The 55,796-nt window shown below is 71.4% G+C and carries 52 protein-coding genes, 1 pseudogene and 1 riboswitch (2 of these 54 running past the window's edge); of the genes and pseudogenes, 16 read left to right on the top strand and 37 right to left on the bottom strand.

All coding sequences use genetic code 11. The features are described from left to right. Positions 1–883, top strand: partial view of an anthranilate synthase family protein gene (locus ACWD1Z_RS20900; protein WP_451120615.1) — the 3' portion only. The gene continues 998 nt to the left of window position 1, outside the view; the window shows 883 of its 1,881 coding nt (coding positions 999–1,881); its start codon lies beyond the left edge, outside the window; the stop codon is at positions 881–883. On the opposite strand, the gene ACWD1Z_RS20895 is transcribed toward ACWD1Z_RS20900, so the two are convergent. From ACWD1Z_RS20895 to ACWD1Z_RS20875, 5 genes are all read right to left on the bottom strand, one after another. Continuing rightward, a complete protein-coding gene (locus ACWD1Z_RS20895) occupies positions 835–1,830 on the bottom strand; it encodes a 2-hydroxyacid dehydrogenase (RefSeq protein WP_451120613.1) in 996 nt (331 codons plus the stop codon). The two genes, ACWD1Z_RS20900 and ACWD1Z_RS20895, sit on opposite strands and share 49 nt — an antisense overlap. 63 nt (positions 1,831–1,893) lie before the next feature. Continuing rightward, a complete protein-coding gene (locus ACWD1Z_RS20890) occupies positions 1,894–2,922 on the bottom strand; it encodes a 6-phosphofructokinase (protein ID WP_451120611.1) in 1,029 nt (342 codons plus the stop codon). Between the two features lie 108 nt (positions 2,923–3,030). After that, entirely contained in the window at positions 3,031–3,711 is a 681-nt protein-coding gene (locus ACWD1Z_RS20885) for a response regulator (RefSeq protein WP_389418519.1), read from the bottom strand. Next, entirely contained in the window at positions 3,708–4,919 is a 1,212-nt protein-coding gene (gene macS, locus ACWD1Z_RS20880) for a MacS family sensor histidine kinase (RefSeq protein WP_451120608.1), read from the bottom strand. The genes ACWD1Z_RS20885 and macS overlap by 4 nt, the downstream gene beginning before the upstream one ends. A 31-nt stretch (positions 4,920–4,950) precedes the next feature. Continuing rightward, the gene (locus tag ACWD1Z_RS20875) at positions 4,951–5,712 is read right to left on the bottom strand and encodes a lysophospholipid acyltransferase family protein (RefSeq protein ID WP_451120606.1); all 762 of its coding nucleotides are present in this window, start codon (positions 5,710–5,712) and stop codon (positions 4,951–4,953) included. Between the two features lie 150 nt (positions 5,713–5,862). On the opposite strand from ACWD1Z_RS20875, the gene ACWD1Z_RS20870 reads away from it, so the two are divergent. Together ACWD1Z_RS20870 and ACWD1Z_RS20865 are read left to right on the top strand one after the other, a co-directional pair. Further along, positions 5,863–6,642 carry an alpha/beta hydrolase gene (locus ACWD1Z_RS20870; protein WP_389418516.1) on the top strand — a complete coding sequence of 260 codons (780 nt, stop codon included), beginning with the start codon at positions 5,863–5,865 and terminating at the stop codon, positions 6,640–6,642. Then, positions 6,635–7,207: a hypothetical protein gene (locus tag ACWD1Z_RS20865; protein ID WP_451120604.1), complete on the top strand. Its 573-nt coding sequence runs from the start codon at positions 6,635–6,637 to the stop codon at positions 7,205–7,207. Before ACWD1Z_RS20870 ends, ACWD1Z_RS20865 begins: the two co-directional genes overlap by 8 nt. 153 nt (positions 7,208–7,360) lie before the next feature. Here ACWD1Z_RS20865 and ACWD1Z_RS20860 read toward each other — a convergent pair whose 3' ends face one another. The 6 genes from ACWD1Z_RS20860 to ACWD1Z_RS20835 form a co-directional block, all read right to left on the bottom strand. Beyond that, positions 7,361–8,080 carry an endonuclease/exonuclease/phosphatase family protein gene (locus ACWD1Z_RS20860; RefSeq protein ID WP_451120602.1) on the bottom strand — a complete coding sequence of 240 codons (720 nt, stop codon included), beginning with the start codon at positions 8,078–8,080 and terminating at the stop codon, positions 7,361–7,363. Positions 8,081–8,144: 64 nt separating this feature from the next. After that, the gene (locus ACWD1Z_RS20855; protein ID WP_383372611.1) at positions 8,145–9,098 is read right to left on the bottom strand and encodes an ROK family glucokinase; all 954 of its coding nucleotides are present in this window, start codon (positions 9,096–9,098) and stop codon (positions 8,145–8,147) included. Positions 9,099–9,227: 129 nt separating this feature from the next. Continuing rightward, entirely contained in the window at positions 9,228–9,716 is a 489-nt protein-coding gene (locus ACWD1Z_RS20850) for a DUF5304 domain-containing protein (RefSeq protein WP_451120600.1), read from the bottom strand. Positions 9,717–9,773: 57 nt separating this feature from the next. Then, positions 9,774–10,934 (bottom strand): ArsA family ATPase, encoded by a 1,161-nt coding sequence (locus tag ACWD1Z_RS20845; protein ID WP_451120599.1) that lies wholly within the window; start codon positions 10,932–10,934, stop codon positions 9,774–9,776. A 35-nt stretch (positions 10,935–10,969) separates the two neighbouring features. Then, a complete protein-coding gene (locus ACWD1Z_RS20840) occupies positions 10,970–11,413 on the bottom strand; it encodes an SRPBCC family protein (protein WP_451120597.1) in 444 nt (147 codons plus the stop codon). Positions 11,414–11,496: 83 nt separating this feature from the next. Beyond that, complete coding sequence (locus ACWD1Z_RS20835) at positions 11,497–12,294, bottom strand: metallophosphoesterase family protein (RefSeq protein ID WP_451120595.1); 798 nt, start codon at positions 12,292–12,294, stop codon at positions 11,497–11,499. Positions 12,295–12,605: 311 nt separating this feature from the next. Here ACWD1Z_RS20835 and ACWD1Z_RS20830 point away from each other — a divergent pair, with 311 nt between their 5' ends. Continuing rightward, complete coding sequence (locus ACWD1Z_RS20830) at positions 12,606–14,402, top strand: AMP-dependent synthetase/ligase (RefSeq protein ID WP_451120594.1); 1,797 nt, start codon at positions 12,606–12,608, stop codon at positions 14,400–14,402. Between the two features lie 63 nt (positions 14,403–14,465). On the opposite strand, the gene ACWD1Z_RS20825 is transcribed toward ACWD1Z_RS20830, so the two are convergent. Beyond that, a complete protein-coding gene (locus tag ACWD1Z_RS20825) occupies positions 14,466–15,608 on the bottom strand; it encodes a glycosyltransferase family 4 protein (RefSeq protein WP_451120593.1) in 1,143 nt (380 codons plus the stop codon). Positions 15,609–15,727: 119 nt separating this feature from the next. On the opposite strand from ACWD1Z_RS20825, the gene ACWD1Z_RS20820 reads away from it, so the two are divergent. Beyond that, positions 15,728–16,963 (top strand): glycosyltransferase 87 family protein, encoded by a 1,236-nt coding sequence (locus tag ACWD1Z_RS20820; protein WP_451120591.1) that lies wholly within the window; start codon positions 15,728–15,730, stop codon positions 16,961–16,963. Between the two features lie 28 nt (positions 16,964–16,991). Here ACWD1Z_RS20820 and ACWD1Z_RS20815 read toward each other — a convergent pair whose 3' ends face one another. The 5 genes from ACWD1Z_RS20815 to ACWD1Z_RS20795 all read right to left on the bottom strand — a co-directional run bounded on the left by ACWD1Z_RS20815 (position 16,992) and on the right by ACWD1Z_RS20795 (position 22,364). Continuing rightward, complete coding sequence (locus tag ACWD1Z_RS20815; RefSeq protein ID WP_451120589.1) at positions 16,992–18,182, bottom strand: hypothetical protein; 1,191 nt, start codon at positions 18,180–18,182, stop codon at positions 16,992–16,994. A 52-nt stretch (positions 18,183–18,234) separates the two neighbouring features. Continuing rightward, positions 18,235–19,248: an NlpC/P60 family protein gene (locus ACWD1Z_RS20810; protein ID WP_451120588.1), complete on the bottom strand. Its 1,014-nt coding sequence runs from the start codon at positions 19,246–19,248 to the stop codon at positions 18,235–18,237. A gap of 218 nt (positions 19,249–19,466) precedes the next feature. Beyond that, entirely contained in the window at positions 19,467–20,501 is a 1,035-nt protein-coding gene (locus tag ACWD1Z_RS20805; RefSeq protein WP_451120586.1) for an NlpC/P60 family protein, read from the bottom strand. Between the two features lie 210 nt (positions 20,502–20,711). Further along, on the bottom strand, positions 20,712–22,055 hold the full coding sequence (locus ACWD1Z_RS20800; protein WP_451120585.1) for an NYN domain-containing protein: 1,344 nt from the start codon (positions 22,053–22,055) through the stop codon (positions 20,712–20,714). 69 nt (positions 22,056–22,124) lie between these two features. Then, positions 22,125–22,364, bottom strand: coding sequence for a hypothetical protein (locus ACWD1Z_RS20795; protein ID WP_055541554.1), 240 nt, complete (start codon positions 22,362–22,364; stop codon positions 22,125–22,127). Between the two features lie 155 nt (positions 22,365–22,519). Here ACWD1Z_RS20795 and ACWD1Z_RS20790 point away from each other — a divergent pair, with 155 nt between their 5' ends. After that, entirely contained in the window at positions 22,520–23,257 is a 738-nt protein-coding gene (locus ACWD1Z_RS20790; protein ID WP_451120584.1) for a rhomboid family intramembrane serine protease, read from the top strand. Next, positions 23,254–23,535 carry an Lrp/AsnC ligand binding domain-containing protein gene (locus ACWD1Z_RS20785; protein WP_186284416.1) on the top strand — a complete coding sequence of 94 codons (282 nt, stop codon included), beginning with the start codon at positions 23,254–23,256 and terminating at the stop codon, positions 23,533–23,535. The genes ACWD1Z_RS20790 and ACWD1Z_RS20785 overlap by 4 nt, the downstream gene beginning before the upstream one ends. A 1-nt stretch (position 23,536) precedes the next feature. Here the strand turns inward: ACWD1Z_RS20785 and ACWD1Z_RS20780 are convergent, their stop codons facing one another. The 6 genes from ACWD1Z_RS20780 to ctaE form a co-directional block, all read right to left on the bottom strand. Then, positions 23,537–24,898: an aminotransferase class V-fold PLP-dependent enzyme gene (locus ACWD1Z_RS20780; RefSeq protein ID WP_451120581.1), complete on the bottom strand. Its 1,362-nt coding sequence runs from the start codon at positions 24,896–24,898 to the stop codon at positions 23,537–23,539. A 130-nt stretch (positions 24,899–25,028) separates the two neighbouring features. Continuing rightward, positions 25,029–25,145: riboswitch (SAM riboswitch) on the bottom strand. A gap of 75 nt (positions 25,146–25,220) precedes the next feature. After that, complete coding sequence (trpD, locus tag ACWD1Z_RS20775) at positions 25,221–26,285, bottom strand: anthranilate phosphoribosyltransferase (protein ID WP_451120579.1); 1,065 nt, start codon at positions 26,283–26,285, stop codon at positions 25,221–25,223. A gap of 137 nt (positions 26,286–26,422) precedes the next feature. Then, a complete protein-coding gene (gene qcrB / locus ACWD1Z_RS20770) occupies positions 26,423–28,060 on the bottom strand; it encodes a cytochrome bc1 complex cytochrome b subunit (protein WP_451120577.1) in 1,638 nt (545 codons plus the stop codon). Next, a complete protein-coding gene (gene qcrA, locus ACWD1Z_RS20765; protein ID WP_389418496.1) occupies positions 28,057–29,112 on the bottom strand; it encodes a cytochrome bc1 complex Rieske iron-sulfur subunit in 1,056 nt (351 codons plus the stop codon). Before qcrA ends, qcrB begins: the two co-directional genes overlap by 4 nt. After that, complete coding sequence (qcrC, locus tag ACWD1Z_RS20760) at positions 29,109–29,921, bottom strand: cytochrome bc1 complex diheme cytochrome c subunit (protein ID WP_389418495.1); 813 nt, start codon at positions 29,919–29,921, stop codon at positions 29,109–29,111. Before qcrC ends, qcrA begins: the two co-directional genes overlap by 4 nt. A 91-nt stretch (positions 29,922–30,012) precedes the next feature. Further along, the gene (gene ctaE, locus ACWD1Z_RS20755) at positions 30,013–30,633 is read right to left on the bottom strand and encodes an aa3-type cytochrome oxidase subunit III (protein WP_389418494.1); all 621 of its coding nucleotides are present in this window, start codon (positions 30,631–30,633) and stop codon (positions 30,013–30,015) included. Between the two features lie 178 nt (positions 30,634–30,811). On the opposite strand from ctaE, the gene ACWD1Z_RS20750 reads away from it, so the two are divergent. Continuing rightward, a complete protein-coding gene (locus tag ACWD1Z_RS20750) occupies positions 30,812–31,213 on the top strand; it encodes a response regulator (protein ID WP_389418493.1) in 402 nt (133 codons plus the stop codon). Positions 31,214–31,216: 3 nt separating this feature from the next. Here ACWD1Z_RS20750 and ACWD1Z_RS20745 read toward each other — a convergent pair whose 3' ends face one another. From ACWD1Z_RS20745 to ctaC, 4 genes are all read right to left on the bottom strand, one after another. Continuing rightward, entirely contained in the window at positions 31,217–32,479 is a 1,263-nt protein-coding gene (locus ACWD1Z_RS20745) for an Ig-like domain-containing protein (RefSeq protein ID WP_451120574.1), read from the bottom strand. A gap of 129 nt (positions 32,480–32,608) precedes the next feature. Then, a complete protein-coding gene (locus tag ACWD1Z_RS20740) occupies positions 32,609–33,007 on the bottom strand; it encodes a cytochrome c oxidase subunit 4 (protein WP_451120572.1) in 399 nt (132 codons plus the stop codon). Continuing rightward, on the bottom strand, positions 33,004–34,737 hold the full coding sequence (gene ctaD / locus ACWD1Z_RS20735) for an aa3-type cytochrome oxidase subunit I (RefSeq protein ID WP_389418490.1): 1,734 nt from the start codon (positions 34,735–34,737) through the stop codon (positions 33,004–33,006). The genes ACWD1Z_RS20740 and ctaD overlap by 4 nt, the downstream gene beginning before the upstream one ends. Then, positions 34,734–35,693 (bottom strand): aa3-type cytochrome oxidase subunit II, encoded by a 960-nt coding sequence (gene ctaC / locus ACWD1Z_RS20730; RefSeq protein WP_451120570.1) that lies wholly within the window; start codon positions 35,691–35,693, stop codon positions 34,734–34,736. The genes ctaD and ctaC overlap by 4 nt, the downstream gene beginning before the upstream one ends. A gap of 267 nt (positions 35,694–35,960) precedes the next feature. On the opposite strand from ctaC, the gene ACWD1Z_RS20725 reads away from it, so the two are divergent. Further along, the gene (locus tag ACWD1Z_RS20725) at positions 35,961–37,367 is read left to right on the top strand and encodes an aminotransferase class V-fold PLP-dependent enzyme (RefSeq protein WP_451120568.1); all 1,407 of its coding nucleotides are present in this window, start codon (positions 35,961–35,963) and stop codon (positions 37,365–37,367) included. A 2-nt stretch (positions 37,368–37,369) separates the two neighbouring features. Here the strand turns inward: ACWD1Z_RS20725 and ACWD1Z_RS20720 are convergent, their stop codons facing one another. Beyond that, on the bottom strand, positions 37,370–38,344 hold the full coding sequence (locus ACWD1Z_RS20720; protein ID WP_451120567.1) for a carbohydrate kinase family protein: 975 nt from the start codon (positions 38,342–38,344) through the stop codon (positions 37,370–37,372). A gap of 133 nt (positions 38,345–38,477) precedes the next feature. Between ACWD1Z_RS20720 and ACWD1Z_RS20715 the strand changes: the two genes are divergently transcribed. Next, positions 38,478–38,687 carry a hypothetical protein gene (locus ACWD1Z_RS20715; protein WP_451120565.1) on the top strand — a complete coding sequence of 70 codons (210 nt, stop codon included), beginning with the start codon at positions 38,478–38,480 and terminating at the stop codon, positions 38,685–38,687. Positions 38,688–38,794: 107 nt separating this feature from the next. Continuing rightward, positions 38,795–40,357: a hypothetical protein gene (locus ACWD1Z_RS20710; protein WP_451120564.1), complete on the top strand. Its 1,563-nt coding sequence runs from the start codon at positions 38,795–38,797 to the stop codon at positions 40,355–40,357. 72 nt (positions 40,358–40,429) lie between these two features. Here ACWD1Z_RS20710 and erpA read toward each other — a convergent pair whose 3' ends face one another. Continuing rightward, entirely contained in the window at positions 40,430–40,786 is a 357-nt protein-coding gene (gene erpA / locus ACWD1Z_RS20705; protein ID WP_389418484.1) for an iron-sulfur cluster insertion protein ErpA, read from the bottom strand. A 325-nt stretch (positions 40,787–41,111) separates the two neighbouring features. Between erpA and nadA the strand changes: the two genes are divergently transcribed. Next, positions 41,112–42,296, top strand: coding sequence for a quinolinate synthase NadA (gene nadA, locus ACWD1Z_RS20700; RefSeq protein WP_451120562.1), 1,185 nt, complete (start codon positions 41,112–41,114; stop codon positions 42,294–42,296). Between the two features lie 27 nt (positions 42,297–42,323). Here the strand turns inward: nadA and ACWD1Z_RS20695 are convergent, their stop codons facing one another. From ACWD1Z_RS20695 to ACWD1Z_RS20670, 6 genes are all read right to left on the bottom strand, one after another. Further along, a complete protein-coding gene (locus tag ACWD1Z_RS20695) occupies positions 42,324–44,525 on the bottom strand; it encodes a protein kinase domain-containing protein (protein ID WP_451120560.1) in 2,202 nt (733 codons plus the stop codon). Positions 44,526–44,612: 87 nt separating this feature from the next. Then, positions 44,613–47,714: an efflux RND transporter permease subunit gene (locus tag ACWD1Z_RS20690; RefSeq protein WP_451120558.1), complete on the bottom strand. Its 3,102-nt coding sequence runs from the start codon at positions 47,712–47,714 to the stop codon at positions 44,613–44,615. Positions 47,715–47,846: 132 nt separating this feature from the next. Further along, positions 47,847–48,530, bottom strand: a complete 684-nt coding sequence (locus ACWD1Z_RS20685) for a response regulator (protein ID WP_451120556.1) — start codon at positions 48,528–48,530, stop codon at positions 47,847–47,849. Next, a complete protein-coding gene (locus ACWD1Z_RS20680; RefSeq protein ID WP_451120554.1) occupies positions 48,527–49,756 on the bottom strand; it encodes a sensor histidine kinase in 1,230 nt (409 codons plus the stop codon). Before ACWD1Z_RS20680 ends, ACWD1Z_RS20685 begins: the two co-directional genes overlap by 4 nt. Before the next feature lie 59 nt (positions 49,757–49,815). After that, on the bottom strand, positions 49,816–50,094 hold the full coding sequence (gene pspAA, locus ACWD1Z_RS20675; protein WP_451120553.1) for a PspA-associated protein PspAA: 279 nt from the start codon (positions 50,092–50,094) through the stop codon (positions 49,816–49,818). Positions 50,095–50,115: 21 nt separating this feature from the next. After that, the gene (locus ACWD1Z_RS20670) at positions 50,116–50,889 is read right to left on the bottom strand and encodes a PspA/IM30 family protein (protein ID WP_451120687.1); all 774 of its coding nucleotides are present in this window, start codon (positions 50,887–50,889) and stop codon (positions 50,116–50,118) included. 270 nt (positions 50,890–51,159) lie between these two features. Between ACWD1Z_RS20670 and ACWD1Z_RS20665 the strand changes: the two genes are divergently transcribed. The 3 genes and pseudogenes from ACWD1Z_RS20665 (at position 51,160) to ACWD1Z_RS20655 (ending at position 53,734) form a co-directional block, all read left to right on the top strand. After that, a complete protein-coding gene (locus ACWD1Z_RS20665) occupies positions 51,160–51,789 on the top strand; it encodes a DUF3043 domain-containing protein (RefSeq protein ID WP_389418477.1) in 630 nt (209 codons plus the stop codon). Positions 51,790–51,872: 83 nt separating this feature from the next. Continuing rightward, a complete protein-coding gene (locus ACWD1Z_RS20660; protein WP_451120552.1) occupies positions 51,873–52,610 on the top strand; it encodes a class I SAM-dependent methyltransferase in 738 nt (245 codons plus the stop codon). Between the two features lie 58 nt (positions 52,611–52,668). Then, positions 52,669–53,734: pseudogene (locus ACWD1Z_RS20655) on the top strand (S1C family serine protease). Positions 53,735–53,789: 55 nt separating this feature from the next. Here ACWD1Z_RS20655 and ACWD1Z_RS20650 read toward each other — a convergent pair. Continuing rightward, positions 53,790–54,002 carry a hypothetical protein gene (locus ACWD1Z_RS20650; protein WP_451120551.1) on the bottom strand — a complete coding sequence of 71 codons (213 nt, stop codon included), beginning with the start codon at positions 54,000–54,002 and terminating at the stop codon, positions 53,790–53,792. Positions 54,003–54,181: 179 nt separating this feature from the next. Here ACWD1Z_RS20650 and ACWD1Z_RS20645 point away from each other — a divergent pair, with 179 nt between their 5' ends. After that, positions 54,182–55,384 (top strand): bifunctional adenosylcobinamide kinase/adenosylcobinamide-phosphate guanylyltransferase, encoded by a 1,203-nt coding sequence (locus ACWD1Z_RS20645; RefSeq protein WP_451120549.1) that lies wholly within the window; start codon positions 54,182–54,184, stop codon positions 55,382–55,384. 14 nt (positions 55,385–55,398) lie between these two features. Here the strand turns inward: ACWD1Z_RS20645 and ACWD1Z_RS20640 are convergent, their stop codons facing one another. Then, positions 55,399–55,796 carry the 3' portion of a class I SAM-dependent methyltransferase gene (locus ACWD1Z_RS20640; RefSeq protein ID WP_451120547.1) on the bottom strand. 334 nt of this gene lie beyond the right edge of the window, so only the last 398 of its 732 coding nucleotides appear in the window; the start codon falls outside the window, past its right edge; it ends in the stop codon at positions 55,399–55,401.

The following is a 55,796-nucleotide window of genomic DNA, read 5'->3' as shown; positions in this document are numbered from 1 at the left end:
CGCGGACATCGACGCCGACGGGCGGCTGCGGGTGCCGGTCGGCGCGACCCTCGTGCGGGGCTCGGACGCGGAGAGCGAGGTCGCGGAGACCCACGCGAAGGCGGCGGGAGTGCTGGCCGCCCTCGGGGTACGCCCATCCCGGCCCCGCAATGACGGCACGCGCCCCGGGCCGGCCGACGACCCCCGCGTGCGTGCCGCGCTCGACGGACGCCGTGCGTTCCTCGCGCCGTTCTGGCTGCGGATGCAGGAGCGGGCCGCGGAGCTCACCGGGCACGCCCTGGTCGTCGACGGCGAGGACACCTTCACCGCGATGCTCGCGCACGTGCTGCGCTCCGGCGGGCTGGAGGTCACCGTCCGGCGCTACGACGAGCCGGGCCTCACGGAAGCCGTCCGCGCGCACGAGGGACCTCTCGTGCTCGGCCCGGGTCCCGGCGACCCGGCCGACACCGCCGACCCCAAGATGCGCTTCCTGCGGGCCCTGACCGCGGAGGTGCTCCGCGGTCACCGGCACGGGGTCCTCGGCGTCTGCCTCGGACACGAGCTGATCGCGGCGGAGCTGGGGCTGGAGATCGTACGCAAGGAGGTCCCGTACCAGGGGGCGCAGACGTCGGTCGATCTGTTCGGGCGGCCCGAGACCGTCGGCTTCTACAACAGCTTCGTGGCCCGCTGCGACGACGAGGCGGCCGGCGAACTGGCCGCGCACGGCGTCGAGATCAGCCGGAGCCCGGCGTACGAGGTCCACGCGCTGCGCGGGCCCGGTTTCGCCGGGGTGCAGTTCCACCCCGAGTCGGTGCTGACGCTGAACGGCGCCTCGATCGTGCGGGAGCTGGTCGGTCAGCTGCGCGGCACCAGCACGTTCTCCGAGCGGCGGCCCGCCGTGTAGTCCAGGACGTTCTGCACCGTGGCGTCGACGATCTGGCCGACGGCGTCCACGGTGTAGTACGCCTGGTGCGAGGTGACCAGGACGTTCGGGAAGGTGACCAGGCGGGCCAGGATGTCGTCCTCGATCGCCTGCAGGGACTTGTCGAGGAAGAACAGGCCCGCCTCCGCCTCGTACACATCGAGGCCGACGCCGGTGAAGCGGCCCTCGCGCAGTTCCGCGACGAGGGCCGCGGTGTCGATCAGGCCGCCGCGGCTGGAGTTCACCAGGATCGCGTCGTCCCGCATCGCCTTCAGGGCGGGCGCGTCGATCAGGTGCCGGGTCTCGGGCATCAGCGGCACATGCAGGCTGACCAGGTCGGACTCGGCGAGCAGCTGGTCCTTGGGGACGTACCGCATGCCGAGTTCCGCGCAGGCCGGGTTCTCGGCGATGTCCCAGCCCAGCAGTCGCATGCCGAAGCCGTGCGCGATGCGGGCGAACGCCTCGCCGATCTTGCCGGTGCCGAGGACGCCGGCGGTGCGGCCGTGCAGGTCGCGGCCCATCAGGCCGTCGAGCCGGAAGTCGAAGTCCCGGGTGCGGGTGGAGGCGCGCACGACACGGCGGTTGACGGCCATGGCGAGCGTCCAGGCGAACTCGGCGACCGAGTACGGCGAGTAGTACGACACCCGGGCGACCGTCATGCCGAGCCGCTCGGCGACGTCCAGGTCGATGTTGTTGAACCCGGTGGAGCGCTGGGCGACCATCCGTGTGCCGCCCGCCGCGAGGAGTTCCAGGACACGGGCGCCGAGGTCGGCGTTGACGCTGGTGGAGACGGTCTCGTAGCCGGCCGCGATCGGAGCGGTGTCCTCGTTGAGGAAGACGTCCAGGCAGCGGACCTCGTGGTGGCCGGCGAAGGCGTGCTCGATCAGGGGCCTCTCGTCCGCCTGGACACCGAAGGCGAGGATCTCCACGTCAGGCTCCCGGATCAGAGGGTCATGGGCCGAATATACGGCCCATGACCCCCGGCTGCCCGGTCAGCCGAAGAAGACCCCGACCTCCTCGTACAGCTCCGGATCGACCGTCTTCAGCTTCGCCGTGGCGTCCGCGATCGGGACGCGGACGATGTCCGTGCCGCGCAGGGCGACCATCTTGCCGAAGTCGCCGTCGCGGACGGCCTCGATGGCGTGCAGCCCGAAGCGGGTGGCGAGCCAGCGGTCGAAGGCGCTGGGGGTGCCGCCGCGCTGGACGTGCCCGAGCACGGTCGTACGGGCCTCCTTGCCGGTGCGCCGCTCGATCTCCTTGGCCAGCCACTCGCCGACGCCGGAGAGCCGGACGTGCCCGAAGGAGTCCAGCGACCCGTCCTTGAGGACCATGTCGCCGTCCTTCGGCATGGCGCCCTCGGCGACGACCACGATGGGGGCGTACGACGCCTTGAAGCGGGAGGTCACCCAGGCGCACACCTTCTCGATGTCGAAGCGCTGCTCGGGGATGAGGATGACGTTGGCGCCGCCCGCCAGGCCGGAGTGGATGGCGATCCACCCGGCGTGACGGCCCATCACCTCCACGACGAGGACGCGCATATGGGACTCGGCGGTGGTGTGCAGCCGGTCGATGGCCTCGGTGGCGATCCCGACGGCGGTGTCGAAGCCGAAGGTGTAGTCGGTGGCGGACAGGTCGTTGTCGATGGTCTTCGGGACGCCGACGCAGGGCACGCCATACTCGTCCGACAGCTGCGCGGCCACCCCGAGGGTGTCCTCGCCGCCGATCGTGATGAGCGCGTCGACCTCCTGCTTGGCCAGGTTCTCCTTGATCCGCCGGATGCCGTCCTCGTGCTTGAGCGGGTTGGTGCGAGAGGAGCCGAGGATGGTGCCGCCGCGGGGCAGGATGCCGCGCACGGCGGGGATGTCGAGACGGACGGTGTCGCCGTCGAGCGGACCGCGCCAGCCGTCCCGGAAGCCGGTGAAGTCGTAGCCGTACTCCTGTACGCCCTTGCGGACGATGGCCCGGATGACGGCGTTGAGACCGGGGCAGTCGCCGCCTCCGGTCAGTACTCCGACCCGCATGGAAATGTCCCTTCGCCGCGGTTGCCTGGAAAGGCCACGCTAATAGTGATCCAGGTCACTCAGGGATGGGTCGGAGCCGCAATTCCGGTGAAACGTCAGGATGTTCGTTTACTCGTCGTCAAGTCCACGCTCTATCGCGTACCGAACGAGTTCCACGCGATTGTGCAGTTGGAGCTTGCCGAGGGTGTTCTGGACGTGGTTCTGCACGGTGCGGTGGGAGATGACGAGCCGTTCGGCGATCTGCTTGTAGCTCAGGCCCTTGGCGACCAGCCGCAGCACCTCGGTCTCGCGATCGGTGAGCTGCGGGGCACCCGGCCGGCCGGCGTCGCGGTCGGCGGGCGCGGGTTCGGAGGCCAGGCGCCGGTACTCGCCGAGGACCAGTCCGGCCAGGCCCGGGGTGAACACCGGGTCGCCGACGGCGGTACGGCGGACCGCGTCGACAAGTTCCTCCGTGGAGGCCGACTTCAGCAGATAGCCGGTGGCGCCGGACTTCACGGCCTCCAGGACGTCGGCGTGCTCGCCGCTCGCGGACAGGACCAGCACGCGCAGGGCCGGGTTGTGGGCGACGAGTTCCTTGCAGACCTGGACGCCGGGCTTGGCGGGCAGGTTGAGGTCGAGGACGAGCACGTCGGGGCCCGCGGCCTTGGCGCGGCGCACGGCCTGCTCGCCGTCGCCCGCGGTGGCGACCACCTCGAACCCGGACTCGCCCAGGTCCCGGGCGACGGCGTCGCGCCACATGGGGTGGTCGTCGACCACCATGACCCTGATCGGTCCGCCCTGCTCGCTCATCGCATCCCCCGGGACATCTGCTTCGGTACCTTCAGTTCGACTTCCGTGCCCTGACCGGGCACCGAGATCAGCTCCGCGCTGCCCCCGATGTCCCGCAGCCGCCCCCGGATCGACAGGGCGACCCCGAGCCGCCCCTCGCCCTCGGCCTGCGCGAGCCGCCCCTCGGGGATGCCGGGCCCGTCGTCCCGGACGGTCACGATCACCGCGTCCGGTTCGTCCTCCACCAGGATCCACGCGCGCGCGTGCTCGCCGGCGTGCTCACGGACATTGTCCAGAGCGGCCCCGACGGCCGCGGCCAGCTCCCGCGCGGCGGCCGGCGCCAGCACCACGGGCGCCCCGGGCTCGGCGAGACTGGTCCGGGACCCGGCGTAGGGCGCGAGCAGCGCCCGCAGATCGAGCGGCCCGTCCTCGTGGGGCTCCTCCTCCACGGCCCTGACCAGCGCCCCCTCGGCCGCGTCCTCCGACACCCGGGACACCGGGGTCAGACCGCCGGAGACCAGGGTGCGCAGCGCCACCTCCTGCTCGCCCGCCATGCGCCCCAGTTCGGCCGCCTCGCCGCCGATGACGGCGCCGCGCCGCTGCACCATGGCGAGCACCTGCAGGACGCTGTCGTGGATGTCCCGGGCGAGCCGCTCGCGTTCCCGGGTCGCGGCCTCGATCTCCAGGGCGCGGGCGAGGGTGCGCTCGGAGGCGCGGGCGACCTCGACGACGTAGCCGATGGCGATGGAGGCGACCCAGACGAGGATCACCGCGTGGACGGTGTCGCGGGTCGGGGAGCCGCGGTGGACGAGGTTGGCGACGGCGACCAGGGTGGAGGCGAAGGCCGCCCAGCGCCAGCCGCCCTTGATGGCGAAGGCCAGCACGGAACCGGCCGTCCATATCGACGGCAGGGTCGGGCTGCCCGACTCGATGTGGGCGGCCGAGTCGGCGACCCGCGTGAGGAGGATGCCGACGAGCGCGAGGGTCAGGTCGGCGGCGAGGAAGGGCTTGGTGCAGGCGGCGGCGTTCGCCACCTTGGGCAGGGTCGCGAACGTCCACACGGTCAGTACGGCGAAGTAGGCGATGGCGGCCCAGGGGCGCGCGAACTCGTCGTAGGCGCTGATGAACAGGCCGATCGCGTACAGCAGGGTGAGGATCCGGTACCCCATGAGCGCACGCCACAGCGGCTGCTCGACCGACATCCTCAGGACCTTCTCGCGCCTGGCCAACTCCCCCACCCCCCGAACGGCACCGCCGTGTCTAGGACTCGGACTTCTCCTTGTCCGCCTGCTCCTTCGCGGCCTTGGCGAGAGCGGCCCGGGCCGCCTTCTCCGCTTCCTTCTCGGCCTTGGCCGCTTCCGCGAGCCGGCGCTTGGCGGCGGCGGCGTACATGTCGACGTACTCCTGGCCGGAGAGCTTCATGATCTCGTACATGACCTCGTCGGTCACCGCGCGCAGGACGAAGCGGTCGTGCTCCATGCCCTGGTAGCGGGTGAAGTCCAGGGGCCTGCCGATCCGGATGCCCGGCCGCATCAGCTTGGGCATCACCTTCCCCGGCGGCTGGATCTTCTCCGTGTCGATCATGGCGACCGGGATGACCGGCGCCCCGGTGGCGAGCGCCACGCGCGCGAGGCCGCCGGGCTTGCCCCGGTACAGCCGGCCGTCGGGCGAGCGCGTGCCCTCGGGGTAGATGCCGAACAACTCGCCGCGCTCCAGCACCTCGATACCGCTCTTGATGGCCGCCTCGCCCGCGCCGCGCGCGCCGGAGCGGTCCACGGGGAGCTGGCCGACGCCCTTGAAGAACGCGGCCGTCAGCCGGCCCTTGAGGCCCGGGGTGGTGAAGTACTCGGCCTTCGCGATGAAGGTGACCTTGCGGTCGAGGACCGCGGGCAGGAAGAACGAGTCGGAGAACGAGAGGTGGTTGCTCGCCAGGATGGCGGGGCCCTCGGCGGGGACGTTCTCCAGGCCTTCCACCCAGGGCCTGAAGGCGAGCTTCAGCGGCCCCCCGATGGATACCTTCATCGCGCCGTACAACAACCGAGTGCCTCCTGATGTCTGTCGATGAGACCTTAACCCGGAGCGCCGTCAAAGAGGCCGTCGACCCTGGTCGGTGTCAGTGCGGTCGCGTACGGTGAAGTACCTGCAACCGACCTCATGAACAGGAGACCGAAGGTGCCGGTCCTTCCTGGAGCCGAGCCGTACCGCCATGAGGGCGGGGAGACGTCCGTTCTCCTCTGCCACGGCTTCACCGGTTCCCCGCAGTCGCTGCGCCCCTGGGCGGAGTATCTCGCCGAGCGCGGTCTGACCGTCTCGCTGCCGCTGCTGCCCGGGCACGGCACCCGCTGGGAGGACCTCCGGCTCACCGGCTGGCAGGACTGGTACGCGGAGGTGGACCGCGAGCTGCGCGCGCTGCGGGAGCGCTCCGCGCGGGTCTTCGTGGCCGGTCTGTCGATGGGCGGTGCCCTGGCGCTCAGGCTGGCCGCCAAGCACGGCGACGCGATCGACGGCGTGGTCGTGGTCAACCCCGCCAATAAGGTGCACGGCCTGGCCGCACACGCCCTGCCGGTGGTCCGGCACTTCGTGCCCACGACGAAGGGCATCGCCAGCGACATCGCCAAGGAGGGCAGCGAGGAGATCGGCTACACCCGGGTGCCGCTGCACGCCGCGCACTCGCTGCGGCAGTTCTTCCGGCTGGTCGACGGTGAGCTGCCGCAGGTCACCCAGCCGTTGCTGCTGCTGCGCAGCCCGCAGGACCATGTGGTGCCGCCGGCCGACTCGGCGCGCGTGCTGAGCCGGGTGTCGTCGACGGACGTGACGGAGGTCGTGCTGGAACAGAGCTACCACGTGGCGACGTTGGACCATGACGCGGACCGGATCTTCGAGGAGAGCCACGCGTTCATGACCCGGATCGCAACCGGTCTCGGCAAGGAAGGGACGGCCGTAGGTGGCTGAGCACGACTCCGACCGCGAGGATCGCGAGCCGGACGACCAGGGTGCCCGTTTCGACGAGGACGCCGCCTGGGCGGCCATCGTCGCCGGGTACGGCGACGAGCCGACGGACCCGCCGGGGTCCAAGCCGTTCAAGTCCGTCGAGGACCTGGCGCTGCTGGAGGCCGAGACCAACGACGACGAGACCGAGAAGACCGACGGGGACACGCTGACCGAGCCGGTGCGGCCGCTGGGCGGCTCCGTCGCCTTCGCGCCCGGCGTCGGCCCCCGCGACTACACGGCGCCCGAGCCGACGGACGAGGACTTCGACGAGGACGACGAGGGCCACTTCGTGCCGCCGGAGCCGCCGGAGCTGCCCGCGGCGGACACCACGGCGAAGTTCGCGTGGCTGGCGGTGCTCGGCGGGCCGATACTGCTGCTGCTCGCGGTGCTGCTGGGCTGGGAGATGACCTGGTGGCTCACCACGCTGGGCATCGGCGGCTTCCTGGGCGGGTTCGCCACGCTGGTGATGCGGATGCGGACGGGCGACGAGGACGACGACGATCCCGGGCGGGGCGCGGTCGTCTAGGACGCGGGGATGCCGGGGATGTGGGGGATGCGGAGGGCGGCCAGGACCAGGAGACGGTCCGCGGCCGCCCTCGGCCGTGCCACTGAACGCCGGGCCGGGCTGCGGGCACGGGCAGGTCACGGGCCGCCCCCATGAGAGCAGCCCGACGCCGGATCAAGCCACGGGCACGCGCAGTGCCGCCAGTACGGGCAGGTGATCCGTCGCCGCCATGAGGTCGGCCTCGGAGACTCCGGGTTGCCCCAGCGGGACCCCACAGCTGAGCACCTCGATGCCCTTCGTCGCGAAGATCGCGTCGATGCGCTGATGCGGGTGGGCGGGGGTGGAGGTGTACTCACCGCCCCAGGGGGCCACGGCCCAGCAGTCCTGGAGATCGTCGGCGAGGCGCCGGAAGGTGCGGCCGTGGGGGCGTTCGTTGAGGTCGCCGCCGGCGATCGCGTGCTCCACGCCCAGCGCGGCCAGCCGGTCCAGGAGCAGGCCGCCCTGGTCGTAGCGCTCGTCCTTCTGCAGGCTCAGGTGGCAGCTGAGGACGCCCACCCGGGCGGAGCCGAAGCGGACCACCGCGGTGGCGAAGCCGCGCCGGTGCAACCCCGGCGTGAGCGGGAGGAGGACGTCCTCGGTGCGCTCGACCCCGGCGCGCAGGCCGCAGAGGATCGCCGGGCCCGCCGCGGTGCCGCCGCCGGTGAGCACGACCAGGCCGGACGCCCGGGCCAGCCGGGCCAGCTTCTTGCGCCAGCGGAAGAAGCGGGGAGCCTCCTGCACCAGGACGAGATCCGGTGCACAGGCCCGGATCACCCTGGCCAGCGCGGCGGTGTCGTCCCGCATCGAGCGGATGTTGTAGCTCAGGACTCGGACGAGGGCTGAACCGTCAGACATGTGGATCAATCTACGCCCCCGACTCGGGGCGCGGAGCGTGTACGCCCCGCGCCCCGTCAGGGAGTCACATGACCGGGTCGGGCTCCCGCGCCAGGTCCGCCGCCCCCACCAGACCCGCCTTGTTGCCCAGCTGGGCCGCGATCACGTCGGCCACCGGACGCCAGTTGCCGCCCACCAGCCAGCGCTTGTAGGACTTGCGGATCGGGTCCAGGACCAGCTCGCCCTCGTCGGAGAGACCGCCGCCGACGATGAACGCCGACGGGTCGAACAGGGAGGCCAGGTCGGCGAGGCCCGCGCCGGCCCAGCGGGCCAGCTCGCGGTAGGAGTCGACGGCGACCGGGTCGCCCTGCCGGGCGGCGACGGAGATGTGCTTGCCCTCGATGCCGTCGGGGTGGCCGTTGCCCAGGGCGAGCAGCGTCTCGGCGCGCTCGGGGGTGGCGTTGGCGCGCTGCTTGGCGTACCGGACGAGGGCGCGCCCGGAGGCGTACTGCTCCCAGCAGCCCTGCGAGCCGCAGCCGCACAGCAGCCCGTCCGGGACCATGCGGATGTGGCCGAACTCGGCGGCGACGCCGAAGTGGCCGCGGCGCAGCTTGTTGCCGATGATGATGCCGCCGCCGAGGCCGGTGCCGAGCGTGATGCAGATGACGTTGCGGTGGCCCTTGCCGGCGCCGAACTTGTACTCGCCCCAGGCCGCGGCGTTGGCGTCGTTCTCCACGACGACCGGAAGGCCCACGCGGGCCTCGACCTTCTCCTTCAGCGGCTCCTGGCGCCAGTCGATGTTCGGCGCGAAGTAGACCGTCGAGCGCTGCCGGTTGACGTAGCCGGCGGCGCCGATGCCCACGCCGACGATCTCGTGCCCGGCGCGCGCGCCTTCGACTGCGGAGGCGATGGCGTCCACGATGCCCTCGGGCGTGCCCGGGGTCGGCACCGTATGGGTCGAGAGGATGTTGCCTTCCTCGTCGACCACCCCGGCCGCGATCTTCGTGCCGCCGATGTCGACGCCGATGGTGAGTCCCATGAATCCCTCAGTTTCGGTCGAGCCCCGCTACGGCCAACCGTACCCGAGGCCCTGCCCCGCGATTCCTGTCGTCCGCTCTGAGGACAGGCGCACGAGCCCGGTTCGAGGGCGTCTACAGCCGCGGCCCCCTCAGTCGAGGTCGATGCGCTCGCCGGGGCCGGACTCGTCGCCGCGGTCCCGGCGCTTGTCCGGGTCGCGCTCGTCGCCGGTGGTCCAGCGGCGTTCCTGGGCCTGGACGGCGGAGCGGTAGGCGGCGAGGAGTTCGTTTCCGGCCGCCGCGAGGTGGTCGAAGACGTCCGGGTTGCGTTCGATGACGGGCTCGACGGCGGCCTTCGCCTGCTCCACGACCTGCTTGACCACCTGCTGGGCGGCGGGTCCGGCGACCGCGCCCAGCAGCGGGGACTGCAGCGAGGTCAGCTTGTCGCCGACCGCGTCGACGAGCTTGCGCAGTTCCTCGGCGGCCGAGCCGGGGGGCGGGCCGTACTGGGTGCGACGGCGGGACTGCTCCGCGGCGAGGTCCTCGGCGCACGCCGTCGCCCACGCGTCGGGGTCGGACACCCGTGTCTCGTCGAGCGCCTCCTGCTCCGCGGCGTCGGACGGCGGAAGCTCTTCGCTCATGGCGGACTCCTGACTACGGTTCGTCCCTACGACGTTACCCGAACGGCCGTACCGCCTTCACCGGGTCCCGGGCCACAACCGCGGGTCCGGCGCGAACCGGATCCGCAGCACGCCGTCGCGCAGCGCGGCCCCGTCGACGGAGCACCGGCGCAGGGCGGACGGCAGGGGGACGATACGGCGGAAGGGGCCCGCGGTGACGACGAGTTCGTCCCCGCGCCGGACGAGGTCGAGGTCGTCGCGCAGGGCGCCGGGCAGCGGGAGGCTCCACACCAGCACCCCGTCGTCGGCGAGGTGGTCGGTGACGGGCCACTCGACGGTGGAGGACACCGGGTTGACGGCGTCGGGGACGGCCAGGGCGGCGAGGTCGTCGGCGCCGCGCGGATCGTGCCCGAGGTGGGGCACGGCGTGGACGTCGTACGCCTCCTGCCACTCCTCCAGGACCTTGCGCTGCTGGACGACGAGTCCGGCGGGCCACTCCTCCGGGGCGACCCGGTTGGCGATCAGGACGTCGGGGCGCAGTCCGCGCAGGGCGAGGGCGAGGACGGCGGCCCGCACGGCGTCGGCGCCGGCCGGGCCGGGCTCGGCGACCAGGCGTACGGCGGTGCGCGGGTCGGCGACGACGGCTTCGACGGCGGCGAGTTCGAGGTCCCAGCGGGCGGCCGTCTCGTAGAGCCACTCGGCGGGCATGGGGACGCCGGCGAGCCGGCCGAGCACGGGCCGCAGGGCGCGGGCCGCCTGCCGCTCGGAGGGCAGCAGCCGGCGCAGGTAGCGGCGCAGTTCCTCGGGGAGGGCGAGCAGGGCGAGGGCGTGCGGGGTGGCCGGGAGGTCCACGACGAGCAGGTCGTGCTTCTCGGACAGGGCCGCGTCGCGCAGGGCGCGCAGCAGGGTCAGTTCCTCGGCACCGGGAAGAGGGGTGACCTCCTCCGGGTCGAGCCGGGAGGCGCCGAGGAGGTCGAGGGCGGTGGTGGCCCGCTCCTGGAAGGCGGTGAGGTCGTCCCGGAACCCGGCGGCGGCGTCGGGCCGCCAGGCGGTGAGCCGCTCGCCGGCCGCCAGCGGCTCGGGGCCGGTGGGTGTACCGAGCACGGCGCCGAGGGTGTCGGCGCGGTCGGCGCTCAGCACGAGGACCCGATCACCGGCGCGGGCGGCGGCGAGTGCGGTGGCGGCCGCAACGGTCGTACGACCGCTGCCGCCCGGACCCGTGATCAAGATGGTGCGCATGAGGGTGAACGGTAACCGAGGCCCACCCGCGCCCCTTACTGCGAACCCGACTCCACGCGCTTCTTCAGCCCGGCCAGCGCCCGGTCGATGATGACCTTCTCCGCCTTGCGCTTGATCATCCCGAGCATCGGGATCTTGACGTCCACGGTCAGCACATAGGTGACCTCGGTCGCGCCGGACCCCGTCGGCTTCAGGAGGTAGGAGCCGTCCAGCGAGCGCAGCATCTGGGACTTCACCAGCGTCCAGGAGACCTCGTGCGCACCGGTCCAGGTGTACGCCAGCACCTGGTCGTCCTTGATCGCCCCCGCGTCCATCACCAGGCGCACCTGCTCGGCGCGGCCCTGGCCGTCCGTGGCGAGGACCTCCGCCTCCTTCACCTCGCCGGTCCAGTCCGGGTAGCGGGCGAAGTCGGCGATCACCCCCATGACGTCGGCCGGTGCCGCCTCGATCGTGATGCTCGAGCTGGTGTGTTCCGCCATCGCTGTGGCTCCTCCAGATGCGGGCCGGTATGTCGTCCTCGTGCGCACGAGTGTGCAGCGTGAAGGCTACCGCGCAGCCGAGGTCACCACTCCAGCGCCCACGGCTTGCCGGTCCCGGCGAAGTGCCCCACGTTCACGCACTCCGTGGACCCGATCCGCATCCGCCGCACCAGCGGCTGGTGGACGTGCCCGAACAGCGAGTACCGCGGCTTGGTCCGCCGGATCGCCTCCAGCAGCGCCCTGCTGCCCCGCTCGAAGCGCCGCGCCACCGTGTCGTAGACGAGTTCCGGCACCTCCGGTGGGATGTGGGTGCACAGCACGTCCACCTCGCCCACCGCCTCGATCTTCGCCGCGTACTCCTCGTCGCTGATCTCGTACGGCGTGCGCATCGGTGTCCTGAGTCCGCCCCCGACGAAGCCGAAGGTCCGGCCGCCGATCTCCACCCGCTGCCCGTCCAGCACGGTGGTGCCGGGCCCGGCGTATTCGGGCCACAGCGGCGGCATGTCGACATTGCCGTAGGTCGCGTACGTCGGTGTCGGGAAGGCGGCGAACAGCTCGGCGTACTGCTTGCGCACCGCCTTCTCGATCACCGCGCCGCGGTCCGAGCCGATCCCCGCCCACAGCCGGGCCCCGAACTCGCGGGCCTCGTCGTAGCGGCGCGCGGTGCGCAGCTCGACGATGCGGTCGGCGTTGTCGGCGCCGAAGAGGTCGGGGAAGATGCCGCGGGAGTGGTCGGCGTAGTCGAGGAAGAGGACCAGGTCACCCAGGCAGATCAGAGCGTCCGCGCCGTCGCCGGCTCTGGCCAGGTCACGGACGTTTCCGTGTACGTCGCTGACCACATGAACGCGCGTCCTGCTGTTGCCGGATGGTGTGGATGCCATGGCGATCAAGCGTAAGCCTGTGCGGCATGCGTGAACAGTGGCGGCCGGACCTGCGGTTACTGGCCAGTCGTGAAAGCGGTCGACTACTGTGCGCGCAGAAACACCCATGCACGCGGTACCGATCCGTGTGACGCAGCGAACATCTCGCCGGGCCCTCTGTCGAAGACGCCATACCGGCGGGTAACGTCCGGGCAGTCCAGTCGTGCTCAGGATTTCAACCACCGAAGTGCCTGGGTACCTGCCCGAGCCTTGGACCGCACCGTCGCATCACACACCGTCGTGGCGCCGGCGCCCTATGAGGAGCAGCAGTCTTGCGCGAGTTCAGCCTTCCGGCCATGTACGAGGTCCCCGCGGACGGGAATCTGACGGACATCGTCCGCAGAAACGCCGCGCAGCACCCGGATGTCGCCGTCATCGCGCGCAAGGTGGGCGGGACCTGGCAGGACGTGACGGCCACCGCCTTCCTCGCCGAGGTGCGCGCCGCCGCCAAGGGGCTCGTGGCGGCCGGGGTGCAGCCGGGCGACCGGATCGGGCTGATGTCCCGCACCCGGTACGAGTGGACCCTGCTGGACTTCGCGATCTGGTCGGCGGGCGCGGTCACCGTGCCGGTGTACGAGACCAGCTCCCCGGAGCAGGTGCAGTGGATCCTCGGTGACTCGGGCGCCACCGCGGTGCTGACGGAACTGGACAGCCACACGGCGGCCGTGGAGTCGGTGCGCGACCGGCTGCCCGCCCTGAAGCACCTGTGGCAGATCGAGGGCGGCGGCGTCGAGGAGCTGGGCCGGCTCGGGCAGGACGTCAGCGACGGGACGATCGAGGAGCGCGGCTCGCTGGCGAAGGCCGACGACCCGGCGACCATCGTCTACACCTCCGGCACGACCGGCCGCCCCAAGGGCTGTGTGCTCACCCACCGCAACTTCTTCGCGGAGTGCGGCAACATCGTCGAGCGGCTGCGCCCGCTGTTCCGGACCGGCGAGTGCTCGGTGCTGCTCTTCCTGCCGCTGGCGCACGTGTTCGGCCGGCTGGTCCAGATCGCCCCGATGATCGCGCCGATCAAGCTGGGCTGCCTGCCCGACATCAAGGACCTCACCACCGAACTGGCCGAGTTCCGGCCGACGTTGATCCTCGGTGTGCCGCGCGTCTTCGAGAAGGTCTACAACTCGGCGCGGGCCAAGGCGCAGGCGGACGGCAAGGGCAGGATCTTCGACAAGGCGGCGGACACCGCCATCGCCTACAGCCGCGCGCTGGACACCGCTTCGGGCCCGTCGGTCGGCCTGCGGATCAAGCACAAGGTCTTCGACCGGCTCGTCTACAGCAAGCTGCGCGCGGTCCTCGGCGGCCGGGGCGAGTACGCCATCTCCGGCGGCGCCCCGCTGGGCGAGCGGCTGGGGCACTTCTTCCGCGGCATCGGCTTCTCGGTCCTGGAGGGCTACGGCCTGACCGAGACCTGCGCCGCCACCGCGTTCAACCCCTGGGACCGCCAGAAGATCGGCACGGTCGGCCAGCCGCTGCCCGGCTCGGTGGTACGCATCGCCGACGACGGCGAGGTGCTGCTGCACGGCGAGCACATCTTCAAGGAGTACTGGAACAACCCGGGCGCGACCGAGGAAGCGCTGCGGGACGGCTGGTTCCACTCCGGTGACATCGGCACCCTGGACGAGGACGGCTACCTCAGGATCACCGGCCGCAAGAAGGAGATCCTGGTCACCGCGGGCGGCAAGAACGTCGCCCCGGCCGTGATCGAGGACCGGATCCGCGCGCACGCGCTGGTCGCCGAGTGCATGGTGGTGGGCGACGGGCGGCCGTTCGTGGGCGCCCTGGTCACCGTCGACGAGGAGTTCCTGGGCCGCTGGGCCGCCGAGCACGGCAAGCCCGCGGACGCCACGGCGGCGTCCTTGATCGACGACCCGGACCTGCTGGCCGCGATCCAGTCGGCGATCGACGACGGCAACGCCGCGGTCTCCAAGGCGGAGTCGGTGCGCAAGTTCCGCGTCCTGCCCTCCCAGTTCACCGAGGAGTCGGGTCATCTGACGCCGTCGCTGAAGCTCAAGCGGAACGTGGTGGCGAAGGACTTCGCGCAGGAGATCGAGGCGATCTACGCCAAGTGACCTGCCGGTGCGCGAAGGCGCGGGGTCCCCGTCGGGGGCCCCGCGCCTTCGTCGTCCGTCCGGCTACAGCAGGTCCTTGAGCCGCTCGGCCAGCAGGTCCCAGCGCCACTTCTCCTCGACCCACTCCCGGCCCCGCTCCCCCATCCGGCGGCGCAGTTCCGCGTCGCCGAGGAGGGTGACGATCCGGTCGGCCGCCTGCTCGGGCGAGCCGCCGCGCACCACCCAGCCCGTCTCGCCGTCCAGGACCGCGTCCGGCGCTCCGCCCGAGTCGCCCGCGACCACGGGCAGCCCCGTCGCCGATGCCTCCAGGTAGACGATGCCGAGCCCCTCCACGTCCAGGCCCCGCCGGCGCGTACGGCAGGGCATGGCGAACACGTCACCGGCGCCGTAGTGGGCGGGCAGTTCGGACCAGGGGACCGCGCCCGTGAAGTGGACGGAGTCGGCCACCCGGGTCTCGTCGGCCAGCTTGCGCAGGTCCCGCTCGTAGGGGCCGCCGCCCACGATCAGCAGGACCGCGTCCGGTTCCTTCGCCAGGATCCGGGGCATGGCCAGGATCAGGGTGTCCTGCCCCTTGCGCGGGACCAGCCGGGAGACGCAGACGATCACCGGGCGGTCGGTCAGCCCCAGGCGGGCGCGGACCTCGGTACCGCCGGATCCGGGGTGGAAGGTCTTCTCGTCGACGCCCGGCGGGAGCTGCGCCATCCGCCGGGCCGCCGCGGGGCTCAGCGCGCCGGCGATGCGGGAGCGGGTGTACTCGCCGAGGTAGGTGATGGTGTCCGTCGAGTCCCCGATCCGGCGCAGCAGCTGCCGGGAGGCGGGCAGCTGGGCCCAGCCGGCCTCGTGGCCGTGGGTGGTGGCGACCAGGCGTTCGGCACCGGCCGTGCGCAGCGCCGGGGCCATCAGACCGAGCGGCGCCGCCGCCCCGAACCACACCGACGTACAGCCGTGCTCCCGCAGCAGCCCCACCGCCCGCCGGGTGACCCGGGGCGTGGGCAGCAGCATCGTCGTGGCGTCGCGTACGACGGTGAAGGGCTGGTCGGCGTCGAAGGCGGCGGTGGCCTCGGCGCCCTCCTGGCCGCGCTTCCAGGTGGAGGCGTAGACGACCAGCCGCTCCGGGTCCAGCCGTAGCGCCATGTTGTGCAGGAAGGCCTGGATGCCGCCGGGGCGGGGCGGGAAGTCGTTCGTCACGATGAGCGTCTTGTGCATCGCGGCCGACCTTATCCGAGGCGTACCGCACAGCGCGTCCCGGCCGCGCTGGTGGCCGACGCACAGTTTCCCGGGACATCATGTTCCCCTCAAGACGGACACGGACGGCAGGGGACCAGGTGGAGACGACGGGCACGCGGCGGTCCTTGGCGGGACTGCTCGTCATCTGGGCCCTGACCAGGGTGGTCCTGCTGCTCTTCGTGTTCAAGGTGTACGTCTTCCCCGGCCCGGACGTCACCAGCGACGTCTCGGTGATCTACCAGGGCTGGTACGAGGTGCTGCGCACCGGAACGTTCCCGCAGGACGACGTCACCTGGCAGTACCCGCCCGCCGCCGCCCTAGCGATCCTCTCCCCGGCGGTCCTGTTCCACCTGGACTACGCCTCCGCCTTCTTCGTCCTCGCCTTCACCGCCGACCTCGCCGTCCTCGCCCTGCTGCTGTACGCGGGCCTGCGCCCGGGCCGGAGCCTGCGCGGCCCCTGGGTGTGGGCCGTGGGCGTCCCGCTGCTCGGGCCGACCGTCTACGCCCGCTACGACGTGATGGTGACCGCGGTGGCGGTGGCCGCCCTGCTGGCGGGCGCCCGGCACCCCCGGGTGATGGGCGCGCTGACGGCGTTCGCGGCGCTGCTGAAGGTGTGGCCGGTGCTGCTGCTGGTCGCCGCCCGCCGCCGCTCGGCCTGGGTGTCGGCCGCGGTGACCGCCGCCGCTCTGGCGGCGCTGTTCGGCGTGGCGATGCCGGGCGCGTTCGCGTTCCTGACCTTCCAGCGGGACCGCGGCACCGAGGTGGAGTCGCTGGGCGCCCTGGTCTTCCATGTGGCCCGGCACTTCGGCTGGGACGGGCAGGTGCTGCTGAACTACGGCTCGGTGGAGTTCCTCGGCCCGTACGTGGACGTGGTCAGCACGGCCGCGCTGGTGCTGACCGCGCTGGCCTTCGGCTGGCTGCTGCGGTGGCGGTTCCGGGCGAACCGGTTCCTGCCGCACACGCTCGCGGACGCCGCCCTGGTGGCGGTGCTGATGTTCACCACGACCAGCCGGGTGATCAGCCCGCAGTACCTGGTGTGGCTGGTCGGGCTGGCCGCGGTGTGCCTGTGCTTCCGGGGCAGCCGGATGGGCGTGCCGGCCGCTCTGGTGCTGGCGGCGTGCCTGCTGACGGTGCTGGAGTTCCCGGTCTGGTTCTCGCACGTGGTGTCCAGCGACTGGCTCGGCGTCACCCTGCTGTTCCTGCGCAACGGCCTGCTGGTGCTGGCCACGGTCCTGGCCGCCCGCGCCCTGTGGCGCTCGACGGTCTCCGCCCCCGAGGCCGCTCCCCTGCCGGCCCAGGCCACCCGCGCCAAGGAGACCTCGCTGCCCTCCTGAGCCGGGACCCGGCGGTGCGGGAGCGCGGTCAGCCGAACTGCGTGCGCAGATAGTCCCGCCACTGCGCGGTGAAGTCCGCCACGGTCGTGCCGAGGACCTGGTCCATGGCCTCCTCGACCGCGCCGGGCCGCTTCTGGTGCCCGCCGACGGCCCGGTAGAACTCGGCGAGCCGCTCGTCGCCCCAGCGCTCCGCGATCATCCGGCAGGCCATCCAGCCGCTCTCGTAGGCCTGCGCGAGCCCGGCCGAGTCCCCGCTGAAGCCGAAGTCCTCGTCGGTCGGCAGCCCCGCCGGGATCTCCCCCTCGGTCACCGCCTGCCACAGCTCCGGGGCGGCCTCGACGGGCGAGCGCCCGGTGCCGAGGTAGCCGACCCAGTCGGCGTATCCCTCGGAGAGCCAGAGCGGGGTGGCGGCGCTGGTGTGGGCCCGGGTGGCGACGTGGGTGGCCTCGTGGGTGAGCACCACCTGCTTGCCGCTCTGGCCGAGGACGCCGTACGCGACCGGGTTGAGGATGATCCGGTCCGCGGGCGCGTCGGCGGGGGCGCCGGTCTCGCCGGTGGTCACGGCCGCGATCCCGCGGTACGAGGAGGCGGGCGAGCCGAGCAGTCCCGCCATCGCCTCCAGGGACTGCGGTACGAGGACGACGAGCCGGCGCGGCCACTCGGTGTCCCAGGCCCGGTTCACCGCGGGCACGGCCCGGTCGGCCAGGTCGGCGAAGGCGCTGAGCCGGGCGCCGCTCTGTCCGACGCCGAGCACGATGCTGCGCTCACCGCGGACCACGTCCACCCGGCCCTGGTCCCACAGCTGGTCGGCGGCCTTGCGGGCGGGCCGCTCGGACTCGACGTACCAGGCGCCGCCGGCGTCGAGGCTGAGCTGCAGGCTGCGGGCCGCGGTGACCGGGGCCCGGTCGTCGCCCCGGAGGCGGTAGCGCAGTTCGGCTTCGGCGGTGGCGCTGTCCCCGCTGCGCCGCAGTCCGGTCACCCGGTAGGACCACTCGGCGAACGGCACCTCGCGCAGATCGTCGAAGCCGCTCCGCGCGCCGGTGCGGACGAAGGCCGACTCGTCCCGCTCGACGATCGCCTCGGCCCGCCGGTCCAGCACCCGCTGCACCGCATCCCGCGCCGCGTCCGTGGCCGGCCGCCCCCCGCACGCCACGAGCGAGACGAACAGCAGACACAGCACCACCACACCGGATCCGGACGCCCGCCCTCGACCAGCCATGCCGCGATCGTACGGCGATCAGGCCGCCGGGGTCAGACCCCCGGCGGAGCCTTCAGACCCTGGTGACCGTGGCCCCCGGCATCATCCCCACCGGGTCGTAGCGCACCGGCGCCCCCGGGTAGGGCGCGTGAATCACCTGGCCGTTGCCCATGTACATCCCGACATGACTGGCGTCGGAGCGGTAGGTGACCAGGTCGCCGGGCTGGGCCTGGGAGAGGGGGACCTGGCGGCCGGCGAAGCGCTGGCCCTGGGAGGTGCGGGGCAGGGCGACCCCGGCCTGCGCGTACGACCACTGCATCAGGCCCGAGCAGTCGAAGCCGCTGGGGCCGCTGGCGCCCCAGACGTACGGCTTGCCGAGGGCGGAGCGGGCGGCGGCGATCGCGGCGGCCGCGCGGCCCGACGCCGGGGCGGCGCCGCCGAGTTCGGGCATGTCGGAGCGGCCGGAGCGGGAGGCCCGGTCGTAGGCGGCGCGCTCGTCGGAGGGCAGCGAGTTGAGCAGCTGCCGGGCCTTGGCGAGCTTGCCCTCCACCGTCCGCTTGTGCGCGGCGACGGCCTTGCGGCTCTTCTCCAGCTCCCCGAGCTTGCGGGAGGCCTCGGCGCGCTCCTGGGAGAGGTCGCGCATCGCGTCCTGGAGCTCCTTCAGCTCGCCGGCCTGACGGGCGCTGATCCGGTCCAGTACGGCGGCCTTGTCGAGGTAGTCGTCCGGATCGTCGGAGAACAGCAGGGCGAGGGAGGGGTCGAGCCCGCCGGAGCGGTACTGCGCTCCGGCCAGCGAACCGAGCGACTCCCGCATGGAGTTGATGCGCTCCTGCTGCCGGGCGATCCGGTCCTGCGCGGTGGTGACCTCCTCGCGCAGCGAGTCGGCGCGCTCATCGGCCTTGTTGTAGGCCTCGGTGGCCTGTTCGGCCTCCTCGTAGAGGCGGTCCACCTCGGCCCGGGTGTCGTCGTGCGGAGCGGCCGATGCCGGTACGGCTGCGAAGGCCGCGGCGGTGGCGGAGATGACGCAGAGCGCGGCGCTCGCGCCCCGGTCGAACCCGGACGGTACAAGGCGACGATGGGACCCCACGAGAAGCCGCACCCCTTCCGCTGGCGGACAAGGACCTTCCCCGGCGAGGGGGAAACGCGGCAGACAGTAGCCCCGCGACGGGCCGCCGACCAACGACCGCCGTGCACACGCAACGTGACGCCCCGCCTATGACGCAGGTCATGGGCGGGGCGCGGGGTCAGTTCACGTCGCCGGGATTCGCCCGTTCGGGCGGCACGGTGTCGTGATCTTGAGGGTGCTCAGATGCGGACGCCGAACTGGTACGGCATGTTGTTGATCGACTCGTAGCGGACGACCGTGTTGGTGCGCGGGGCGTGCAGCACCTGGCCGTTGCCCGCGTAGAAGCCGACGTGGTGCAGGTCGCCGTAGAAGATGACCAGGTCGCCGACCTTGAGGTCGGACTGGCTGTAGATGCGGGTGCCGGCGTTGGCCTGGGCCTGCGAGGTGCGCGGGATGCTGACACCGGCCTGGGCGAAGGCCCAGCTGGTCAGGCCCGAGCAGTCGAAGGAGGAGGGGCCGGAGGCGCCGTAGATGTAGGGCGAGCCGATCTTGCTCTGGGCGGCCTGGAAGGCGGCCATGGCGCGGCCGGAGCCGGCGCTGGCGCCGCTGAGGTCGACGCGGTCGGCGGACGAGCGGCTGGCGCGCTCCTCCTCGGCGGCGAGGGCGGCCTTCTCGGCGGCGGTCAGGGAGTTCAGGAGCTTCTGCGCCTCGCCGAGCTTGTCCTGGACTTCCTGCTTCTTCTTGCCCAGTTCGGTCCGGGTGGAGGCGAGGTCCTTGAGCTTCTCGGTGGCCTCGGAGCGGTCCTGGGCGAGTTCGCGCTGCTTGTCCTGGATCTTCTTCAGCGACTCGACCTGCTGGCTGCTCAACTGATCGAGCGTGGAGGCCTTGTCGAGGTAGTCGTCCGGGTCGGAGGACAGGAACAGCTGGACCGAGGAGTCGATGGAGCCGGTGCGGTACTGGGCGGCGGCCGCCAGGCCTATGGAGTCGCGCATCTCGTTGAGGTCTTCCTGACCGCGCGCGACGTTGTCCTGGATCGTGGAGATCTCCTTCTGGAGCTTCTCCTGCTTCTCCTTGGCGCCGTTGTACTTCTCGGTGGCCTGCTCGGCCTCCTCGTAGAGCTTGTCGACCTTGGCCTTGACCTCGTCCTTGCTCGGCTTCTCGCTGGGCGCGGCGTTGGCCGCCTGCGAGCTGATGGCCACGGCGGCAGCAGCGGCGGTGGTCAGCACGGTCACACGTGCACGGCTCGGCTGCTTGGGTCGACGGTGGGACGCCACGGAGGCGAACTCCTTCTTCTGAGTGATCTTCCGAGCGGAGGTTCGAAGGCAGACCCTAGTGATACAGCTGTGATCAGTTCAAATCCCTGGGCGATTTATCCCGGTTACGGTCCGCATTCTTTACCATCAACCCACGTGCAGTGATGTCCACTTGACGCTACGTCGCGTGACGGTTCCGTCAATTCGGGCATTGCAGCTGTAGGTTGACCTTCAGGACAGTCGCTTCAGAAGCACCGCAGATGCCACCGGACGGGCGCCCGCGCGGGCCACCCCGTCGGCCACCTCGCGGTCGGTCGAGACGACGATGACCGGGCGCCCCGGCGGCTCGGCGCGCACCAGCTGACGGATCAACTCGTCGGCGGTGATCCCCGGTTTGGAGAACAGCACCCGCACCCCGCGCGGCGGCGCCAGCAGCACCGGCGCGACCAGCTCGGCGCCGTCGAAGACACAGGTCACCTCGGCGCCGGTCTGCGCGGCGAGCTGGGAGAGCTGCCCGAGGAGCCTCAGGCGCTGCTTCTCCAGCGGCATCTGGGGATAGCCGGTCTTGGTGACGTTGTAGCCGTCGACGACCAGATGCGCCTGGGGCAGCGCCAGCAACTGGTCGATGATGGCGGGGTCGTTCTCGGACAACGCCCGTGCGGCGATGTCCTTGGGGGTCATACGTCCCGGTTCGACCGCGTCCACGGTCTCGGCCGGACGCACCGACACCGGCGGCAACGCCAGTTCCCGGCGCAGCCCTTGGGTGGCGTCGAGCAGGGTGTCCAGCAGCAGCCGTACCCGCATGTCCTCCACGCTGCGCCCCTCGCGCGCCGCCCGGCGGGTGGCCTCCAGGGCGGCCTCCGCCTCGGCGAGCCGCGACTTCAGCCGCCGGGTCTCGCTCTCGGCGGCCGACACCTGCCCGTGCGTCTCCGCCCGTACGGCCTCGATCTCGCCGTGCGCCTTGCGCAGCGCCGCCTCGCCGCGCTTGACGTCGCTGAGAGCCGCCCGCAGCTTGCGGTGAAGCGATTCCGCTTCCTTCTTGGACGCGTCCAGCTCGGTGCGCAGCCGCTCGGTCTCGGTCCGGATCTGCTCCCTGGCCTGAGCGAGGTCGGCGCGCAGCCGTTCCAGTTCGGCCCGGCTCTCCTCGTCGACGCGCTCGGCGTCGGCCCGCTGGGCCTCCTCGCCCGCCGCGGTCACCAGCTTGACCCAGCCGGTGGGCCGCAGCACATAGGCCGCGGCCGCCACATCGAGCGGATCCGCGGCCGGGGGCGGCGAGCCGGAGTCGAGGGCGCCGGCGAGTTCCGGCTGGGCCTCTCTCAGCTTCTCCCCGATGCGCTGGCGGAAGAGCGGATCGGTCTCCAGGGCCGCGGCCATGGCGTTGCCGGCGAACTTGACCCGCCGGTTCGGGGCGAAGCGGGCGTACTGTCTCAGCTGGGCGGGCAGTTCGCCGACGGTCAGCCCGCCGAACCCGTCGGAGACGATCTGCACGACCCGGCGGCGCACTCCGTCGGGCAGCGGACGGTCGAGCACCTCAGCGGCGCCGTCGCCCGGCCCCCCGCCTGCGGTCTCCACCATCCGTCTCACCTCATCGCCTGTGCGGGATCCCTCCTGGCGTGGGGGATCACCCGAGCGGGGCCCGCTCCCTCAGGAGCCGGCGCCCGGCCTGTCCACGAGTTCCACCTGGTCCACGGCGTTGCACCAGCGGCAGCGCACCGACTCGATGGTCTCACTGACCACCTCGCGCTCCTCGACCTTGGGCTCACCGGCGAGGTCGAGGTGGACGTACTCGACGACCTTCGACGAGCGGGTCACATCGAAACGGGTGAGGTTGCCGCAGAGCGTGCAGCGCCACCGCGTGGTGGCCGTCGGCAGGGGAACCGTCATCGCGACCGTTCTTTCCTTCCAGTGTCGGTGACTCACCGGGGTCCCCGGTGCGTGTGGCTCGTAACCCTACGGCCTGGCGGGTACTCGCCGCTCGGCCGTCCACAGCGGCGAGGCGGTCCGGTCCGGTGCGTCCCCTTACGTCATGCTCTGTGGTCATGATCAGCAAGTGGAGCAGCACGGTCGTCAGAGGCATGCGGATGCCGTCCGCGCCGGTCACCTACGCACTGATCGGCCTGTGCACGCTGATCTTCCTGATCGGCCCGGCCTCGGGGCTGAACCCGGCCTACGGCACCGGGGACGAGCTGCTCGCGGCGCAGCGGGCCTACTTCCGGCGCTGGGGCGTGATCCCGGCCGAACTCTTCGAGGGCGGGGCGCGCGCCGCCCTCACCCCGGCCACCGCGCTCTTCGTGCACGGCAGCTGGGTGCACCTGCTGGGCAACATGCTCTTCCTCTACGTCTTCGGCGCGCTGACCGAGGAACGCATGGGCCGCCTCCAGTACACCCTCTTCTATCTGGGTTGCGGCTATCTCGCCCTGCTGGGGTACGCCGCCGCCAACGCCGACTCCGAGCAGTCCCTGGTCGGCGCGTCCGGCGCGATCTCGGCGGTCCTCGGCGCCTGCCTCGCGCTGTTCCCGCGGGCGAGGGTGACCAGCCTGCTGCCGTTCCTGTTCTTCCTGCCGGTGCGGTTGCCCGCCTGGGTGGTGCTGCCGTTCTGGGCGGCCCTGCAGTGGCTGGCCGCGGGCCGGGCCACGAGCGGGCCCGGCGTGGCGTATCTGGCCCATCTCGTGGGCTTCGGCCTGGGGTGCAGCTACGCCTGGGTGCGGTTCGGCCGTACGACTAGAGTGAAGGCCGCCCCAGCGACGCCCGCCCCCGAGGGAGAGAACCAGCCGTGATCACCGCGATCGTCCTCATCAAGACCAGCGTGGACCGGATCCCCGAGATCGCCGAGCAGATCGCCTCGCTGGACAGCGTGAGCGAGGTCTTCTCCGTCACCGGCACCTACGACCTGATCGCGATGGTCCGGGTCAAGGAGCACGAGGACCTCGCCGAGGTCATCCCCGGCCGGATCAGCAAGATCCCGGGCGTGGAGGGCACGGACACGCACGTGGCGTTCCGGACGTACTCCCAGCACGACCTGGAGGCGGCCTTCGCCCTGGGGCTGGACAACTAGCTCATACGGCGGGCACGCAACGGCCGTCCTCCGTGCGGTAGTTCCACTTCGCGCCGTCGGTGACCAGCTCGCGCACCGCGGTCACGAAACGCTCCACGTGCTCGTCCGGAGTGCCGGCGCCGAAGCTGACCCGGATGGCGTTGAGGGACTTCTCGCCGGGTGCCGCCTCGGGGGCGCCGCACTCGCCCTGGGTCCCCGGGTCGCTGCCCAGCAGGGTGCGGACCAGCGGGTGGGCGCAGAACAGACCGTCGCGGACGCCGATGCCGTACTCGGCGGACAGGGCGGCGGCGAAGTGGGAGCTGTTCCAGCCGTCGACCACGAAGGAGAGCACGCCGACCCGCGGGGCGTCGTCGCCGAAGAGGGAGAGGATCCTGACCTCGGGCACCCCGGCGAGCCCCTGGCGGACCTTCTCGATCAGGTACCGCTCGCGGGCGACCAGGGTGTCGAAACCGGCCTCCGTGAGGGCCTTGCAGGCCGAGGCGATGGAGTAGGCGCCGATCACGTTCGGCGAGCCGGCCTCGTGCCGGGCCGCGCTCTCGTGCCACTCCACGTCCACTCCCCCGTCCGCGCGCCGGCTGACCTTGCGGCTGGCCCCGCCGCCCGCGAGGTACGGCTCGGCCGCGACCAGCCAGTCGGCGCGGCCGGCCAGGACGCCGGAGCCGAAGGGGGCGTAGAGCTTGTGCCCGGAGAAGGCGATCCAGTCGACGTCCAGGTCCTGGACCGACACCGGGTGGTGCGGGGCGAGCTGCGCGGCGTCCAGGACGATCCGGGCGCCGTGCGCATGGGCGGCGGCGGCCAGTTCCCGCACCGGCCACAGCTCGCCGGTGACGTTGGAGGCGCCGGTGACACAGACCAGGGCCGGGGCGTACGCGTCGCGGGCGGCGAGGGCGCGCTCCAGGTTCTCCACGGCCTGGCGCGGCGTGCGGGGGGCGTCGAGGTAGGTGACCTCGGCGTCCTGCCAGGGCAGCAGGGAGGCGTGGTGCTCGGTCTCGAAGACGAAGACCTGGCAGCCGGCGGGCAGGGCGGCGGCGAGCAGGTTCAGGGAGTCGGTCGTGGACCGGGTGAAGATCAGCTGGTCGTCGGCGCGGCAGTCCAGGAACCCGGCGACCGTCCGGCGGGCGTTCTCGAAGAGGTCGGTGGACAGCTGCGAGAGGTACCCGGCGCCCCGGTGGACGCTGCCGTAGTACGGGGCGTAGGCGGCCACGTCGTCCCAGACCCGCTGGAGCGCGGGGGCGCTGGCGGCGTAGTCGAGCGCGGCGTAGGTGACCTCGCCGCCGGTGACGAGCGGGACGGTGACATCCCTGCCCAGAACGGGCAGCGGGGCACAAATGGTCGAGGCGGAGGCAGCGGTGGAGACGGACATGGGGGCTCCCGTGAGAGAAGAGAGGAAGGGAAAAAGGGGTGCGCGGAGACGGGGCTCGGCGGCCCTATCGCATTCGCTTGCTCACGGAAGGCTCCCTCGAACGACCCAGGACCCCTGGTGTATCGCGAGGGGTCCGCGCTTGCCGCGAGCCTTGCTGCTCACGGCCTGGTCCTCACCCGGGGCACCCCGCCACGGACGGAGGGTTGCCGGACAGTCGGCCGGGGCCTCATGACTGTCACTCATGACCTGGTACGGAAATCTAGGTGAAGTGATCGACGTCCCGCAACCCGTGTCCGGATCACGGGACGACGACCGGTGACCGCTAGGCGTTGCTGGCGGCCACCCAGCGCTCCAGCGTCCGCTTGGCCGCACCGGAGTCGATCGACTCCGCCGCCTGCGCCATCGCGATGCGGATCTGCTCGGCCAGGGGTGCCCCGGTCGGGTGCAACGCCACCAGCGCCGCAGCCGAGTTGAGGAGCACGGCGTCCCGGACGGGGCCCGGCTCGCCGTTCAGCAGCCGCCGCGCGACGTCCGCGTTGTAGGAGGCGTCCGCGCCCCGCAGCGCCTCCACCGGCACCAGTTCGAGGCCCACGTCCCGCGGGTCGAAGGCCTCCTCGGTGACCTTGCCGTCCCGGACGATCCAGACCCGGGAGGTGGCGGTGGTGGTCAGTTCGTCCAGGCCGTCGTCGCCGCGGAACACCAGCGAGGAGTTGCCGCGCTCGGCGAACACCCCGGCGACGATCGGCGCCATCCGCGGGTCGGCGACCCCGACCGCCTGCGCCCGCACCCGGGCCGGGTTGGTGAGCGGGCCGAGGACGTTGAAGACGGTCCTGATGCCCAACTGCCCGCGCGCCGCGCCCGCGTGACGCATCGCCGGATGGAACTTCGCCGCGAAGCAGAAGGTGATCCCGGCCTCCTCGGCCACCTGCGGCACCCGGGACACCGGCAGCTCCAGGTTGACCCCGAGCTTCTCCAGGACGTCCGAGGAACCGGAGGCGGAGGACGCCGCACGGTTGCCGTGCTTGACGACCTTGGCGCCCGCGCCGGCCACCACGATCGCGGACATCGTGGAGATGTTGACGGTCTTCGCGCCGTCCCCGCCCGTGCCGACGATGTCGACGGTGTCACCGGACACCTCGATCACATGGGCGTGCGCGTACATCGTCCGGACGAAGCCGGTGATCTCCTCGACCGTCTCGCCCTTGGCCCGCAGGGCCACCACGAACCCGGCGATCTGCGCGTCGGTCGCCTCGCCGCGCATGATCAGGTCCATCGCCCAGGCCGTGTCGTCGGCGCCCAGATCGCGCCCCTCCAGCAGGCCGTTCAGCAACCGGGGCCAGGAACGGCCCGCCGCGGTGTCGCCTCCAGCGGGGGTCACAGCGCTCATGGGGCCGCTCCTGAGTGTCGTAGCAGAGATGCACCCCGAAAGGAGTGTGCTCCCACCCTATCCAGCCCCGGGCACGGCGAAGGGCCCCGTCCGTACACCGGACGGGGCCCTTCGCCGTGACATGGCGTGCGCAGCGATCAGTGGTGGCCGTGGCCGCTCGTGATCTCCTTGTACTCCTCGACGGTCGGCTTCGGAATCTGGGACTCCTCGCCGTAGTACGCCTTGCTGAGCTTGGCGCGCAGCTTCTCGGTGCCCTTCACCTTGCGCTCGACACCGTTCTCGTCGACCGTCGGGCCGATCTCGGCCGGCTTGTACTGCTCGTGCGCGGTGAGGGTGTGCAGCTGCTCCTGGCTGAGCGGCTCGTGCACCTCGATGAACTCACCGTGCGGCAGGCGCTTGATGATGCCCGACTCGCGGCCGTGCAGCACCTTCTCCCGGTCCCGGCGCTGGAGGCCGAGGCAGATCCGCTTGGTGATGATGAAGGCGACGACCGGGCCGGCGAAGAACCCGATCCGGACGAACCAGGTGATGGCGTTGATCGACAGGTGGAAGTGGGTGGCCCACAGGTCGTTTCCACCACCGATCAGCAGGATCATGTACCAGGTGATCCACGCGACACCGAAGGCGGTACGGGTCGGCGCGTTGCGCGGGCGGTCCAGGATGTGGTGCTCGCGCTTGTCGCCGGTGACCCATGCCTCGATGAACGGGTAGACCGCGATGGCGACCAGGACCAGCGGGAAGATCATCAGCGGGATGAACACACCCAGGACGAGCGTGTGGCCCCAGAAGTTGATCTCCCAGCCCGGCATCACACGGATCAGGCCCTCGGAGAAGCCCATGTACCAGTCGGGCTGGGCGCCGGTGGACACCTGGTCCGGACGGTAGGGCCCCAGGGCCCAGATCGGGTTGATCGTGGCGATGGCGGAGATGGCCGCGATGACACCGAAGACCAGGAAGAAGAAGCCTCCGGCCTTGGCCATGTAGACCGGCAGCAGCGGCATGCCGACGACGTTCTTGTTGGTCTTGCCGGGACCCGCGTACTGCGTGTGCTTGTGGTAGACGACCAGGATCAGGTGGGCGACCACCAGGCCGAGCATGATGCCCGGCAGCAGCAGGATGTGGACCGAGTAGAACCGGGCCACGAAGTCGCCGCCCGGGAACTCCCCGCCGAAGAGGAAGAACGACAGGTACGTGCCGACGATCGGTACGGACAGGACCGCGCCCTGCATGAAGCGGACACCGGTGCCGGAGAGCAGGTCGTCCGGGAGCGAGTAACCGGTGAAACCGGTGAACATGCCGAGGACGAAGAGCAGGAAGCCGAACAGCCAGTTGATCTCACGCGGCTTGCGGAACGCGCCGGTGAAGAACACGCGCATCATGTGCACGAACATGCCGGCCAGGAAGATCAGCGCGGCCCAGTGGTGGATCTGCCGGATGAGCAGACCACCGCGGACGTCGAAGGAGATGTGCAGCGTGGAGCTGAACGCCTCCGACATCAGCTGACCCTGCAGCGGGACGTAACTGCCGTGGTACTCCACCTCGTTCATCGACGGGTGGAAGAACAGCGTCAGGTACACACCCGTGAGGATGATGATGATGAAGCTGTAGAGGCAGACCTCACCCAGCATGAACGACCAGTGGTCGGGGAAGATCTTGCGCATGTTGGCCTTGGCCAGGCCGTAGATGCCCAGTCGGCCGTCCGCCCAGTCGGCGACTCGCTCGCCGGCCGGCGCCTTCCCGCGTGCGCGGGACTCTGTGGTCTCTGTAGTGCTCATCCGCGCTCCCAGAAGGCAGGACCGACGGGCTCATCGAAGTCGCCGAGCGCCTCGAGGTAGCCCTCGTCGTTCACACCGATGCGCAGCTGCGGCAGGGCGTGACCGGCGGGACCGAAGATCACTCGGGCACCGTCGGAGAGGTCGAAGGTGGACTGGTGGCAGGGGCACAGCGCGTGGTGCGTCTGCTGCTCGTACAGGGAGATCGGGCAACCGACGTGGGTGCAGATCTTCGAGTACGCGACGATCCCCTCGTGCGACCACTCGAGCTCGCGCTTGTCCTTGATGTTGTCCGGCTGGATGCGGACGATCATCAGGGCCGCCTTGGCGATCTCCTTCTGGAAGTCGTGGTCGTGCTCCTCCAGGCCCTCCGGCTTGGCGAAGGTGAGGGAGCCGACCGCGACGTCCGAGGGACGCAGCGGCTCGTTGGTGTTCATGTTGACCAGCAGCTTGCCCTTGGACCACAGGGTGTGGCGCAGCGAGGTGCCGGGCAGCGGACCGAGGTCGCGCAGCAGGACGACACCGGAGAGCGGGAACAGGGCCAGCGCACCGAACATCGTGTTCCGGATCAGCTTGCGACGGCCGAGCGCGGACTCCTTGGCGCCCGCCGCGAAGTCGGCCAGAACCTTGGCCTTGACCTCCGGCGGCGACTGGACGGCGTGCCGCTCCTCGGCGACCTCCTCGTCCGACATCAGGGTGCGGGCCCAGTGGACCGCGCCCGCGCCGATGCAGAACAGCGAGACGCCCAGCGTCATGCCCAGCGCGAAGTTCAGCGCGCTGACGTGCCCGATCGGGAAGATGTAGACCGACTTGTCGACCGGGATCGCCACGTAGGAGGCGATGAAGGCGACGGTGGCCAGCATCGACAGCACGAACAGCATCGCGACCGCACGCTCGGACCGCTTGGCGGCCCGCTCGTCGATGTCCTGGATCCGGTGCTCGTGGGGCGGCAGACCGGGATCCGCGAACGGATCCTTCTCGTCCGCGACGCTCACCGCGCCGTGTGCGTCCTGCTCAGCGGGCAGGTTCTCTTCTGGAATGTCTTGGCTACTCATGACTTCTTGGCCTTTGCGGTCCGAGCGGCGACCCAGACGGCGACCGCGATCAGCGCGCCGAGTCCGAAGACCCAGGCGAACAGGCCTTCGGCGACCGGACCGAGTCCGCCCAGCTCAAGGCCACCGGGGCTCTCGGTGTCGTCGCTGTTGACCGCGTCGAGGTACGCGATGATGTCCTTCTTGTTCTGCTCCGACAGCGTGGTGTCGGGGAAGGAGGGCATGTTCTGCGGGCCGGTCTGCATGGCCTCGTAGATGTGCTTCGGGTCGACGTCCTCGAGGGAGGGCGCGTACTTGCCGTGGGTCAGCGCACCGCCCTTGCCGGTGAAGTTGTGGCACTGCGCGCAGTTGGTGCGGAACAGGTCGCCACCCTTGGCGATGTCGGCGCCCTCGGGGCCGTACTCCGCCTCGGTCGGGATGGACGGACCGGCGCCCAGGGACGCGACGTACGCCGCGAGCTGGTCGATCTCGGCCTGCGAGTAGACGACCGGCTTCTCCGGCGCCTGGGCGCTCTGGGAGGTCGCGGCCGGCATGCGGCCGGTGCCCACCTGGAAGTCCACGGCCGCGGCGCCGACGCCCACCAGGCTCGGACCGTCGGAGGTGCCCTGACCGCCGGTTCCGTGGCAGCTTGCGCAGCCGACGGCGTAGAGCTTCTTACCCTCGTCGATGGCGAGAGACTGGGCGGTTTCCTCTGCCTGCGCCTTGCCCGTGGGCGCGACAAAGGCGTACAGCCCCCCAGTGGCCGCCAGCGCGAGGAGTAGGACGACGACCGCCGCCAGCGGATGGCGTCGTCGTGCGGAGAGCTTTTTCACGGATTACCCCGGTGTCAGGATCTTCTGCGTCGATGCTTCTGGGATGTGCGCTTGCTTGCTTGCCTGCTCGCAGCGCGCGGGACGGGCCCGGCTACTTGATCATGTAGATCGTGGCGAAGAGGCCGATCCAGACGACATCGACGAAGTGCCAGTAGTAGGACACGACGATGGCGGCGGTTGCCTGCTCGTGAGTGAACCTCCTGGCCGCGTACGTACGGCCGAGGACCAGCAGGAAGGCGATGAGGCCTCCCGTCACGTGCAGGCCGTGGAAGCCGGTGGTCAGGTAGAAGACCGAGCCGTACGGGTCCGAGGAGAGCGAGAGCCCGTCCTTCTTCACCAGCTCGGTGTACTCGTAGACCTGGCCGCCGATGAAGATCGCACCCATCACGAAGGTGACGATGAACCACATCCGGAGCTTCTTCACGTCACCGCGCTCGGCGGCGAAGACGCCGAGCTGGCAGGTGAGGGAGGAGAGCACCAGGATCGTGGTGTTCGTCGCCGCGAACGGGAAGTTCAGGGCGTGGGCCTTCTCCGACCAGAAGTCGGGGCCCGTCACCGATCGCAGGGTGAAGTACATCGCGAAGAGGGCCGCGAAGAACATCAGCTCGGAACTCAGCCAGATGATGGTTCCGACGCTGGTGAGGTTCGGCCGATTGACCGACGGGTGCGCGTGCCCGGTTTCTACTGTCGTTGCTGTCGCCACGACCGACATTATGTCGGTCGCTTATCCCGCCCTCACTCCGGGGGGTGCCGTTCGGAGTGTTCGCACCTCGTGTACTGCCCGGATGGCCCATCGCGCAGGTGCTCCAACCGCTGTTGACGGCGTGTTCGGAGGAGTAGCATCCGCGGCATCGGTTCTGTCCGTACGACGCTGATGTCCCGGAGGAAACATGCGGCCGACCGCCACGGTGCTGGTCTACAGCGACGACTCCAACACCCGCGAGCAGGTGCGGTTGGCCGCCGGCCGGCGACCGGCTCCCGATGTCCCGCTGGTGGAGTTCGTGGAGTGCGCGACGCCCGCCGCGGTGGTGAGCGAGCTGGACAAGGGCGGGATCGACGTCTGCGTGCTGGACGGCGAGGCCGTGCCCATGGGGGGCATGGGGCTGTGCCGCCAGCTCAAGGACGAGGTGTTCAACTGTCCGCCGGTGCTCCTGCTCATGGGCCGCCCCCAGGACGCCTGGCTGGCCACCTGGAGCCGGGCTGAGGCCGCGGTGACCCTGCCGGTGGATCCCGTGGAGTTCGCGGCCTCGCTGGCGTCCCTGCTGCGCACCCAGCGGCTCCAGAGCGCCTAGGCGTCACACCGCCGCCGGCCGCAGTCGTGCCGCGTCCGCCGGGCGGGGGCCGTCCGGGTCGCCGCCCACCAGGGCGCTGCCCTTGCGCCACTTCGCCCAGGCGACGTTCCAGTCCCCGAAGCCATTTCCGAAGGTCTCCATGGTGTTGCCGTAGGAGTTCACGACCTTGACGAGGTCGCCCTCGCGGATGTTGTCGAAGAACCAGGCCGCGTTGGCGGTGCTCATGCCGGTGCAGCCGTGGCTGACGTTGGCGGAGCCCTGGGAGCCCACCGACCAGGGGGCGGCGTGCACGTACTCGCCGCTCCAGGTGACCCGGGTCGCGTAGTAGACGGGCAGGTCGTACGACTCCGCCGAGCCCTCCGCGATGCCGATGCTGGTGCCGCGCATCCGTACGAAGTACTCCTTGCCGAGGACGACCTTGACGCCGTTGCGGGTCTCGAAGCCGGGCTTGCCGGTGGTGACCGGCATGGACTTGATCTCCTCGCCGTTCTTGTAGACCGTCATCCAGTGCGTCGAGGCGTCCGTCACCGCGATGACCTGGTCCCCCGTGGTGATCGTCAGCGGCTTGGCCCGGCCGCCCCAGAGGCGGTCGCTGACCTTGATGCCCTCCAGGTTGCTGCGCACCCGGATGGTGGCGTGGGCGGGCCAGTACTCCTTGGGGCGGTAGTGGAGCTCCTTGTCGTCCACCCAGTGCCAGGCGCCCTCGGTGGCGGGCTTCGAGTCGACCTTGAGGGCGCGCTCGACGACGGCGCGCTGGGCCTCGTCCTTGACCGGCTTGCTCAGTTCGGCCGTGACGGGCTGGCCGACGCCGTACGTGCCCGTCCTGGGGCCGAAGGTGACGTCCAGGCGCTTCTTGGTGAGCGGCTTGCCGGTGTCGAAGGTGAGGACGCGGCGGCCGGGGGCGCCGTCCTCGTCCTCGGTGGACACCCGGACCGTGTAGCGGGCGTCGGCGGCCAGCGGGGAGGTGCTGTGCCAGCGGCTGCCGTCGGCGGCGAGTTCGCCGCTGACGTAGCGTCCTGTGGCGTCCATGGCCGTGACGTCCGTGATGCGGCCGTCGGAGCCCTTTGCGGTGACCTCCAGGGGCTTGTCCGGGTCGGCCTTCTTCCCGGCGCCCTTGGGGCCGCTGAAGGAGATCTGGTCCGCCGCGTCGTACGGCGCGGCCGCCAGGGGGTTGCCGTCCCCGCCGCACGCCGTGACGCTCGCGCCGAGCGCGATCACCAGCAGCGTGCAGCCGACGACGGTGCGGGTGCGCGGAGTTCGGTTCATGCCTACGACGCTAGGGAGCCGCGTCAGGAGCGGCGCGCCGAGTCATCCGTACGGGTGACGGGGTGCAGGCAAAGAGGGAGCCCGGACCCTCCTGACGGAGTGTCCGGGCTCCCGTGCGCTCGGCGCGTGCTACTGGGTGCGGTTCTCACCGCGGTAGTACTCGAAGACCCAGCCCCAGATGCCGATCAGGACCAGCGGGGCCGAGAAGTACATCAGCCACCAGCCGATGGCGACCGAGAGGAAGGCGAACGCGCCGCCGATGGCCAGCGCGAGCGGCTGCCAGCTGTGCGGGCTGAAGAAGCCGACCTCGCCGGCGTCGTCCGCGACGTCCGCGTTCTTGTCGTCCTGCGCCCCGGCGTCCACCCGCTTGGCCGTGAAGCCCAGGTAGAAGCCGATCATGATCGCCAGACCGAACGCCAGGAAGAGGGCCGTCGTACCGGCCGGCTCCTTCGACCACACGCCATAGACGATCGCCATGACGAGGATGAAGACGCTCAGCCAGATGAACATCCTGCCTTGGATCTTCACTTGCCGGCCTCCTTGCCGCCAGCGAGGGCCTTGTCGTCGTGCGGGGCGTTCTCGAGCTGGTCGAGAGCGGCGATCTCGGGGTGGTGCAGGTCGAACGCCGGGGATTCGGAGCGGATCCGCGGCAGGGTGAGGAAGTTGTGCCGCGGCGGCGGGCAGGACGTCGCCCACTCGAGCGAGCGGCCGTAGCCCCACGGGTCGTCGACGACGATCCTCTCGCCGTACTTGGCGGTCTTCCACACGTTGTAGAAGAACGGCAGGATCGAGGCGCCGAGGATGAACGAGCTGATCGTGGAGATCGTGTTCAGGGCGGTGAAGCCGTCGGCCGCGAGGTAGTCCGCGTACCGCCGCGGCATGCCCTCGGCACCCAGCCAGTGCTGGACCAGGAAGGTGCCGTGGAAGCCGACGAACAGCGTCCAGAAGGTGATCTTGCCGAGCCGCTCGTCGAGCATCTTGCCGGTGAACTTCGGCCACCAGAAGTGGAAGCCGGAGAACATCGCGAACACCACGGTGCCGAACACCACGTAGTGGAAGTGCGCCACCACGAAGTACGAGTCCGAGACGTGGAAGTCCATCGGCGGCGAGGCCAGGATGACGCCGGTCAGACCACCGAAGGTGAAGGTGATCAGGAAGCCGGTCGCCCAGAGCATCGGTGTCTCGAAGGACAGCGAGCCCTTCCACATCGTGCCGATCCAGTTGAAGAACTTCACGCCGGTCGGTACGGCGATCAGGAACGTCATGAAGGAGAAGAACGGCAGCAGCACTCCGCCGGTGACGTACATGTGGTGCGCCCACACCGTCACGGACAGGCCCGCGATCGAGATCGTCGCCGCGATCAGGCCCATGTAGCCGAACATCGGCTTGCGGGAGAAGACCGGGATGACCTCGGAGATGATGCCGAAGAACGGCAGGGCGATGATGTACACCTCTGGGTGGCCGAAGAACCAGAAGAGGTGTTGCCACAGCAGGGCGCCGCCGTTGGCGGAGTCGAAGATGTGGGCGCCGAACTTGCGGTCCGCCTCCAGCGCGAACAGCGCCGCGGCCAGGACGGGGAAGGCGAGCAGGACCAGGACACCGGTCAGCAGCACGTTCCAGGTGAAGATCGGCATGCGGAACATCGTCATGCCGGGTGCGCGCATGCAGATGATCGTGGTGATGAAGTTGACCGAGCCGAGGATGGTGCCGAAGCCGGAGAAGGCCAGGCCCATGATCCACATGTCGGCGCCGATGCCGGGCGAGCGGACCGCGTCGGACAGCGGGGTGTAGGCGAACCACCCGAAGTCGGCGGCGCCGTCGGGGGTGAGGAAGCCGGCGACCGCGATCAGCGAGCCGAACAGGTACAGCCAGTAGGCGAACATGTTCAGCCGCGGGAAGGCGACGTCGGGGGCGCCGATCTGCAGCGGCATGATCCAGTTCGCGAAGCCCGCGAACAGCGGCGTCGCGAACATCAGCAGCATGATCGTGCCGTGCATCGTGAACGCCTGGTTGAACTGCTCGTTCGACATGATCTGCAGGCCCGGACGGGCCAGCTCGGCGCGCATGAACAGCGCCAGCAGGCCACCGATGCAGAAGAACGCGAACGACGTGACCAGGTACAGCGTGCCGATCGTCTTGTGGTCAGTGGTGGTGAGCCACTTGATCACGACGCTGCCGCGGTTCTGGCGCCGGACCGGCAGCTCGTCCTCGTAGTGGGACCCTGCCGCGGCACCCTGGGGTTCGTTGAGGATGCTCACAGGTTGTTCGTCTCCCGGTTCTTCTCGTGGCTCGTCTGCGCGATGCCGGCGGGAACGTAACCGGTCTGCCCCTTCTTCACGAGTTCCTGAAGGTGCTGCTCGTAGCGCTCCTGGGAGACGACCTTCACGTTGAACAGCATCCGGGAGTGGTCGACGCCGCAGAGCTCGGCGCACTTGCCCAGGAAGGTGCCCTCCTGGTTGGGGGTCACCTCGAAGGCGTTGGTGTGGCCCGGGATGACGTCCTGCTTCATGAGGAACGGCACCACCCAGAAGGAGTGGATGACGTCACGCGAGGTCAGGACGAAGCGGACGCGCTTGCCCTCGGGCAGCCACAGGGTCGGACCCGGGTTGCCGGTCTGCGGGTTGCGCGTGCTGGGGGTACCGCAGTCGTAGACGCCGCCGGCATTCGCCGGGAAGTCGTCCTTGTAGCGGTCCGGAATCGCGTCCAGTTCCTTGGCCTTGGTGGCGTCACCGGTGGAACCGTCGACGCCCTCGACGTAGTTGAAGCACCAGCTCCACTGGAAGCCGACGACGTTGATGGTGACGTCGGGCTTGTCCTTGAGCTCGAGGAGCTTCGACTCGTCCCGGGCCGTGAAGTAGAAGAGCACCGAGACGATGATCAGCGGGACCACCGTGTACAGCGCCTCGATCGGCATGTTGTACCGGGTCTGCGGAGGGACCTCGACCTTGGTGCGGCTGCGCCGGTGGAAGATCGCACTCCACAGGATCAGGCCCCACACCAGCACGCCGACGGCGAGCGCGGCAGCCCAGGATCCCTGCCACAGGGAGAGGATCCGCGGAGCCTCTTCCGTGGTCGGGGTGGGCATACCAAGGCGGGGGAAGTCCTTGTATGTGCAACCGGTGGCGGTCGCCAGGACCAGGCCCGCGGTCAGTGCCTGCAGCAGCTTCCGCCGCATCGGGCGCCGCGGCGAGCGGTCGGAGCCGTTGGGACTCACGTAGCGCCTTCCCGAGAGTCTCGCCCGCGCGGATTGGCTGCGGCCTGCCTTACTCGGTGGTCGGTCGCCGCCCTGCGTCGGGCAGGGGTTTGGATGTTTATGCGGACCAAACCCTAGCCGACGCGTTCTGGGGCTTCGCGGGGAGGGGGGCCTACCGAGTTGGGGGTTCGCTGGATTGGCGGCTGCGGGTCGCTTGTGGCTGGTCGCGCCCCGCGGCGAAGCCGCTGTCGACACAGCCCCGCGCCCCTGGGGAGTTAGCGTTACCGTGTGGTTTATTTCGACGCTGCTTCCGGCTCTCCGCTCCATCCCGTTGCCCGACAGGCACTGTTGGCCTCGCTGGACGAGGGATGGGCTGACCCCGCACGGCTGTACCGGGAAGGGCGACGAGCCCGGTTGCTCCTGGATGCCGCTCGCGAGGCCGCAGCCGAAGCCGTGGGATGCCGCCCCGACGAACTGATCTTCACCTCCTCCGGGACACGAGCCGTGCACAGCGGGATCGCGGGGGCGTTGGGTGGGCGGCGGCGGGTGGGGCGTCACCTCATCGTGTCAGCCGTTGAACATTCGTCCGTGCTGCATTCCGCCGAGATCCACGAGAAAGAGGGCGGTTCGGTCACCCAGGTGGCGGTCGACCGAATGGGAAAGGCGTCCCCTTCGGACTACGCGGAAGCACTTCGGGAGGACACCGCGCTGGCCTGTCTGCAGTCGGCCAATCACGAGGTGGGGACCGAGCAGCCCGTTGCCGAGGTGGCCGCGGTGTGCCGGGAGGCGGGCGTGCCGTTGCTGGTGGACGCCGCGCAGTCGCTGGGGTGGGGGCGGGTCGACGGGGACTGGGCGCTGCTCACCGGCAGTGCGCACAAGTGGGGCGGGCCCTCCGGGGTCGGGCTGCTCGTGGTGCGCAAGGGGGTGCGGTTCGCCCCGCAAGGGCCGTCGGACGAGCGGGAGTCCGGGCGGGCGGCCGGGTTCGAGAACCTGCCGGCGATCGTGGCGGCGGCGGCCTCGCTGCGGGCGGTGCGGGCCGAGGCGGCCCAGGAGGCGGCGCGGCTGCGGGAGCTGACGGACCGGATCCGGGCCCGGGTGCCGGACCTGGTGCCGGACGTGGAGGTGGTGGGCGACCCGGTGCGCCGGCTGCCCGGGATCGTCACCTTCTCCTGTCTCTATGTCGACGGGGAGACACTCCTGCACGAGCTGGACCGCTCCGGTTTCTCCGTCTCGTCCGGTTCGTCCTGTACGAGCAGCACGCTGACGCCCAGCCATGTGCTCAGGGCGATGGGGGTGCTCAGCGAGGGCAACGTCCGGGTGTCCCTGCCGCCCGGGACGGCACGGGAGGACGTGGAGCGGTTCCTGGAGGTGCTGCCGGAGGCGGTGGCGTCGGTGCGGGAGAAGCTCGGCGCACCGACGCCCACGACCGTCGTACGCGAGGACGCCCTGACCGCCGATGCCCTGACCGCCGATGCCCTGATCGTCGACGCCCTGGGCAAGCGCTGCCCGATCCCCGTGATCGAACTGGCGAAGGTCATCGGGGACGTGCCGGTGGGCGGCACGGTCCGGGTGCTGTCCGACGACGGGGCGGCGCGCCTCGACATCCCCGCGTGGTGCGAGATGCGGGGACAGGAGTACGCGGGTGAGGAACCGGCGGAGCGAGGAACGGCGTATCTCGTCCGCCGGGTGAGCTGAGATCAGCGCAGGTAGCCCTGGACCTCGGCCGCGGCCTCGTCGCCGTACGCCTTCATGAAGCGCTCCATGAAGTGCCCGCGGCGCAGCTGGTACTCCTGGGTGCCCACCGTCTCGATGACGAGCGTCGCGAGCATGCAGCCGACCTGCGCGGCGCGCTCCAGGGAGACCCCCCAGGCCAGTCCCGACAGGAATCCGGCGCGGAAGGCGTCGCCGACGCCCGTGGGGTCGGCCTTGCGCTCCTCCTCGGGGCAGCCGACCTCGATCGGGGACTCGCCGGACCGCTCGATCCGGACGCCCTGCGAGCCCAGCGTGGTGACGCGGCAGCCGACCTTGGCCAGGATCTCCGCGTCGGACCAGCCGGTCTTGGACTCGATGAGCCCCTTCTCGTACTCGTTGGAGAAGAGGTAGGTCGCCCCGTCCAGCAGTATCCGGATCTCGTCGCCGTTCATCCGGGCGATCTGCTGGGAGAAGTCGGCGGCGAAGGGGATGCCGCGCGAACGGCACTCCTCGGTGTGGCGCAGCATCCCCTCGGGGTCGTCGGCGCCGATGAGGACCAGGTCGAGGCCGCCGACGCGGTCCGCGACGGTCTTCAGCTCGATGAGCCGGGCCTCGCTCATGGCACCCGTGTAGAAGGAGCCGATCTGGTTGTGGTCGGCGTCGGTGGTGCACACGAAGCGTGCGGTGTGCAGGGTCTCGGAGATGCGCACCGATTCGGTGTCGACGCCGTGGCGGTCGAGCCAGGCCCGGTACTCGTCGAAGTCGAAGCCCGCGGCGCCGACGAGGATCGGCCGGGTGCCCAGCTGGCCCATGCCGAAGGCGATGTTCGCGCCGACGCCGCCCCGGCGGACGTCCAGGTTGTCGACCAGGAAGGAGAGCGAGACCGTGTGCAGCTGGTCCGCGACGAACTGGTCGGCGAAGCGGCCGGGGAAGGTCATGAGGTGGTCGGTGGCGATGGAGCCGGTGACTGCGATGCGCACGGCTGGGGTTCTCCTGCGGATGCGGAGGCGGTTGACAGTTCACGCTACCGGGTTCGGGAGTGACTCAGAAGCGTCCAAAACTACCCGATAGTAGATCTTTCTTCGCAGGCCATGGCGTGCCTACGGTTCGGCTATGACGAAACTCAAGGCTCCGGTTCCCGCTCCGGCCGACCTGGACGGCGGTCTGGCGGCGCTGCGCGGCGACTGCGCCCGGATGGCTCCCCACTGGACGGTTCCCGACCGGATCACCCCGCGACCGGTCTCCCCCTCGCTCATCCACGGGGTGGAGGTGCCGCACAGGTCCGCCCGGCTGCTGGACGCCATGTCGGACTACGGCGACTGAATCCGTCGACTGAATCCGTCCCCTCGCGGGAACCGTGCGCTCGTGTGCCGCGTCCCATCGCTGTCCCCCGGAAAGGGGATGCGGGATACGACCCAAGGAGCGATGCGGTGAACACCGAGCGACCCGACGACGACGCGGCCGAGCCCGGCGCCGTCGAGAACACCGGCCCCGCGCGGGACGCCGATGACACCGTCGGGGCCGACGAGAACGCCGTACGACGCGAGGGCGCCGCGGAGGAGGACGACACGGGCTCCGGTCCGGGCCGGCGCCGGTCCCCCGCGATCATCGCCTCCGTGGCCGCGGCGGTGCTGCTCGTCGGGGGTGGCGGGGCCTACCTCGCCGCCGGTGCCTCCGACGGCCCGGACGACGGCACCTCCTCGGGGGCACCCGGGGCGGACACTCCCCCGCCGCTCGCGCTCGACGGGTACTCCGAGGGCCCGGCGAGCGGGATCGCGCCCGGGGAGCCGAATCCGTACGGCGCCACCTTCGAGGTCCCCGGCGCGCTGCCGGAGGGGCCCGGTTCGGCTCCGGTGTACCGGGCCCGGGGCGAGGTCACCGCGGACGAGGTGACCCGGCTCGCGGCGGCGCTCGGGGTCACCGGGAAGCCGGTGCTCCAGGGGCAGGCCTGGCGGATCGGCGGCAAGGACGGGTCGGGGCCGAGTCTTCAGGTCAACCAGCAGGCGCCGGGCACCTGGACCTTCCAGCGGTACGCCCCCGGCGGGGACAGCTGCGAGAGCCCGGCCGTCTGCACCGACAAGCCCGGCGGCGGCGACACCGTCGGCCCGGTGAGCGAGGAGGCCGCGAAGAAGGCCGCCGCCCCGGTACTGAAGGCGGTGGGCCAGGACGACGCGAAGCTCGACGCGAGCCAGGTCAAGGACGCCCAGCGGGTGGTGAACGCCGAGCCGGTGGTCGGCGGGCTGCCCACCTACGGCTGGACGACGGGCGTGACCGTGAGCGCGCAGGGCGAGGTGGTCGGCGGCAGCGGTCAGTTGAAGGCTTTGGTGAAGAGCGACACCTATCCCGTGCTGAGCGCCGAGAAGACGCTCGCGCTGATGAACTCGGCGCCGGCGGACGACCCGCGCGCGGGCATCGGGGGCTGCGCCAGTCCCGTACCGCTGGAGGACGAGGCGGCGTGCGGGGAGGCCGGGAAGAAGGACACCATCAAGGTCGAGAAGGCCGTGTTCGGGCTGGCCGCGCACCATGTGGACGCCCGCCAGGCGCTCGTGCCGTCCTGGCTGTTCCGGGTACGGGCGCCGGGCGCGCAGGACAGCTTCACGGTGACGCATCCGGCGATCGACCCGCGGTTCCTGGCCTCGACGGCGCCGACCGGGCAGCCGAGCCCTCGGCCGACCGGGCCGGGCGACGAGCGGACCACCCGTGAGGTGAGCGCCGACGGCTACACCAGCGAGGGCAGGGAACTCACCGTCGCCTTCACCGGCGGGGTGTGCGCCGACTACGACGTCAGCGCGCGCGAGAGCGGGGACGCGGTGACGGTCACGGTGACCGAGACCCCCCGGGCCGACAAGGTCTGCATCCTGGTCGCCAAGGTGTACCACCGCACGGTGCGACTGGACGAGCCGCTCGGCGACCGGAAGGTCGTGGGCCCGGACGGCAAGGCGATCCCGCTGGAGAAGCCGGGCGCCCGGCTGCCGGAGACCTCGGCGCGCTAGCGGGGCCGGACGCGCCGACGGCGGCGTCCCCCGGTCGTCCGGGGGCGCCGCCGTCGTGACGGGTGCTGCCTGTCAGTTGAAGGAGTCGCCGCAGGCGCAGGAGCCGGTCGCGTTCGGGTTGTCGATCGTGAAGCCCTGCTTCTCGATGGTGTCGACGAAGTCGATGGTGGCGCCGCCCAGGTACGGGGCGCTCATCCGGTCGGTGACGACCTTGACGCCGTCGAAGTCCTTCACCACGTCGCCGTCGAGGGAGCGCTCGTCGAAGAAGAGCTGGTAGCGCAGGCCGGAGCAGCCGCCGGGCTGGACGGCGACGCGCAGGGCCAGGTCGTCGCGGCCTTCCTGGTCGAGCAGGGCCTTGACCTTGGACGCGGCGGCGTCGGTCAGGACGATGCCGTCGGTGACGGTGCTGGTCTCGTCCGATACGGACATCTACATCTCTCCCGGGTTGTACGGAGACTGCTTGCCGACGGTTGCAACCTGCGCGGCCCCGGATTCATTCCGGGCGGGGCGCTTGTCTTACCGGTTCGTGCGGTTCCTTCTTCATGCTCGCACACCCGCCGCGGAGCAGAAAACGGCTCTTTCGGGAATGAAAGACCGCCCACAGGGATTCACGTCACATGGACGCTATGCCCATCGTCAAACTGACGTGAAGCGGTTATGATAGATAGCGTCATTTCGACGAAAAGCCAGATGGTGACCCCACCGACCCGGCCCCGCCGGGCCGCTGAACCGCAGAACAGAAAGGGTGCGTGTCGTGACCACCGCCCAGACCCAGGAGCTCGACGTACAGCCGACGCCCCTCGCCCTGCTGCTCCTCGGCCGTGAGGCCGACCCCAGGAGCGAGCGCGGTGTGGAGTGCCCCGGCGACCTGCCCTCGCCGTCCGACCCGGATCTGGTCGAGCGTGCCCGCGCGGCCAAGGAGAAGCTCGGCGACAAGGTGTTCGTACTCGGCCACCACTACCAGCGCGACGAGGTCATCCAGTTCGCGGACGTCACCGGCGACTCCTTCAAGCTGGCCCGGGACGCGGCCGCCCGCCCCGAGGCCGAGTACATCGTGTTCTGCGGCGTGCACTTCATGGCGGAGTCCGCGGACATCCTGACCGGCGACGACCAGAAGGTGGTCCTGCCCGACCTCGCGGCCGGCTGCTCCATGGCCGACATGGCCACGGCCGAGCAGGTCGCCGAATGCTGGGACGTGCTGGCCGAGGCCGGCATAGCCGAGCAGGTCGTCCCGGTGGCGTACATGAACTCCTCCGCCGACATCAAGGCCTTCACCGGCAAGCACGGCGGCCTGATCTGTACGTCGTCCAACGCCAAGCGGGCCCTGGACTGGGCGTTCGAGCAGGGCGAGAAGGTTCTCTTCCTGCCGGACCAGCACCTCGGCCGCAACACCGCGGTGCGGGACCTGGGCATGTCGCTCGACGACTGCGTCGTCTACAACCCGCACAAGCCGAACGGCGGCCTGACCGCGCAGCAGCTGCGCGACGCCCGGATGATCCTGTGGCGCGGCCACTGCTCGGTGCACGGCCGCTTCTCGCTGGACTCGGTCAACGACGTCCGCGAGCGCATCCCGGGCGTCAACGTCCTGGTCCACCCCGAGTGCAAGCACGAGGTCGTGGCCGCGGCGGACTACGTCGGTTCGACCGAGTACATCATCAAGGCGCTGGAGGCGGCCCCGGCCGGTTCCAAGTGGGCGATCGGCACCGAGCTGAACCTGGTCCGCCGTCTGGCGAACCGTTTCGCGCCGGAGGGCAAGGAGATCGTCTTCCTCGACAAGACGGTCTGCTTCTGCTCGACCATGAACCGCATCGACCTCCCGCACCTGGTCTGGGCCCTGGAGTCCCTGGCCGAGGGCAACCTCGTCAACCGCATCGAGGTCGACAAGGAGACCGAGGCGTTCGCGAAGCTGGCGCTGGAGCGGATGCTGGCGCTGCCGTAGCCCGTCAGGTCCTGACAGCGGCCCCGCTCACCCCGGCACCGGTTTCCGGCCGGGGTGAGCGGGGTCGAGGGTGAAGAGGTCGCCGGCCGGGGTGGCGACGACCAGGGCGCCCCGCCGGCGCAGTACCTCGGGCAGCGGGGCCGACCGGCCCGCCACCCACCGGGCACGCGGCAGGGTCTCCCACAGCAGCGTGCCCTTCCCGGCGTCCAGGGCGGCGACCCGGCCGCTGGCGCTGGACACGTAGACGACGCCGGCGCGCGGGTCGTGGGTGACGGCGCCCGGCTGTTCCAGGCTGGTCGACTTCCGCCACAGCTGCTTGCCCGTGCGGACCGACACCGCGGTCACCCGGCCGGAGGAGCCGGTGAACCACAGCGTGCCGTCCGCCAGGGCCACCTGGCCCTCGAAGTCCGCCGCCAGCTTGATCGTCGTCCCGGCGCCGGTGTCCGGGTGCACCAGCCGGATCCGGGAGAAGGGCCCCTCGTCGCCCGCGAGGACGTGCCCGTCCTCGGCCGGGTCGAGGTAGAGCAGCTGACCGTCGTGCGTCCCGGCGAGGGTGCCGCGGTGGGGCACCGTCAGGCGCCGCGTGGAGCCGTCGGAGCGGTCGAGCCCCACGAGCAGCATGTCGTCGGTGGCCGTGATGCCCGGGACGCACTCCAGGTAGAGGTCCGCCACGGTGGTCGCCGCATAGCAGTACTGCCCCTTCGGGAGCGGCGTCGTCCAGCGCCCGGTGCCGGTGCGGGGCGAGCGGGCGGTCACCGAACCGCCCTCGCCGTCGTCGGGCAGGACCAGGAGGTCGCCGGAGAGGTGCGGGCGGGTCCATCGGGTGTTCACCGCGCGCTGCCAGAGCCGCTTCCCGGTCCCCGTGTCGAAGGCGGCGACCGAGCCCATGCTGTCCTGCCCCATCTGGGGCCGGTGCTCGACCAGCATGGCGTCGTCCGCGACGCCGAGGAACTCGTAGACGTACGACACCTTGCCCCGGGCGGGCTGGGCCACGTCCGCCCGCCAGTCCGTGCGCCCGGTGAGCCCGTCCACCCGCACGGGCAGCACCCCGTCGCCCGCGCAGTAGACCGAGCCCTCGTACAGCCGGCACTCCGGGCCGCTGTCCGGCCCCTCAGCCACCAGGTCGCGTCCCTTCGCCACGCCGCGCTCGGCGGTGGCGTACACCGTCGTCTGCCAGGGCCGCCAGCCGGCCGGCGGGGGCGCCCACCGGGCGGGCGCGGTGGAGCCCGCCCGGGTGCCGTCGTCCCCGGCGGAGGGTCCGGTCAGCAGATACGCCGTCAGGCCGAGGGCGAGGGCGCCGACCGTCCCGGTGGTGGCCCACAGCAGGCGGCCACGGCGCCCGCGCACGCGCTCGGCCCGGGTCAGCTGCACCGCCGCCTCCTCCGAGCGCAGCGGCACCGTGGGCGGGGCCTGCGCCGTGGTGTCGGGCGGCAGCTGCGCGAACTCCCCGGCCAGCTCGTCCAGGCCGGGCCGGTCCGCGGGCTCCTTCGTCAGGCAGCGCTCCAGGATCGCCCGCAGCGGCTCGCTCACGCCGTCCAGCACGGGCTCGTCGTGGATCACCCGGTACGCCGTCAGATAAGGGCTGTCCGCGTCGAAGGGGCCCCGGCCGGTCAGGGTGTACACCAGCAGCGCGCCGAGCGAGAAGACGTCCGAGGCGGGGCCCACCGAGCGGGCGTCCGTCAGCTGTTCCGGGGACATGAACGGCGGGGTGCCGATCATCTGGCCGGTCTCGGTGAGGGTGTTGTTCTCGGCGGCGCGGGAGATGCCGAAGTCGATGACGCGGGGGCCGTCGTCGGCCATCAGGACGTTGGCGGGCTTGAGGTCGCGGTGCACCACCCCGGCCCGGTGGATGTCCCGCAGCGCCTCGACCAGCCCCAGCGCCAGCCGCCGCAGTTCGGACTCCGGCAGCGGGCCCAGCTCGCGGATCCGCTCGGCGAGCGAGCGTCCCGGCACGTACTGCGTCGCCATCCAGGGCCGGGCCGTCTCCGGGTCGGCGTCCACCACCGGGGCGGTGAAGGCGCCGCTCACCTTGCGGACGGCGGCGATCTCCTGCCGGAAGCGGGTGCGGAAGACCGGGTCCTCGGCGTACTGGGCGTGCACCACCTTGACCGCCACCTCGCGGCCGGAGCGCGATCTCCCGCGGTAGACGACGCCCATGCCGCCGGCTCCCAGCCGGTCGACCAGCCGGTACCCGCCGACCGACTTCGGATCGTCCCTGTGCAGTGGCACGCCCGATCCCTCTCCCCCGTACGTCCGTTGAGGGCAAAGGATACGGCCGGGTCCCGTACCACCATGGACGGGACCCGGCCGCTTCGGTCACACCTTCACGGGTTCCGGCCGGTCCGCTACCTCCGCCTTCTGCTCCCGCTTCGCCGCGCGCTTCTTCGCCCGGCGCTCCTTGCGCAGCTCCAGCATCGTGTAGAGCGTCGGGACGAGGAGCAGGGTGAGGAGGGTCGAGGTGATCAGACCGCCGATCACCACCACCGCGAGCGGCTGGGCGATGAAGCCGCCCTCGCCGGTGACGCCGAGCGCCATCGGCAGCAGGGCGAAGATCGTCGCCAGGGCCGTCATCAGGATGGGGCGCAGCCGGTGCCGGCCGCCTTCCAGTACGGCCTCGACCACGCCGTAGCCCTGCCTGCGGTACTGGTTGATCAGGTCGATCAGCACGATCGCGTTGGTCACCACGATGCCGATCAGCATCAGCATGCCGATCATCGCGGGGACGCCCATCGGGGTGCCGGTGGCGACCAGCAGGCCGATCGCGCCGGTGGCCGCGAAGGGGATCGAGACCAGCAGGATCAGCGGCTGGACCAGCGAGCGGAAGGTCGCCACCAGCAGCATGAAGACGATCGCGATGGCCGCCAGCATGGCCAGGCCCAGGTTGGCGAACGCCTCGTCCTGGTCCTCGGAGACCCCGCCGATCTCGGCCGTGGCGCCCGCGGGCAGGTCCAGGCCGTTGATCCTCGACTGGAGGTCCGCGCTGACCGCGCCGGTGTTGTCGCCGGTCGGCTTCGCCGTGATCGTCGCGGCCCGCCGGCCGTCGATCCGGGTCATCGACACCGGTCCGTCGACGAGCTTCACCGTCGCCACGTCGGACAGCTTCACCGGGCCCAGGCGGAGGTCCCTGAGTTCGTCGAGGGTCCGCGCGGGCTTCGCCGTCCTGATCACGACATCGCGCTCGGCGTCGTCCAGGGTGGCCTGCGCCGCGGTGGTGCCGCGCACCGCCTGGGCGACCGCCGCGCCGAGGGTGGCGTCGGTGAAACCGGCCGCCGCCGCCTTGCCGTTGGCCCGCACCGAGATCCGCGGGACGCTCTGCGACAGGTCGCTGGTGACGTCGGTGACGTCGTCCAGGCCCGCCACCTCCTTGCGGACCTCCTCCGCGGCCTCGCGCAGCACCTCGGCGTCCGCCGCCTTCACCACGACGCTCAGGTCCTGGCTGCCGAAGCCGTCACCGGCGGCGACGGTCGTGGTGCCGACGCCGTCGAGCTTCTTCAGGCCGTCCTCGATGCGGTCGGTGACCTCCTCGGAGGACGCGGAGTCCTCCAGCATCACCGAGTAGGACGCCTGGTTGCTGTCCGTGCCGCCGCCGAAGGCCGCCATGAAACCGGACGAGCCGATGGTGACCTGGTAGTCCTTGACGCCCTCGGTGTCCCCGAGCAGCCGCTCGATCTTCCGTGCCTGGGCGTCGGTCGCGGCCAGGCTGGTGCCGGGCCGCAACTCCTGCTTGACGGTGAGGACTTCCTGCTCGCCCTGGTCGAAGAAGTTCGTCTTCAGCAGCGGCGCCATGGCGAAGGTGCCGATGAGGACGACGACCGCGAGGGCCACGCTGGTCAGGCGGCGCCGCGTCGCGAAGCGCAGGACGGGGACGTACAGGCGCTGCAGGCGGCTCTCGGCCTCCTTCTCCTCCGCCCGGCGGCGGGCTTCCTCGGCGTCCTCGGGGGTGCCCTTGGGGGCGCGCAGGAACCAGTACGACAGCACGGGGACGACCGTCAGCGAGACGAGCAGCGACGCCAGCAGGGCCGCGGTCACGGTCAGGCTGAACGAGCCGAACAGCTCGCCCACCATGCCGCCGGTCAGGCCGATCGGCAGGAACACGGCGACCGTGGTGAGGGTGGAGGACGTCACCGCGCCCGCCACCTCGCGGACCGCCTTGAGGATGGCCTCCTCGCGCTCCTCGCCGTAGCCGAGGTGGCGCTTGATGTTCTCCAGGACCACGATCGAGTCGTCCACGACCCGGCCGATGGCGATGGTCAGGGCGCCCAGCGTCAGCATGTTCAGGGACAGGTCTCGCGTCCACAGCACGATCAGCGCGAGCACCACCGACAGCGGGATGGACACCGCGGTGACCAGCGTGGAGCGGATCGACGCCAGGAAGACCAGGATGACCAGGACCGCGAAGAGCAGGCCGAGCGCGCCCTCGGTGGTCAGGCCGTCGATGGCCTTCGCCACCGCCGGGCCCTGGTCGCTGACGACGGTCACCTCGGCGCCGGCGCCGAGGTCCTCGCGCATCTGCGCCAGCTTGTCGTCCACCGCGTCGGAGATCGCGACCGCGCTGCCGTCGCGGTCCATGGTGACCATGACGGCGAGGCTCGGCTCGCCGTTGGTCCGGGTCAGGGAGTCGGCCGGGGCCTGCTCCTGCTCGACCTTGGCGACCGCGCCGAGGCGGACCGGCCTGCCGTCGCCCTTGATCCGCAGGTTCTCGATCTGGTCCAGCGCGGTGAAGCCGCCGCCGACCTGCACGGTGCGGTTGGCGCCGGCCTCGTCGAAGGAGCCGGCCGGCACGGTGGCGCCGCCCGCCTGGAGGGCCTCGGTGAGGGACTGCGCGGTCAGACCGGCCGCGGCCAGCTTCGCGTCGTCCGGGGTGACGGTGACCTGGAGGTCCCGCACCCCGTCGACGGTGACCTGGCCGACGCCGTCGATGTCCTTCAGGTCCGGCACGACCGTCCGGTCCAGCTGGTCCGCCAGGGCCTGCTGGTCCTTGTCGGCGGTGACGGCGAGCACCACGGTCGGCATGTCGTCCGTGGAACCGGCGACGACCTGCGGGTCGACGTCGTCCGGGAGCTGGGCGCGGACCCGGTTGACGGCCTGCTGGACGTCGGCGACGAGCTGCTGGGTGTCGTTGCCGTAGTCGAAGGACGCCATGATCAGGGCGTTGCCCTCGCCGGCGGTGGAGGTGACGCCGGTGATGGCGTCGACGCCTTCGAGGCTGTCCTCGATGGGCTCCACGACCTGCTTCTCCACCACGTCCGGGGAGGCGCCCTGGTAGGGGGCGAGCACGGACACCATGGGCAGTTCTATGGACGGCAGCAGCTGCTGTTTGAGCTGGGGTATGGCGATCGCTCCGAAGGCGAGCGCGATGATCGACATGAGCCCGACGAGGGCTCGTTGCGCGAGGCTGAATCTGGACAGCCAGGACATGGGGTCAGGGTCTCTCTTCTGTCGAGCAGAGCGGCTCCTACACCCTGAGCCATCCGGAACCCCTGATTCGTAGCCCCGAGGTGCTGTTCCTCCCCCCGCGCATACTCCCGGCGCAGTACGCGCGGGCGGCGCTCAGTCCACCCTCGGACGGACCAGGCCCGACTCGTACGCGATCACCACGAGCTGGGCCCGGTCCCGCGCGCCCAGCTTGGCCATGGCCCGGTTGACGTGGGTCTTCACGGTCAGCGGGCTGACTTCGAGGCGCTCGGCGATCTCGTCGTTGGAGTGGCCGCCCGCGACCTGCACCAGCACCTCGCGCTCGCGCACGGTGAGCGCGTCGAGCCGTTCCGCACGGGCCGGGTCCCGCTCGTCGTCGCCCGGTCCGCCCTGCGCGAGGAAGCGGGCGATCAGGCCCTTGGTGGCGGCCGGGGAGAGCAGGGCCTCGCCGCCGGCGGCGACCCGGATGGCGTTCAGCAGTTCGTCGGGCTCGGAGCCCTTGCCGAGGAAGCCGGAGGCGCCGGCCCGCAGCGACTGCACGACGTAGTCGTCGACCTCGAAGGTGGTCAGTATGACCACGCGGACCTGGGCGAGGGACGGGTCGGCGCTGATCATGCGGGTGGCGGCGAGACCGTCGGTGCCGGGCATCCGGATGTCCATCAGGACGACGTCGGCGCACTGTTCCCTGGCCAGGGCCACCGCCTGGGCGCCGTCGGACGCCTCGCCCACGACCTCCATGTCGGGTTCGGAGTCCACCAGGACGCGGAAGGCACTGCGCAGCAGCGCCTGGTCGTCGGCGAGCAGGACACGGATGGTCATACGGTCTCCCCCGGCTCTCCCGTGGCGGCGGCACGGGTCTTGACCGGCAGGATCGCATGCACCCGGAAGCCGCCGCCGTAGCGGGGACCGGTGGTCAGGGTGCCGCGCAGGGCGGTGACGCGTTCGCGCATGCCGAGCAGTCCGTGGCCGCCGCCGGAGGGCGGGGCCTGCTCGTCGTGGCGGCCGTCGTCCAGCACCGTGATCTCCACCTGGGGTCCCACGCGGACGACGCTGACCTCGGCCTTCGCCTCGTTGCCCGCGTGCTTCTGCACATTGGTGAGGGCTTCCTGGATGACCCGGTAGGCGGCGAGGTCCACGGCGGCGGGCAGGGTGGTGCCCTGGTCGGCGCGGGCGACCTCGACCTGGAGGCCCGCGCTGCGGAAGGTGCCGACGAGTTCGTCGAGGCGGTCCAGGCCGGGGGCGGGTTCGGTGGGTGCCTCGGGGTCGCCGGACTGTCTCAGCAGGCCGACGGTGGCGCGGAGTTCGTTGAGCGCGGAGCGGCTGGCCTCGCGTACGTGCGCCAGCGCCTCCTTGGCCTGGTCGGGGCGCTTGTCCATGACGTGGGCGGCGACCCCGGCCTGCACATTGACCAGGGCGATGTGGTGGGCGACGACGTCGTGCAGGTCGCGGGCGATCCGCAGGCGTTCCTCCGCGACCCGGCGGCGGGCCTCTTCCTCCCGGGTGCGCTCGGCGCGTTCCGCGCGTTCCTGGATGGCGTCGACGAAGGCGCGGCGGCTGCGGATGGCGTCGCCGGCGGTGGCGGCCATGCCGGTCCAGGCGAAGATCGCGAGGTTCTCCTGGGCGTACCAGGGCAGGGGGCCGGCGAGCATGGCGACGCCGGTCAGGACGGTCATGGTGAGCAGGCCGAGCCGCCAGGCGGTGTGCCGGTCGGTGGTGGAGGCGACGGTGTAGAGCGCGACGACCGCGGACATGGCGACGGGGGCGCGGGGGTCGCCGGTGACGCTCTCGATGACGGAGAGGGTGCCGGCGACGGCGAGGACGGTCCGGGGGGCGCGGCGGCGGAAGACCAGGGCGCCGGCGCCGACGGCCATGAGGACGATGCTGGGGGCGTCCGGGGTGCGCAGGCCCCAGGTGACGCCGTCCTCGCCGTGCGGGTCCACGAACGAGCCGGCCACCATGCAGATCAGGACGCCGGTGGCGAGCGCCGCGTCCAGTGCGAGGGGATGCGCTGTGAGGTGGGCTCTGGCGCGGTCGAGGGTGTTCACGGCTGCTTACGGTACGCGGGGTCCGGGGAAACCGGACCCACACCGGGAAGCCCCCGCGTTCACCCCGGGATCAGACCGTCGTCGCTGAGCAGTTCCCGGACTTCCTCGATGGTGGCGTCCGGGGACGGGAGGATGAGTTCCGAGGGTTCGAGGGAGTCGTCCGGGAGGGGGTCGCCCAGCTCCCGGACCCGGGTCAGCAGGGCCTGGAGGGTGCGGCGGAAGCCGGGGCCGTCGCCGCTGTCCATCTCGGCCAGCAGATCGTCGTCGAGTTCGTTGAGTTCGGCGAGGTGGCTGTCGGCCAGTCTCACCTGCCCCTCCCCCATGATCCGTACGATCATGTCGCCCTCCTCGGCGTGGGCCTACTGCTTGTCGAAGCGCGGGGTGTCCTGCGGCTGCTGCGGGGACTGGGACTTGCCGTTGCCGCCCTCCAGGGCCTGCTGCCCGGACGTGCCCCCGGCCAGCTCCGCCTTCATGCGCTGCAGTTCCAGCTCCACGTCGGTGCCGCCGGAGAGCCGGTCCAGCTCGGCCTGGATGTCGTCCTTGTGCATGCCGGACTGGTCGTCGAGGGCACCGGAGGCGAGGAGTTCGTCGATGGCGCCGGCGCGCGCCTGGAGCTGGGCGGTCTTGTCCTCGGCGCGCTGGATCGCCAGGCCCACGTCGCCCATCTCCTCGGAGATGCCGGAGAAGGCCTCACCGATCCGGGTCTGTGCCTGGGCGGCGGTGTAGGTGGCCTTGATGGTCTCCTTCTTCGTGCGGAAGGCGTCGACCTTGGCCTGGAGGCGCTGGGCGGCCAGGGTCAGCTTCTCCTCCTCGCCCTGGAGGGTGGCGTGCTGCGTCTCCAGGTCGGTCACCTGCTGCTGGAGCGCCGCCCGCCGGGACAGCGCCTCGCGGGCCAGGTCCTCCCGGCCGAGCGCGAGCGCCTTGCGGCCCTGGTCCTCCAGCTTCGACGACTGGGACTGCAGCTGGTTGAGCTGGAGCTCCAGGCGCTTGCGGCTGGTCGCCACGTCGGCGACTCCGCGGCGCACCTTCTGGAGCAGCTCCAGCTGCTTCTGGTACGAGTAATCGAGGGTTTCGCGCGGGTCCTCGGCCCGGTCAAGGGCCTTGTTCGCCTTCGCGCGGAAGATCATCCCCATACGCTTCATGACACCGCTCATGGGCTTCGCGCGCCCCCTTCTGACGACTCCAGCTCCAGCACCTGCGACAGAACCCACAGTACGGGCCCTGCATCCATTACCGCACTGTTCGGGGACGGATGCGCTCATCCCCAAGGACGACTGCGTGCGCTCGGGCTCCGGCGTAGGGAGTAGGTGTTCCCCGGGGTTCCCGGAAACGCATGCAACGTCCCCTCTGTCCCCTACAGGACGACCGGTGTTGCCGATTCGTTCCCCACCGGGCTGGGGTCCATGCGCGACGACCCCGTACCCTTGGGTTTTGTGTTCCGTAGCCGTGCCAAGGATGAGAAGGCATCGGTCGCCGACAAGGCGACCCTGACCGACTCCAATCAGCCCCGCGACCCGCAGGCCCCGAAGGGCAGGCCCACGCCCAAGCGCAGTGAGGCCCAGTCCCAGCGCCGCAGCGTCGCCCATACGCCGACCACGCGCAAGGAGGCCGCCAAGCGTCAGCGCGAGGAGCGCCGCCAGGCCCTGAGCCGGCAGCGCGAGGCGCTGGCCAACGGCGACGAGCGGTATCTGCCGGCCCGTGACAAGGGCCCGGTGCGCCGCTTCGCGCGCGACTTCGTCGACTCGCGCTTCAACGTCGCGGAGTTCTTCCTCCCGATGGCCGTGATCATCCTCGTGCTGAGCATGGTCCGGGTGGGCGCGATGCAGAGCATCGCGCTGCTGCTGTGGCTGGTCGTGATCGTGCTGATCGTGCTCGACTCGATCGTCACCGGTTACCGCCTCAAGAAGCAGCTGAACGAGCGCTACCCGGACGACAACAAGCGCGGCGCCGTCGCCTACGCCCTGATGCGGTCCCTCCAGATGCGCCGGCTGCGGCTGCCCAAGCCGCAGGTCAAGCGCGGGGAGCGGCCCTGAGCACGACGCCGTTCTCCGGGGGCGCGGCGCATGCCTGGCTGACCAAGCTGGGCGGTCTGCGGGACGTCGTACGGCAGGAGCTGGTGGCCCGGCAGCTCGATGAGCAGATAGCCGGGCGCTTCCCGGTCGGGCGGCGCCTGCGGGTCCTCGACGTCGGGATGGGCCAGGGCACGCAGTCCCTGCGCCTGGCGCGGGCCGGGCATCAGGTGACCGGCCTGGAGCAGGACGCGACGATGATCGCCGCGGCGCGGCAGGCGCTGGCGGGCGAGCCGGAGGGGATCCGCGAGCGGATGCGGGTCATCGAGGGGGACGGCCGGGAGACCGGGGCGCACTTCCTGCCGGGCAGCTTCGACGTGGTGCTCTGCCACGGTGTGCTGATGTACGTGGAGGAACCCGATCCGCTGCTGGCGGGTCTGGCCCGGGTGCTCGCCCCGGGCGGCCTGCTGTCGCTGCTGGTCCGCAACGGCGACGCGCTGGCGATGCGGCCCGGCCTGTCCGGCGACTGGGCCGGGGCGCTGGCCGCCTTCGACACCACCGCCCACCTCCCCCATCCTCGAACAGACGCGAACGGGGGGACCCCCACCCGGCTGGGTCTGGACGTACGGGCCGACCGCCTCTCCACCCTCACCGCGACCCTCGCCGGCATCGGTGCCCCGCTGCAGTCCTGGTACGGCGTACGGGTCTTCACCGACACCGCGGCGGACGACGCGGGCATCCCGGCCGACGTGGAGACGCTGCTGGCGGCCGAGGAGCGGGCGGGACGCACGGATCCCTACCGCGGCCTGGCGGCGCTGCTGCACCTGTGCGGGGTGCGGGGCTGAACCCCGTTCGGGTGTGCACCGAAGGCCGGACCCGCCCGGCGACGTGAGACTCGGGGGCATGAACGCTTCCCGTGCCCGCTCGCGGCTCGGTGCCACCGTGCTGCTGTGTTCCGCCGCCCTGCTCTCCGGGTGCACCGGCTCGGGGTCCGGCGCCGGGGCGAAGGCGGACGCCACGACGACGCAGGCCGCGGTTCCCGCCGCGGCGAACGAACTCCAGGACGACTACCGGAAGGTGATCGAGGACGTCCTGCCGTCGGTCGTGCAGATCCAGGCCGGCAACGATCTGGGGTCCGGGGTGGTCTACGGCGGCCAGGGGCACGTCGTCACCAACGCGCATGTCGTCGGGGACGGGCGGACGTTCCGGGTGACGACCGCCAGCAGCGAGGAGGAGCTCTCCGCCCGGCTCGTGTACTCCTACCCCGAGCAGGATCTCGCGGTCCTCAAGCTGAACCGGTCCCCCGACGGGCTGAAGGCGGCCCGGTTCGCGGACTCCTCGAAGGTGGAGGTCGGCCAGATCGTCCTGGCGATGGGCTCGCCGCTCGGCCTCTCCTCCAGCGTCACCCAGGGCATCGTCTCGGCGACCGGACGGACCGTCACCGAGAGCCGCTCCGGCGGCGGGACGGGCGCGACCATCGGCAACATGGTGCAGACCTCGGCCGCGATCAACCCCGGGAACAGCGGGGGCGCCCTGGTGAACCTGGACAGCGAGGTCATCGGCATCCCGACGCTCGCCGCCACCGATCCCGGGCTCGGGGACAGCGCGGCGCCCGGGATCGGGTTCGCGATCCCGGCGTCGACGGAGGACGATCGCCGACCAGATCATCGAGGACGGCCGGGTCACGGACTCGGGGCGGGCGGCGCTCGGCATCACCGCGCGGACCGTCGTGGACGCCGGGTACCGGGCCGTCGGCGTCGACGTGGTCGAGGTTCGGGAGGACGGGGCGGCGGACCGGGCCGGGATCCGGCCCGACGACATCATCGTCGGGCTGGGCGACGCGGAGATCACGACCATCACCTCGCTGGCCGAGGCGCTCGCGGCGGAGAAGCCGGGTGAGCGGGCGACGGTGACGTACACCCGGGACGGCCGCGAGCGGACCGTGGACGTGACGCTGGGCGAGCAGTGACGGCGAGAGCGGGGCGCCCGAAAGGCGCCCCGCTCTTCGGCGCCGCCGCTCGGAGCTACGCCTCGTCGGCGTGCAGGCTCATCGGTCCGTAGATCTCCGTGGCGTCCTCGAACAGCCGTACCTGGTCCACGCCCCCGGCCAGCAGGTCCTTCCACACCTCGCCGATCCAGGACTCGGCGTCTCCCTGGGTGGTGAACTCCTCCGGCTCCACGGCGGGAGCGGTCTCCGTCCCGTCGGCCTTCTCGAAGCGCCAGATCCATGCTGCCATGCGGGGCCTCCTAGGTGAGCTGTGGTCCACGTCAGCCTATTGGCTGCGGAAGCCGCCGCGAACAAGATCGAGGCGGTTGGTGATCTGCGGGCGGGTGGGGGCCGGTCGCGCGGTCCCCCGTACCCCTGTGAGGGCGCCCCAGTCGCGCGGGTTGCCTCCTGACCGGTGAAAATCAGTCCGTGGAACTGACTCTGCTCGGCACCGGCGCCCCCGCGGGCCTCCCCCGTCCCGAATGCCCCTGCGCGGCCTGCGCCACCGCGCTGGGTCCGGCCGCCCGGGCCGCGACCGCGCTGCTCGTGGACGGGGCCCTGCTGCTGGACCTGACGCCCGGGGCGGCGTTCGCGGCCGCCCGGGCGGGGCGTTCCCTGGCGGGCGTACGGCAGGTGCTGCTGTCGCATCCGCACGACGGGCCGGCCGTCGAGGTGCCCGCCGGGCTGCCCGCGCCGGGCCGGGTGCCGGACGGGCGGGAGCTGGCGCTGCTGACGGGGCACCGGGTGCGGGCCATGGCGATGGACGCGGGGGGCACGGGGTACGCGGTGACCGGGCCCGACGGGCAGCGGCTGCTGTATCTGCCGCCCGGCAGCGCGCCGGCCGGGATCGAGAACGGCGACAGCGGGGCGTACGACATGGTGGTCGCCGATGTGCTGGGGCGGCCGGACGCGCTGGCCCGGTTGCGGGCGGTGGGGGCGGTCCGGCCGACGACGGATGTGATCGCCGTCCACCTGGACCATGACGTGCCGCCGGGGGCCGAGGTGCGGCGGCGGCTGGCCTCCCTGGGGGCGCGCGCGGTGCCGGACGGGACGACGCTGGTGGTGGGGGCGTACGAGGAGGTGCCGGACGTGCCGCGGCGGACGCTGGTGCTGGGCGGGGCGCGGTCCGGGAAGTCGGTGGAGGCGGAGCGGCGGCTGGAGGCGTTCCCGGACGTGCTGTACGTCGCCACCGGTGGGCTGCGCGGCGGGGACACCGAGTGGACGGCCCGGGTGGCGGCGCACCGGGAGCGGCGGCCCGGGTCCTGGCGGACGACGGAGACCTGCGACCTGGTGCCGCTGCTGGCCGAGGACGGGGCGCCGCTGCTGATCGACTGCCTGTCGCTGTGGCTGACGGACGCGATGGACGCCGTGGGGGCGTGGGACGACGCGGTGTGGGCGGACGGCGGGGAACGGGCGCTCAGGGAACGGGTGCGGGAGTTGACGGAGGCGGTGCGCGGGACGCGGCGGACCGTGGTGGCGGTCTCCAACGAGGTGGGGTCCGGGATCGTGCCGGCGACGGCGTCGGGGCGGCGGTACCGGGATGAACTGGGGCGGCTGAACGCGGCGTTCGCGGGTGAGTGCGAGCACGTGCTGCTGGTGGTGGCGGGCCAGGCGGTGACGTTGCGGGGGTGACGGTCGCGGGACGGCTACGCGGGCTGCTTGCGGGCGATGATCCGGTACGCACGGGAGTAGTCGCAGCGGGTCGTGGTGACGACCGTGCAGGACTGTTCCGTCAGTTCCGCGCGGAGGTTGGACCGGGGCAGGAGGTGGCCGGGGCGGGTGCGGGGGTGCCACCAGCGGCCGAGGAGTGCGGCGAACGCGCTGTCGGGATCGGGGAGTTCCAGCAGCAGGTGGCCGCCGGGGCGCAGGGCCGTCAGGGCCGCCCGGAGCTGTTCGCGGGGCTCGGGGGTGCGGTGCAGGTGGTGCAGGACGCTCACCACGTCGTAGCGGGCGCGCAGATGGGCCGCGAGGTGGGGTTCGGTCAGCTCGCCGGTGTAGGCCTCCTCCACGTGGCCCGCCGCTCGGGCCCACTCCACGCGGGAGG

The sequence above is a fragment of the Streptomyces sp. NPDC002784 genome (genome assembly GCF_053592135.1).
This window is presented reverse-complemented; position numbering and strand designations above follow the sequence as displayed.

Excerpts from the sequence above, each read along its gene's own strand:
- ctaE (WP_389418494.1), bottom strand. The coding sequence starts at position 30,633 with ATGTCGGTCGTGGCGACAGCAACGACAGTAGAAACCGGGCACGCGCAC.
- ACWD1Z_RS20795 (WP_055541554.1), bottom strand. The coding sequence starts at position 22,364 with ATGACGGTTCCCCTGCCGACGGCCACCACGCGGTGGCGCTGCACGCTC.
- ACWD1Z_RS20825 (WP_451120593.1), bottom strand. The coding sequence starts at position 15,608 with ATGCACAAGACGCTCATCGTGACGAACGACTTCCCGCCCCGCCCCGGC.
- ACWD1Z_RS20790 (WP_451120584.1), top strand. The coding sequence starts at position 22,520 with ATGATCAGCAAGTGGAGCAGCACGGTCGTCAGAGGCATGCGGATGCCG.
- pspAA (WP_451120553.1), bottom strand. The coding sequence starts at position 50,094 with ATGATCGTACGGATCATGGGGGAGGGGCAGGTGAGACTGGCCGACAGC.
- ACWD1Z_RS20690 (WP_451120558.1), bottom strand. The coding sequence starts at position 47,714 with ATGTCCTGGCTGTCCAGATTCAGCCTCGCGCAACGAGCCCTCGTCGGG.
- ACWD1Z_RS20665 (WP_389418477.1), top strand. The coding sequence starts at position 51,160 with ATGCGCGACGACCCCGTACCCTTGGGTTTTGTGTTCCGTAGCCGTGCC.
- ACWD1Z_RS20875 (WP_451120606.1), bottom strand. The coding sequence starts at position 5,712 with ATGAAGGTATCCATCGGGGGGCCGCTGAAGCTCGCCTTCAGGCCCTGG.
- qcrB (WP_451120577.1), bottom strand. The coding sequence starts at position 28,060 with ATGAGCACTACAGAGACCACAGAGTCCCGCGCACGCGGGAAGGCGCCG.
- ACWD1Z_RS20860 (WP_451120602.1), bottom strand. The coding sequence starts at position 8,080 with ATGTCTGACGGTTCAGCCCTCGTCCGAGTCCTGAGCTACAACATCCGC.
- trpD (WP_451120579.1), bottom strand. The coding sequence starts at position 26,285 with ATGAGCGCTGTGACCCCCGCTGGAGGCGACACCGCGGCGGGCCGTTCC.
- ACWD1Z_RS20855 (WP_383372611.1), bottom strand. The coding sequence starts at position 9,098 with ATGGGACTCACCATCGGCGTCGACATCGGCGGCACGAAGATCGCGGCC.
- ACWD1Z_RS20670 (WP_451120687.1), bottom strand. The coding sequence starts at position 50,889 with ATGGGGATGATCTTCCGCGCGAAGGCGAACAAGGCCCTTGACCGGGCC.
- ACWD1Z_RS20835 (WP_451120595.1), bottom strand. The coding sequence starts at position 12,294 with ATGGCATCCACACCATCCGGCAACAGCAGGACGCGCGTTCATGTGGTC.
- ACWD1Z_RS20715 (WP_451120565.1), top strand. The coding sequence starts at position 38,478 with ATGACGAAACTCAAGGCTCCGGTTCCCGCTCCGGCCGACCTGGACGGC.
- ACWD1Z_RS20650 (WP_451120551.1), bottom strand. The coding sequence starts at position 54,002 with ATGGCAGCATGGATCTGGCGCTTCGAGAAGGCCGACGGGACGGAGACC.
- ACWD1Z_RS20850 (WP_451120600.1), bottom strand. The coding sequence starts at position 9,716 with ATGAGCGAAGAGCTTCCGCCGTCCGACGCCGCGGAGCAGGAGGCGCTC.
- ACWD1Z_RS20815 (WP_451120589.1), bottom strand. The coding sequence starts at position 18,182 with ATGGCTGGTCGAGGGCGGGCGTCCGGATCCGGTGTGGTGGTGCTGTGT.
- ACWD1Z_RS20745 (WP_451120574.1), bottom strand. The coding sequence starts at position 32,479 with ATGAACCGAACTCCGCGCACCCGCACCGTCGTCGGCTGCACGCTGCTG.
- ACWD1Z_RS20890 (WP_451120611.1), bottom strand. The coding sequence starts at position 2,922 with ATGCGGGTCGGAGTACTGACCGGAGGCGGCGACTGCCCCGGTCTCAAC.
- ACWD1Z_RS20780 (WP_451120581.1), bottom strand. The coding sequence starts at position 24,898 with ATGTCCGTCTCCACCGCTGCCTCCGCCTCGACCATTTGTGCCCCGCTG.
- ACWD1Z_RS20840 (WP_451120597.1), bottom strand. The coding sequence starts at position 11,413 with ATGGCGGAACACACCAGCTCGAGCATCACGATCGAGGCGGCACCGGCC.
- ACWD1Z_RS20800 (WP_451120585.1), bottom strand. The coding sequence starts at position 22,055 with ATGGTGGAGACCGCAGGCGGGGGGCCGGGCGACGGCGCCGCTGAGGTG.
- qcrA (WP_389418496.1), bottom strand. The coding sequence starts at position 29,112 with ATGAGTAGCCAAGACATTCCAGAAGAGAACCTGCCCGCTGAGCAGGAC.
- erpA (WP_389418484.1), bottom strand. The coding sequence starts at position 40,786 with ATGTCCGTATCGGACGAGACCAGCACCGTCACCGACGGCATCGTCCTG.
- ACWD1Z_RS20845 (WP_451120599.1), bottom strand. The coding sequence starts at position 10,934 with ATGCGCACCATCTTGATCACGGGTCCGGGCGGCAGCGGTCGTACGACC.
- ACWD1Z_RS20685 (WP_451120556.1), bottom strand. The coding sequence starts at position 48,530 with ATGACCATCCGTGTCCTGCTCGCCGACGACCAGGCGCTGCTGCGCAGT.
- ACWD1Z_RS20750 (WP_389418493.1), top strand. The coding sequence starts at position 30,812 with ATGCGGCCGACCGCCACGGTGCTGGTCTACAGCGACGACTCCAACACC.
- ACWD1Z_RS20885 (WP_389418519.1), bottom strand. The coding sequence starts at position 3,711 with ATGAGCGAGCAGGGCGGACCGATCAGGGTCATGGTGGTCGACGACCAC.